A 41,325-nucleotide genomic window follows, 5' to 3' on the forward strand; every position below is an offset into this window, starting at 1 on the left:
ATTTAGCTTTAGCCATTTTGAATTTCCTCCCTTATCTTTCGATATAAATTAATTTTGCTCACAATAAGCTTATGGTAAGTATTTTACTATTAATCATTTCTGTTTTCAAGATGTTTTTCTAATTTTCTCTTAACCCTTTGTAAAGCGTTATCTATTGACTTTACATCTCTTTTAAGCTTGTCTGCTATAAACTGGTATGACTTTCCATTTAAATATAATTCTAGCACTTCTAATTCCAAGTCACTTAATAATTCGTTCATCTTGGATTCTATATTCCTTAGCTCTTCTTTACTAATTATAAGCTCTTCTGGATCTGTTACTATACTTGTAGCTATAATATCTAAAAGTGTTCTGTCTGATTCTTCATCATATATTGGTTTATTCAAAGAAACATATGAATTTAAAGGTATATGTTTTTGTCTTGTTGCAGTTTTTATAGCAGTTATTATTTGTCTTGTTATACATATCTCCGCAAAACATTTAAATGAATTTGTCTTGCTTCCATCAAAATCTCTAACTGCCTTATAAAGGCCTATCATTCCTTCTTGTATTATGTCTTCTTTATCTGCTCCAATCAAAAAATATGACTTTGCCTTTGCTTTTACAAAATTTCTGTATTTGGTAATAATGTACTCTAGTGCTATTTTATCCCCTTCACTTGCTCTTAATACAATGTTATACTCATCCTGCTGACAATTGTCTATTAACTCATAACTTTTTTCTTTTGCTACCAACATGTAAATCTCCCCCATATATAAAACAAATTTATAGGTATATTATAGTCTAAAGAAGCTAGTAATTTCAACGCTTTCTACGAATGTTCTCAAGTTTCGACAATGTTTCCTTATCTAACCTTTCCTCCAACCAATTTCGCTGAATTTTTTTCCTCAAACCGATATTTTTTTCCTTCATTTTATTCTTGGAACGATCTAACTCTAACTTTAATTCTCTTGCAGACATTCTAGTAGCACCTTTTCCTAAAATCATTTGTTGTTCTGCATAGTCATTAGTAGCTACTTTTACATCATCATATTTTGATAAAGAAGTTATAAATTTTTCTATATAACTATCCGCTGTTTGATGTTCTCTTGTATAAACTATTGTTATATGTTTTCTTTTCTCAACTTTTTCTCTTGAATTCTTAACATTATAAGCGTCAAAAACTATTATAGTCTTATAACCCATAAACTCAGAAAATTCTATAATATCATCAATAAGCTTTTCTCGAGAATCTTCTAAGTCCTCTTTAGCCAGTTCTTTTAAATTATCCCACGCATTTATAATATTGTAGCCATCTATTATTAAGTAATGATTTATTTTTTTTTTCATAGTTATTTACTTTTATCCAGTCTTTGTCTGAATATCTCATATAAAAGTATGCCACCTGCTACAGATGCATTTAAAGATGTAACATTACCTATCATTGGCATTTTTACTATAAAGTCACAGTTTTGTTTAACCAATCTAGATATTCCAAAACCTTCACTTCCAATTACTACACCAAGAGGGCCAGTAAGATTTTGTTTATAAAAAGTTTCTCCATCCATATCAGCAGCGGCAATCCACAGCCCTTCATCCTTGAGTCTTTTTATTGTATTAACTATATTGGTTACCTTGCAAACTGGCATATACTCCACTGCTCCAGCAGATGCTTTAGCAACTACAGGGGTTATTTGTACAGACCTTCTTTTTGGAATAATAACTCCATGTGCCCCTACTGCATCCGCTGTCCTTATTATTGAACCTAGATTATGTGGATCTGTTATTTCATCTAGTATAATGAAAAATGGGTCTTCATCTTTATTCTTTGCTAAATCTATTAACTCATCTAATTCGTAATACTTATATTCACTTGCATAGGCTATTACACCTTGATGTGAATGGCTTGTACTTACTTCATCTAGCTTATGTTTATCAACGTACTGGATAATTATGTTCTTCTCTTTAGCCATTCCGATTATTTTTTTAATTGACCCTTCTTTAGCTGAATTTGCAATTAATATTTTGTCTATTTCTCTATCACTTTTTATTGCCTCTATTACCGGATTTCTTCCTTCTATACTTGCCAAACTATTCACCTCCTACAAGGCCTTAAATTTTTCTCTAACTTGAACTATATCTCCACAAGTCATAGTTCCTTCTGGACAACTACCATTTACACAGCTTGGACCAGTTTTTTTGAATAATATAGGAGCAACCTTTTTAACCTCTCTTAACATCTCTACAGCTAAATTTCTTATTTCCCATTGTGCTCTTTCACAGCATCTATGTTCAAAGAAATTAAATAAACTTCTAGCATTTATAGTAAATACCATCTTTGTTTCACATGCATTTGGAAACACATATCTAGCATCTTCTATTGCTTTCTTTTCAGCCTGTCTTTTTGCTGTTTTCTCATTTTTACCATCTTTTATTAGGTCATTATAATGATTTTCAAACAATATCTCAACTAACTTATCATAATTCTCTTGGTCTTTTTTCATTGAGTTTATAAATAACTCTTTTGCATTTTCTATTTTTTCTATTTCTGGAGGAATTATGTACTCAAATTGTTCTAATTTAACATATCTTTGACTTTGTTGTGAAAAACTAGCTATACGATGTCTAACAATTTGATGTGAACAAGCTCTTGAAATACCTTCTATTGAAAATGTAAATGAAGCATGTTCTAATATTGACCCATGACCTATACTTAATAACATATTTAAAAATTTCTCTATACTTTCATCTGTTAAGTCTTTTTCTATTTCGTCTGTTCCAACTGGTGAATAACATAGCTTAGCTGCCATAGCTATTACTTTTTCTGGTTCAGGTGTATGTGATATTAATTTTACTTTCATAAATTCTTATCCTTTCTCAATGCTAATTTCTATATATTTATTATACATTAGTTATAAAAAAAGTGTTGCCTTATTACTTATTATTAAGACAACACTCTTTAATATTTACATATCTCTTTCAATAATTTTGATTCCTTTATTGATAATATATTGAAGTCTCTCTATTTCATTATTTAAATACAAATATCCAACTAATGCCTCAAACCCAGTTGCATGTTTATAGTCTATAATATCTGCGTTTTTAGGAGAAGTATTTGATTTTTGATTTCTTCCCCTTTTATAAATTTTACTCTCTTCCTCAGTTAATTCAATTTCAATTTCATGAATTATGGTTGCTTGAGCTTTAGCTTTTACATACTTTATAGCTAGTTTATGCAAATCATTAACTTTTTTTTGTGTATTTTGTCTAATCAAATGTTCTCTTATATATGTTTCATACACTGTATCACCTAAGTATGCTAAAACTAGTGGTGACATAGTAACTAATTCAGTTTTTTCCATTTTTATATCCTTTTCCACTTAACACCTTGTCTTGTGTCTTCTAATACAATTCCCATATCTAATAATTGTTGTCTTATATCATCTGCTAATTGGAATTCTTTATTTTTCTTTGCATCAGTTCTTTTTTGTATCAATTCTTCAATGTCCTTATCTAATACAGTATCTTTTTTCTTATTTACAATATTTAATACTCCTGTAAGTTCATTAAATTCGTCTAAACATTTTTTGGCAAACTCTAAAGAAGAGTTTTCATCTACATTAGAATTTATTAACTTAGCTAATTCAAATATTACACTTACTGCATCTGCTGTATTAACATCATCATCCATAGCATCTATAAACTTTTGTCTAAAGTTATCTAATTCTTTAACAAGTTCTACTTCTTTTTCTGTTAAATAAGAGGCTTTTAAATTACTTAGTATAAATTCTAATTTTTCTTTAGTATTATATAGCCTTTCAAGACCAGCTTTAGCTTGATTTAACATCTCATCACTAAAGTTTACTGGATTTCTATAATGTGCTGATAACATGAAAAATCTTACTATCTCTAAATCATATAGTTTTGATATATCTCTTACTGTAAAGAAATTACCTTTTGATTTACTCATCTTTTCATCATTTATATTTATATATCCATTATGCATCCAATATTTTGAGAATATTTTTCCACTTCTAGCTTCACTTTGAGCTATTTCGTTTTCATGGTGTGGGAATGTTAAATCTTGACCACCTGCATGTATGTCAATTGTTTCACCTAAGTATCTCTTAGACATAACAGAACATTCTATATGCCATCCTGGTCTTCCTTCTCCCCAAGGACTATCCCATCCCGGCTCACCTTCTTTTTTTGCTTTCCAAAGAACAAAGTCCATAGGATGTCTTTTTTGGTCATTAACTTCAATTCTTGCTCCTGCTTCTAAATCTTCTTGTTTTTGACCTGAAAGCTTTCCATACCCTTCAAACTTATTTGTATCAAAGTATACATCGCCATTTACTGCATATGCATATCCCTTATCTTCTAACTCTTTTATAAAATCTATAATCTGTTGTATGTTATCTGTAACCTGAGGATGAACAGTAGCTCTTTTTATTCCTAATCCATCACAATCTACAAAATATTCTTTTATATACTTAGTAGCAACTTCTTCTGGAGATATCCCTTCTTCGTGGCTTCTATTTATAATCTTATCATCAACATCTGTAAAATTTTGTACATAAGTTACATCATATCCTCTATACTCTAAATACCTTCTTAGAGTATCAAATATTATAAATGGTCTTGCATTACCTATATGTATATAGTTATACACTGTTGGACCACACACATACATTTTTACCTTTCCTTCTTCTAATGGAACAAATTCTTCTTTTGTTCTAGTCAATGTATTATAAACTTTCACACTCATCACCTCACTATATTTTTATAAATTATTTTCTTAACATTATATATTATATTATAGTTGAAAATTGCAATAAATAATAGTATTACTATCATTTTTCATACTATCTTTCAAACTACATAATAATACTATTCTCTATTGCTCTTCTAAAAATATCTTTTTTTGAGAAGAACATTTTTCAAAAGTTTCTTCTGTAATCATTTTTTCATCTTTTAATTTTTCTAAAATTGTAACATATTCTAAGCATAGCTCCTTTAATTCCTTTTTAACATCATCCATATTACTATACATAGTAATTACCCCCTTAATAATTAAATCAAACTAAAATAATAGATTCCCTTTTTCTATGCTTAATATTTTATTAGTTTATTATTCATATTTTATTTATATTTTTGCTTTGCTTTTTATATATTAAATTTATTACCTTAAATACCTTCATTTTCTTAAGCAGATATTTTCATCAAATACTAACACAAAAAAAGTCCGCTTCTAAATTAGCGGACTTTTATGACTATAATATATTATTTTTTACATAAGCTATTCTATTTAAGCAAGTTTCTTTTCCCAAAACCTCCATTACTTTTGGTAAATCTGGACCATGCATTTGCCCTGTCAAAATTATTCTTGAACCCATAAATAAATTTTTCCCTTTTATTTTGTACTCTTTTTGTATTTCTTTAAGCATAGCTTGAACAAACTCAGCATCTAATACATCTGCTTTTTCTATTTTTTCTTGCAAAGCATCTATTAAAGTAGGTATATGTTCTAATTTTAAGAACTCACTTCCTTCTTCAGTTTCTACATCTATTTTATCTCCAAAAAATATACATGCATGTTCAGTAACTTCTTTTACATATTGTAATTTCTCTTTAAGCACTGATATCATACTCTTTAAAAAATCATACTTACTAGTAACTTCTTCTTCTGTTATAAATCCATCTTCTATTAAAAATGGTATTGCTAAATCTGTTAGATAAGCATCATCACCATCTTTTATATAGTGCTGATTAACCCAGTTTAACTTTTCAGTATCGAATACTCCACCACTTTTAGATACTCTTTCTACAGAGAAGGCTTTTTCTAATTCTTCCATTGTAAACAACTCTTGATTATCTTCTGGAGACCAACCAACTAATGCTACATAGTTTACCAAACCTTCTGGTAAATATCCTTTTTTCTTGAAGTCTTCAACTGCTACATCACCTTGTCTTTTACTTAATTTTTTCTTTTCTTTATTAAGTATATTTGGTAAATGCACAAAGACAGGTGCTTCCCATCCAAAAGCTTCGTATAAATAAACATGTTTTGGAGTAGATGATACCCACTCTTCTCCTCTTATAACATGTGTGATTTTCATTAAATAGTCATCAACAACTACTGCAAAATGATAAGTTGGAAATCCATCTGTTTTCATTAATACTTGGTCATCTAAGTCATTAGTATTGAATTCCATATCTCCTCTAACTAAATCTGTAAACTTAATTGTATGATTCTCTGGCAACCTTAATCTTATAACATATGGTATTCCTGCTTTTATATTTGCTTCTACTTCTTCTTTAGAAAGATTCTTACAATGACCATCATATTTAGCTGTTTCTCCTGCTGCTCTTTGAGCATCTCTTACTTTGTCTAGTCTTTCTTTTGTACAGAAACAGTAATAAGCCTTTCCACTGTCTAAAAGTTGCTTTATATATTCTTGGTATATATCTAATCTCTGTGATTGAATATATGGACCATATTCTCCTTTTTGCACTACTTTTCGACTATCATCTAATATAACACCTTCATCATGATTGACACCAGCCCATTTCATAGCATTAAGCATATTCTCTATAGCACCTTCTACTAATCTACTTTGGTCTGTATCTTCTACTCTTAATATATATTCTCCGCCCATTTTTTTTGCAAATAAATAGTTGTATAAAGCAGTTCTTAAACTACCTATATGTACAAATCCCGTTGGACTTGGTGCAAACCTTACTCTTACATTCATTTTTACTTCCTCCTGATATTTTATTCAATATAACTATAATATTAAACTAGTACATTGTTTTGCAAGTTTATTTTTAATCAAATCTAATAATAATATCCTTTTTATTTAAAAATACACATGTTTATTATATCAGAAAATCCTAGTTTTAATTTCATAAATCTTTCTTTTAATCCATTTATTTTCTAAAAATTAAAAGTACTCTTTATTACTATTCATTTATATTTATTATTTACTTTATTGTATATCTATATAACAAATATATTTTTCTTTCATTATATATAATTATTAAAAATAGTTCTCTACTATATTCTTTTTATATAAGCATCTATAAGTTATTTTATAAGACATCTGCAAATACGATTTTTTTGCTCATAAAAATAAAAACTGGGATAAAGTGTTAAATACTTTCTATCCCAGTTTTTATTTAAATGTCTTATTTTAGTAAGCTTTTGCCATTACAACCATACTATCTGCTTCTTTTCCACAGTACACACACTTATGACCTAAGTTTTCTTGTTCAAAAGGTAAGCATCTTATAGTTGCTCCTGTTTCTTCCTTAATCTTAGCTTCACATTCTGCATCTCCACACCACATAGTCTTGATGAATCCTGGTTTTTCTTCTAAAGCTTTTCTAAACTCATCCATATTTTCAACTACAGATGTATTGTCTTCTCTATGTTTTCTTGCTTTTTCAAACATATCATTGTGTATAACATCAAATAAATCACATACAGCATCAGCTAATCCTTCTAAAGGCATAGGAGTCTTTTCTAAAGTATCTCTTCTGAATATCATAGCTTGATTGTTTTCTATATCTTTTGGTCCAATTTCAATTCTTACTGGAACACCTTTCATCTCCCACTCATTAAATTTCCATCCAGTTGTATAATTATCTCTATCATCAACTTCTACAGCTACTCCCTTAGCTTTTAAATCAGCATATATCTTATCAACAGTCTCCATTACATTTCCTTTTTTAGCAGCTATAGGAACTATAACAACTTGAATTGGAGCTACTCTTGGTGGTAATACTAGACCTCTGTTATCACTATGAGTCATTATAAGTCCACCTATAAGTCTTGTAGATGCACCCCAAGATGTATGATATGGATTAGCTAAATTTCCTTCTCTATCAGCAAAAGTAATATCAAAAGCTTTTGTAAAGTGTTGACCTAAGAAGTGACTTGTACCTGATTGTAATGCTTTACCATCATGCATCATAGCTTCTATAGTATATGTTCTTTCACCACCTGCAAACTTCTCACTTTCACTTTTTTGACCAGCTACAACTGGCATTGCAAGTAATTCTTCACATAATGCTTTATATACTTCTAATTGTTGTATTGTTTCTTCTTGTGCTTCTTCTGCTGTTTCATGTAATGTATGACCTTCTTGCCATAAAAACTCTGATGTTCTTAAGAAAGGTCTAGTTGATTTTTCCCATCTAACAACTGAGCACCATTGATTATAAAGATATGGTAATTCTCTATATGATTTTAACCATTTCGCATACATTGTACATATTATAGTCTCTGAAGTAGGTCTTACACACAATCTTTCTTCTAATTTTTTATTTCCTCCATGTGTTACCCATGCAACTTCTGGAGCAAAACCTTCAACGTGCTCTGCTTCTTTGTTTAATAAACTTTCTGGTATTAATAGTGGGAAATAACAGTTTTTATGTCCAGTTTCTTTAAATTTTTTATCCATAAAGTCTTGCATTTTTTCCCATAAAGCATATCCATATGGCTTTACAACCATAAATCCTTTTACTGGTGCATAATCAACTAAGTCAGTCTTAGTTATTACATCTGTATACCATTGTGGGAAATCATCTTCCATTTTTGTTATTTCTTCAACAAATTGTTTTTCATTTTTTGCCATTTCAATTACCTCCTCATTTATTATATTTTATAAAAAAACACCATTTTATCTTTTTATATAGATAAAATGGTGTTTATAAAGTACAACTCTGATTATCTATATAATAGCCTTCTTTAAGTTACTATCCTAATCTAACATTATTTCTGATAAACTCTGCCTTTACTTTTGCATTTATTTCTTCTATGTCAATTATTTCTTTATCTTCTTTATGTCTAAATTTAAATTCTACTTTACCTTCATTAATATTTTTACCTACTGTAATTCTCATAGGTATTCCTATTAATTCTGAATCATTGAATTTAACACCTATTCTTTCATCTCTGTCATCTAATAAAACTTCTACACCCATAGCTTGTAAATCATTATATATCTTTTCAGCTATTGATATTTGTTCCTCATTTTTCATATTTGCTGGAACTATAACAACATGGTATGGAGCTACTGACAAAGGCCATATTATACCTTTCTCATCATTATGTTGTTCAATTATAGCTGCTGCTGTTCTTTCAACACCTATTCCATAACATCCCATTACTATAGGTTTTGATTTTCCATCTTTATCTATGAAGTTTGCATTCATAGATTCTGAGTACTTAGTTCCTAGTTTAAATATATGTCCTACTTCAACACCTCTAGCTATTTCAAGAGGATTTCCACATACTATGCACTTGTCACCTTCTTGAACATTTCTAAAATCTCCAACTATTCCTTCAAAATCTCTTCCATAGTTGGCATTCTTTATATGATACTCAGTTTTATTAGCCCCAACAACAATATTTCTTTGTTCAACAATTTCTTTATCTATAAATACATAATCAGCATTTATACCTATTGGGCCTGCAAATCCTACTTCTGCATTAGTTACTTTTCTCACTACATCATCTGTAGCAAGAGCAAATTCTACAACAGAACCTATAGCATTAGATACTTTAACTTCATTAACTTCTCTATCTCCTCTTACAACAACTACAACTGTTTTTCCATCTGCCTCATATACTAAAGTCTTAGCAAACTTATCTGGAGAAGTCTTTAAAAACTCTACTAACTCTTTTATTGTGCATGCTCCTGGTGTATGAGCTTCTTCCAATTCCTTCATATCTTCTTTTTCTGATACTACATTACAAGATTCTGCTCTCTCTACATTTGCTGCATAATCACATCCACTACAAAATACAACTTCATCTTCACCAACTTCTGACTTAACCATAAATTCAGCTGAAGTAGAACCTCCTATAGCTCCTGAATCTGCCTGTACAGGGCTATTCTCTAATCCACATCTATCAAATATGCTTACATATGCATCAAACATATCTTGATATGATTTATCTAGACCTTTATCATCTACATCAAAACTGTAGGCATCCTTCATTGTAAAAGTCTTAGTTCTCATAACACCAAATCTTGGTCTTCTTTCATCCCTATATTTTACTTGTATTTGATACAAATTCAATGGCAATTGTTTATATGAAGTAATTTCTTGTCTTATTATATCAGTGAAGGCTTCTTCATGTGTTGGTCCAAGACAGTACTCTCTTTCTGTTCTATCTTTTAGTCTAAACATTTCTTCACCCATAGCAGTCCACCTTCCAGACTCTTTCCATAATTCAGAAGGAAGTAAAGCTGCACAAAGTATTTCTTGACAATCTTTTTTATTTAATTCTTCTCTAATTATTTGTTCAATTTTTTTGAACACTCTTAGCCCCATTGGCAATTGGTTATAAATCCCTGAAGTCATTTTTTTAATCATTCCTGACCTAACCATTAATTGATGGCTTGTAATCTCAGCATCTGCTGGGATTTCTTTTAATGTTGGCATAAACATCTTTGACATTTTCATTAATAGATTCCTCCTGAATATTAACTTCCTGAAAATATAAAAAACCTCTCATCTCTATACAAGTATAGAGACGAAAGGTTTGATTTCCGCGGTACCACTCTAGTTAGCTATATAAATAGCTCTCTTTTGGGAATATAACGGTTCCTACCGTAAAGATTTTTATACCTTTAAGCTAAAAGACAGGTTCAAAGACTTCCTCTTGAAAACTCTCACCACCGTTTTCTCTCTGTGAAGATTTCATCATTTTACTATTTCTTTATCATAGCTAGTCTTATATTTATATTAATTTCATTTAAATTCACACATTATAGATATTCTATATAGGCCTATTACTCAATATCCATTAAACTTATTACTAATAATATATTAATTATTCTGACTTGTCAACAATAATAAACAAATACTTTGTGAAGCTATACCCTGTTTTGCTCCTGTAAAACCAAGACCTTCTTCTGTAGTTGCCTTTATGTTTATATTTTCAATATCTGTATTTAAAACTTTTGATATATTATTTCTCATAATCTCAATATACGGAGCCATCTTAGGACTTTGAGCAATTATAGTACTATCTATATTCCCAATTTTATATCCTTTGCTTGTTATTAGATTATATACATGTTCTAATAATTTCATACTATCTGCTCCCTTATATTCTTCATCTGTATCTGGGAAATGCTTCCCTATATCTCCTAAAGCTAAAGCTCCTAAAATAGAATCCATTATTGCATGTATCAATACATCAGCATCAGAGTGGCCTAATAAACCTTTATCATATGGTATATCTACTCCACCTATTATAAGTTTTCTATCCTCTGTTAATTTGTGTACATCATATCCTAATCCTATTCTCATATAATTCTCCTTCTACTGTTAACTTCATCTCTTTTTTCCATATTTAATATTTGTTCTGCTATATTTAAATCTTCTGGACTAGTTATTTTTATGTTTTCATAAGAGCCCATTACCATAGTAACATTTTGACCTATATTTTCCACCAACATTGAGTCATCAGTACCATAATAATTGTTCTTATATGCTTGTTCATAAGCATCTATTATGAGATTATATTCAAAAGTTTGAGGGGTTTGCGCTGCCCACAACAAACTTCTTTCTGGAGTTTCTTGTACTGTACCATCTGACACTATTTTTATAGTATCACTTACTGGAACACCTACAACTACAGCCTTTTTTTCTTTAGCCACCTTTATAGATTCGTTAATTATTCTATGGTCTACAAATGGTCTTGCTCCATCATGAATAAGTACTATATCACAATTTTTATCTAATTTTTTTAAGCCATTATATATAGAATCTTGTCTTTCTTTTCCTCCATATGCGACTTTTATATTCTTAAAGTTATACTTATTTATTATATTTTCTTTAAAAAAATCTTCTTCTTCTTTTTTTATACATACCACTATTTCATCTATATTTATATTTTCATAAAAAACTTGAATTGTATGAGCAATAATTTCTTTTTCTCTTAATTTTATGAACTGTTTGTTTATATCTAAGTTCATTCTCCTTCCGCTTCCCGCCGCAACAATTATAACACTATACATGGTATCACCTCGTATTTTATTTTTAACCATCATTTATTAAAACTTTTAATATTTTTTATTTTAACCATATGATTAATTATATATTAAATTTTCAGTTGTATAAATAGTTAATGTCTATTTGCTAATGAAAAACTTGTATATTTATTACAATATATATTGATTTTTCAATAGTCTTGTTTTTAATTTTACAACTTTGTAATGGTTTATTAATATGCAAAAATATTAAAAACCTCCAGTTTGATATAAGATAATTTTATCAAATTAGAGGTTTTATATTAAAATATTAAATTAATTAAATCTATGTAATGTGGATAATTTTTTAAAATACTATTTTTTATTTCTTCTTTAGAGAAATTCACTTCTAACAACTTATCCATATTAATTATGTTATCCTCATAAGAAATAAAAAATTTTGATATCTTCCATTTGTTAACATGTATATTGATTTTACTCTCATCATGAAATGGTAGTACTACTTGAAATTTAGGTGTTTTACCATATGTCCACTCTATCTTTTTATATTTGTCTTCTTCTAGATTGTATACGCTTTTAACATCTTCTTCATCTAATTCAAGTTCTTTTATATTTTTTATATTGGATTTTAAATATTCAACACAATAATCTAAAAAGTAATTTATATCTTTTTCAAGCAAAAAATTAATATTTGTCACTTTACTTGAAACAGATTTAGTTGCATTCGATTCAGTTGATTTATTTGAATTTAGATATTTAGTCAGCTTATTTAAGTCTGAATCGTAAAGAAGAGTTCCATGATAAAGAGAATTTTTTCTTTTTATAGACTGTGCAGAGCCTGAAATTTTTTTCCCATTTAAAAATAAATCTTTTCTTTCAGTTATAGACACATCTAGCCCTAAGGTTAAGAGCATATTTTGCATAAACTTAGTATGCTCCAGAAAATCTATCTCATGAAGCTGTCTATCTTTTTGTATGAATGACATATTAATATTACCTAAATCATGATAAACAGTGCCTCCTCCAGATATTCTTCTTAAAATAGGAATTTCTCCTTTTTCAATAATATCATGATATACTTCTTGATATGGATTTTGATTCTTACCCATAAAAATAGATTCCTCATTTCTCCATATAATTATAATATCATCATTATATTTATCATTCAAAAATAGATATTCTTCTAAGGCTAAATTAAAGTAAGGATTTGTGCTTTTGTTTAATAAGTAATACATAGAAATGTAGACTCCTTTTTTATTTTATCTTATTGCTTATTTTAGACTCAAATAAATTTATATACTATTAGATTTCATATTTTATTTCTTAGCTATTAAACTTATTATATCATTATAAACTTTCTTAATATCACTGAATATCTATATCTTCACATTACTTTTAAAATTTTATCTAGTTTATTTATCCTGACCATATACATTAAAAAATACATCTCTAGCTCTTTGAATTTCTTCATCTGGTAATAACACTGGTGTACCAATTGATTTTGCTAAGTAATATACTTTAGCTGAATCTTCTAACATTACAGCTGATGTAAGAGCATGACCTACAGATGGACCAACTGCAATTACGCCATGATTTGCTAAAAGACATGCTCTTTTGTCACCAATTGCTTCAATAACACATTTTCCCATCTTGTTGGATGTTGCTGGTGAAAATTTTGCAACTGGTACTGAACCTCCTACTTCATTTGCAAGAGTTGTACTTGCACATGCTATAGGTTCATTTAAAATAGCAAAACAACTTGAGTATGTAGAATGTGTATGAATTATACTATTTATGTCTTTTCTATGCTTAAATCTACTGATGCTTTCCATTTCCCATCTATAGTATTTCCATCTGCATCCACTATAACAATATCACTTGGTATAAGATTTCTATAATCCATTCCACTTGGGGTAATTGCTATATATCCAGTTTCTTCATCTCTTCCACTTACATTTCCTCCTGTTAATGTCACTAAATTATAATTTAAAAGGTCTAAAGATGCCTGTAATACTTCTTTTCTTAATTTTTCTAATAACATTAGTTGAATCCTCCCATTCATTATAAATATAGCCTTATATATCCTAATTGTGTTTTAATCACTTAGATATTTTGTTTCAATTTTAATTGAAAATTCCAAAAATTTAATATAAAACTTAAATTTACTCCTTACTAATAGAGATTACGTCTATTTTCATTTTTAATTTTTTATACCCTCTTATTCTTGAGTGCTTTATTTCTAAACTTTAATGATTCTGGATATAAGTACTCTTCTAACTCAACAAAATAATCATATAATTCTATACTATTATTAAAAATTCTCTTATTCTTATCTTTTCTATATCTTTAATTTCATACTTATGTGTAGTCATAAATGAGATAAAATGTATACATTTGCTATCAATAATAATTTCTTTAGGAGTACTTGATGATATAAAAGTATTGTATTGAATATACCATAAGTACAAACAATTATTAACAAACTATATATATTCACACTGAAATTTATATAATTATTAAACAGTGCATAAATCAATATTAAAATCATAAAAAATCCTGGTATTGTAACACTAAGTAAGTACCTTTTAGAATCATATTTATACTTTTCCATAATTCATACACTCCTTAATAAAGTTGTTTTTAGACTTCTTCTTCTAAAGATAATTTTTTATTTTCATTTATTATTCTATTTCTATTATAAATAGCCATTCCTAAAGCTATAACTCCAAAAACTACTCCTCCAATAACTTTATAATTCATAATTTTTACGAATATCCAGCTCAATGGATTCGCACCATCACAAATACTTGAAATCATAGTTGCTCCTTCAGGCATTTTAAAGCTAGCATTTAGAGCCATTTGGGTAAATAATGGAGCTACATTAGTCGCGATTTATTATAGGTGTAAATGTAGTTATACCATACATTCCGACGTTACTTATCGTAAATGTATTACCTTCTTGGTCTGCTGGCATAAGTTTTCCTGTCTTTACTTTTTCGGCAAGTTCTTTACTCTCTTTAGCTATTTCTTTTAAAGATTTTTTATCTACCTTTTTTACTACTGGGACATATAAACCTTCATCTAGACCAACTGCAATAGCTATATTTATATCTTTATATCTAAATATCCCATCATCTGTCCATGCTGAATTTAAAGCTTGATGATTTGGAAGTATTCTAGATACTGCCATTACTATTAAATCTGTAATAGTTAATTTCACTCCAGTTGATTCTTTTACTGTGTCTATTAACTTTGCTCTAAGTGACTTCAATTCAGTGGCATCTACCTCTATATTGAATGTAAATACAGGAGCACTGAAATAGCTTTCTGACATTCGTTTTGCTACAGTAGCTCTCATTGGATTTGGTTTTTCAAACGTTCCTTCTACTGTATTAAACACACTTGAATTTTCATTTTTAGTCTTTGTCTCTTTTTGCTCACTAGCTTTAGATGTATTAGTTGATACAATAGTTTCTTTTGCAGTTAATTTTTCTACATCGCATTTTCTTATTTTTCCGTTATATCCAGTACCTACAATAGTTTCTAAATCTATGTTTAAATCTTCTGCTATTCTTTTAGCTAAAGGAGTAGTATTTGCTTTATTGTCTTTTAAATAATTTAATACATCAACTAAATGAATTCTTCCATTTTCTCCACTTCCAATCAGCTTATCTAATTTTATATTATCTTTTCTTGCTTGATTTCTAGCTGCTGGTGTGGCTTTTACTTTATTTGCCACCATATCTATCCCTCCTTATCTAACAATTAAAGATTTTATTGCTTCTTCTATTTCATCAACTCTTGGGACAACTGCTTTTTCTAACTCTGGATTATATGGTATTGGCACATCTTTTCCACAGATTCTTTTTACAGGTGCATCTAAATAATCAAATGATTCACTTTCTGTTATTAAGGCTGATATTTCTCCACCTAGTCCACCAGTCTTAGCTGCTTCATGACAAATTAGAACTCTTCCAGTTTTGCATACACTTTTCACTATAGTTTCTTTATCCAATGGATATAAAGTTCTTAAGTCTATAATTTCTACATTTATATTTTCTTTTGATAGTTTCTCTGCTGCTTCCTCAACACTTTGTAACATTCTTCCATAAGTAATTACTGTAACATCTGTACCTTCTCTTTTAATATCTGCCTTACCAATCTCAATTACATAATCATCTTCTGGCACAACCCCTTTTTTTCTATATAACAATTTATTCTCAACAAATATGACTGGATTATTGTCTCTTATAGCTGCTTTTAATAACCCTTTAGCATCTTCTGGTGTAGAGGGTGCAACTACTTTTACTCCTGGAACATGACAGAACCAAGCTTCTAAACTTTGTGAATGTTGTTCTGCTGAACCAGTTCCAGAACCACCTGGGCATCTAACAACCATTGGAACCTGTGCTTTTCCTCCAAACATATATCTCATTTTGGCCGCTTGATTTACAATTGCGTCCATAGAAATTGTTACAAAGTCCATAAACATTACTTCCATAATAGGTCTTAAACCAGTTGCTGCTGCTCCTGCTATAGCTCTTCTGATATAGGAGTATCTCTTACTCTTTCTGGTCCGAATTCATCTATCATACCTACTGATACGCCAAATGCTCCTCCATATATTCTATTCTCACAGTAAAATATTATTGGCAACTTCCATATTGATGATAAATTTATTCCTTCATGAAAAGTACCTTCATTTGATGCTCCATCACCAAAACTACATAAAACTATTTTTCCTGTTTTTTTATATTGTTGTGTAAGTGCAGCTCCTGGAGCTATTGTAAGACCTCCACCTACAACGCCATTTGCTCCTAAGTTACCTGACTCAATATCTGCTATATGCATTGAGCCTCCTTTTCCCTTACAAAAACCAGTTTCTTTACCCATAAGTTCAGCCATCATTTTATTTAGGTCTATTCCCATTCCTATAAATTGACTATGCCCTCTATGAGTTAGTGATACTAAATCTCCTTTTTCTAAAGCCATTACAGCTGCCACACTTGATGCTTCTTGACCTACAGATAAGTGAGTTGTTCCATGTACCATACCTCTTGCAAAAAACCAACTAACTTTCTCTTCAAATTTTCTAGCCTGATTCATTCTCTTATACATTTCAAGCAATGTTTCTTTTGATATTGACATATACATTCCCTCCGATTAACTTTTATCTATCTTTTTATTAGTCACAATCTTCTAATAATTTAATTGCTAAACTATTTATAAATTTCACTTTTAATGATGCCTTTATTGCCTCTATTTTTTCATCTCCTGAAGCTACACCGATTGTTCTTTTTATCTTTTTTAAATCTTCTAGCTTTACGCCTAATACTCTTTGATTAAATTCAAGTATAGAAGTTTTCCCTTCTTTATCAAAAGCTTGCAAACAAATTGCACCTATTGAGTTGTATTTTTTTAAATCCTCTATATCTGCTTCATGCATATATCCAGAAGCCATTATTGTTGAGTTTAAGCTCATAGGATTTCCTATACCTACAATTGCTATGGTTGTTTTATCTATTAAATCTAGTACTTCTTTAATTTTTTCATCTTTGCAAAGTTTTTCTTTTGTAGACAAGTCAGACATAACAGCTGGAGCATGTAATAATTTAAAATCACCTCCAAAAGCCCTTGCTAAACTTACTGCTATTTGATTTGCATGAATATCTATTTCATTGTCTCCAATCCCACCTAATAGAGGTATGAATGTAACATTTTTACAGTTATTTTTTTCTACATATCTAGGTATTTCTTTTAGTGTTGTTCCTATTGAAACGCCTATTATATCATTTTCCTTTACTACTCTAGTTAAATATTCAGATACAGCTCTTGCTAGTTCTTGTTTTTGTGTTAGTAAATCCTGTTTATCATCTATTACTATTACTTCTTTTGATTTATATTTTCTTTCTAGACTTCTCTCTATTTTTTGATAGTCATTTTTCAAAACATCAACTATCTGTATTTTTACTATTCCTTGCTCAAAAGCTTCTTTTAATATTCTTGATATTGTTGGTCTTGATATTCCCAATTGATTTGCTATTTCCTGTTGATTCAAATTATCTTCATAATAAAGTGAACAACACTTCATCATTAATCTTAAGTCTCCAATTTTTTTCATTTGCTTTCCTCCAAAATCAAGCTTTTCCAATTATCTTTACATTTGTTCAATTATTTTACTTAATTTCAGTAACATTATAGAAGGGGTTCATATAAAAAGTCAACTGTTTTTTTTGCATAACAAAAAAACGGTGATACTTTTCTTGTACCACCGTGTCATTAAACAATTGAAACATTACCACTTAATTCGTATTATGTATTATTTCTAATTGCTAAATGTCATCTTCATTATTTATCATTTAATTCATTAAGTATAGTATCATATTCTTCGTCAAGCTTATAAAAAGACATTATTATAATTTGTAATATTGTTATAAGTATAGGTAAGTATATAAAACATACTTTTATTGATACTATAGCTAAATCACTTTGAGTATCTGATGTTCCTACATAACCACCAATTGATAATACTGCACCTAATATCGCTGAACCTAACCCATTTCCGACTTTAAACCCAAAGCTAGATGCACTATTTATAAGCCCCTCAGTTCTATATCCAGTCTTCCATTCTCCATATTCAATAGTATCTGAAACAATAGCAAACATTGTTGCTGCTATTCCAGCACTCCCTATTCCCTTTATAACACTTGCAGACATTATTCCAATATAGTTTTGCCCAGATATTATAAACATAACATTTGACGATATTAATATTATTGAACCGACTATTAATACATTTCTTTTTCCAAATTTTTTTATAAAAGGAGCAACAATAAACATAGCTATAATTTGAGATATATTGGAAACCATATTTATGGGACCAAATAATTTTTCATCTCCTAAAATAAACTTTGCATAATATACAGATGAACCACCATTTATCGCAAACACAATAAATATGCAAACTAAGCATAAAGTTATTTGTATCCAGTACTTATTTCTAAATAAAGATTTAATACCTATTTTAAATGGTATTACTTCATTCTTATCTTGCTTAACTGCTTTTACTCTTTCCTTGGTTCCAGTAAATGTTATAAAAAATACCATTATAGATGCTATTCCAAATACAAAAAATGTTTTAGTCCATGCTGATAAATTATTTCCAAAATATTCAACTAGAGGTAATGTAAGTCCATTTATTATTAAAGTACCACAAGTTGCTAATATCATTCTAAATATACTTAATACTCCTCTTTCATACTGGTCTTGAGTTATAAGTGAATTTAGTGTTGCATAAGGTACATTGATTGCTGTATAAATAACAGTAGAAACTAAGTTATATGTAATAAAAATATAAATTAATTTAGAAGTGGCTCCAAGACTTGATGGAACAGAAAATAATAATACTGCTGCTATGGCAAAAGGAATCGCCATTCTTAAAATCCAAGGCCTAGCCTTACCATGTTTAGATTTAGTCCTATCTACTATAATCCCCATTGTTAAGTCACTAAAACCATCCAATATTCTAGATATAAGCATAATACTACCTACAGCAGCTGCACTAACATCTGCGTAATTAGTATAATAAAACAATAAAAATGCTGACATCGCTGAGTATATGATATTGCACCCTAAATCCCCACATCCATAAGAGACTCTTTCAAAAAATGAAGTCTTTTCATATTTAATAGTAGTTGCTTTAACATTAACTTCAGTATTCATAATCCCATACTCCTTCTTGTAAGATTTACCTTCTAATGTTTCTTATTTCAGAGCATAAGTCTTACCTTTGCTCTGAAAATTTTAGTAATGATTTTATTAATCTACATCTTTTGATTCATCTGCTATATATTCAAAGAAATCAAAATCAGCATAGTGCTTATGCTTTACACGGTCTGCACAAGTTAACCCTATAAATGTACCTGTAAATTCTCCATATTTACAGTACTCATCTGAAAACTTAGTTGTATCAAATATCTTCCCTATTCTTTGGTAGTTTTTTTCATCATAGCTCCATTCGAAATATGACTTACGACCTTGTATATGCAAACGAAGATATATTGGTATATCTTTTATTGGTATCCTAGTATTTAAAAACTCTGTTTTCTCCCCATTTTCAAGATGTATTATTGATAGTGCACTTTGACCCAATGTTTCACTATAGTACTTTCTTAGATTGATATAATTCATATTATCGTAATACATTATCAAGCCTGCACTATGCTGATGTACTTCTGGGTAAAACTCCATCTTAGTAGTTATTCTTGCATATACTGAAGTTAACTTCCTTGCCAATATGCTCACTCTATTTAATGATGTTCTTGATTCTTGTCCTCTAATCCTTACATATCCTGGCCTAGACGTAACATCTGCAAATGATAATGGTGAAATCCTAGGAGCATAGTATTGTAAACCTAATTCATTTGAATCAAAGTCATCAAAACTTGGTATAGATGAAACTAAATGTTCTTCTAGTTTACTTTCTGATACATATTCTTTTGCCAAATTACTACCTTCTTCCATTCGAAGCCAGTTATCATCTGTCCATTTCATTTTTTGAATAGCTGTTTCTCTACCTAAAGTACACCTTAACTCTGGTACAAATGGTCTAGATGTAAGATGAACTAAATATACTTCACCTGTTGGTGTTTCTATATAGCTTCCATGACCAGATTTTTGAAGTTTTGATTCTGGATTGTAGTATTTAGGCTTTAGATGAGCAGGGTCATGCCTCTCATAAAAATCTCCTGGCATTGAGGTTACAATTGGATTCATTGAATCTTTTTCATAAGGCCCCCATATGTTTTTAGCTCTTCCCATGGTTACACTATGACCATATCCAGTTCCACCTTCTGCACACATTATATAATAATAATCTCCACGCTTAGTTATATGTGGTGCCTCAATACAACCTCTATCAGTTCCTCCTGACCATATTCTCTTTGGATACCCTACTATTTCTTTTTTTTCTGTACAGTATTCCACTAAACATATAACACCAGGTTTTTCATATCCTTCTCTAGTTTCCCAGTCTAATGATGAAATCCACTTTTTACCATCATCATCATGAAAAATAGATGCATCAAATCCTGATGAGTGTAGGTATACTGGTTCACTCCACTCTCCCTTTATATCTTTTGATGTAATTAAATAATTATCAACATCAAAATATCTTGCATTCATAGAATTCATAATTCCATAAACTATGTAAAATAAATCTTCTTCTTCACAATAAGTCAAACAGGGTGCCCAAATTCCCTTAGATGAAGGAAGCTTCTTTAAATCTATTTTTGTTTCATCTGTTAAAATATGAGTATATAGCTCCCAATTTTTTAAATCTTTAGAGTGATAAACAGGTATACCTGGAAACCATTCAAAAGATGAAACCACAAGATAATAGTCATCTCCCTTCCTACAAATACAAGGGTCTGGATTAAATCCTGGAAGTATAGGGTTTTTAATCATATCTTTTCCTCCAATTTTAGTTTAATATTCTATAGGATACCATCCTTGAGCTACACATTTGCCTAGGTCCCAACTATCCCATCCTATCCAGCCTTCTTCGTTAGCTGTATCTAGTAATAACTTATAGTTCCAATAGTAGTGACCACTTCCATTTCTCCACGCATCAAGCTGTGCCTTTGCTATCTTCCTATATAATTCTCTTTTTTCGTCTTTTGATAATTTATCCATATTTGATTCAATCCCATTCAAAGGCGATTGACCTCCAGCTGTATCTGTACCACAAGCATATGAATTAAATAAGCTCCACTCTCCACATATAATAGGAAAATATTTTTGCATTTGTAAAATATCCTTAGCATAATTTTCTTTAATATATTTAACATAGCTATCAATATTCTGCTCACATCCATCTGCTTCAGCTAACATCAGATATTGGTGTGTATCTAGAACAACATTTTTAAACTCTTCCTCTCTCATAAAGTCTTTCCATGCTTTTAATTCAAATGCATCATGAAATACTATAACGTTTTCCTCACTCATATAAGGACGCATTACTTTATATGCTTTTATATAAAAATCACGTAAAAATTCTAATGAATTAGGTTTACTTCTTCTTGCCATCTCTTTATCTACAGCCTTAAATCGATTTGGAACATTCATTATGTTCCACATTCTTTCTGTTATTGGTTCATTTAAAATTTGAATTCCATACAATTCATTTCTCATTCCATAACGTTTTGCAAGCCTTTCTAATACATTTAAAGTAAACTCTACATATTCTGGATTTTGTGACCAGTTACATACTCCTGATATTCCTCCATTATCAAATCCATTTTGGCTTCCTGGAACTGTATGTAAATCTATCAATATACTAAGTCCATACTTATCTGCCCAAGCAAATGCTTTATCAAGTTCTTTAACACATCCTATAAATGGTTCACAATCACCAAAAATAAAATATGGTACTGGTATACGAACTGAATTAAATCCCATAGATTTAATCGTTGCAAAATCTCTCTCTGTGATGTATTCACTACGATGAGTCTTAATTCTAGATTCATATATCTCTCTTGAAAGTTGTCTTGGTAAATAGTATTCATCTTCAGCTTCTGTACCTTCAAATAAACTTGAGGTCATCCATTTTTCTAAAACTAACCAACCTCCTAAGTTTACACCTTTTATATACACATAAAGTCCTCCCCTCTTATCTTATTTAAATAGGTATATTTTGCACTTATACTAAAATAATTTTTTTAAGTTATTTTAATATACAGTTATTATATTTGATTTTGTTTGTTTTCTTAAGTATGTTTATTGTCTAATTTATTAGTTGATATTATCTTTTTAATATTGAATATTATAAATTTACTAGTTATAATTTAAAATTATAAGGAGGAGATTATTATGAACAGAAATAGTTTTTCACATGAAATTGTTGAACCTATTGATAATTTAGATGTTAATTTTAAACTATTTGATGATAGTGGTAGTTATGTAGCAAATCATTGGCATAATTCATTAGAAATAATTTATATAACTTCTGGTGATTTACAAATTAACATGGAGGGCTACACTTATAATTTAAAAGCTAATGAGTGTATGTTCATTAATTCTGGAGTTATTCATTCAACTAGATGTACTTATGAGAATACCTCTATACTATTGCAAGTACCATTATCTTTTTTAAATAAATACATTCCTGATTTTAAAAATTGCTATTTTGACTTTAGGGTCAATGTTAATGACAATAACTATAAAAAAAATTCAAATAAAGTTAAACTCATATTAGAAAACATGAGAGAAATCAAACTTAGTTCTCCTCCAGCAGCTAATCTACGTTTTACGAGTTTATTATTTGAACTTTTATTTGAATTATATACAAACTTTAAAATAGCTGTAGGTAATAAAAATATGAAAAAGACAGCACTTGACTTATCAAAATTTGAGCCAGTTTTAGAATATACAAAGATTAATTACAAGACTCCTATTTCTATTAACAAAATTGCTAAGGTAGCACACTTACAACCAGAATATTTTTGTAGAAAATTTAAACAGTATATGGGGCAGACTTACTTAGAATATTTAAATGATGTACGTATTTCTCATATTTATAAAGACTTAATTAACACAAATGATACCTTGTGTAGTATATTAGAAGCCCATGGATTTACTAATACAAAATTATTTTACAGAATTTTTAAGGAAAAATTTAAGTGTACTCCTAAACATATAAGAAAAAAAAATGTATCTAAAATATGAGATTATATGTTATTTATCTTTGTAATTAAAAAAGGAGTTGCTCTTAAAACTTGATTAGAAAAAATCAAATTTGAGACAACCCCTTTTTGTATAATAATTTATTTTTTATAAACTTTCTTCTTAACTTTATTTTATAAAAAGGAAGTTAAATTAATGTGTTAATCTTTATATATCTTTTAATGCTGTCAAATTTATACTTAATATTATCATAGGAACAATTATATAAATAAAAGCTGTTGCTGATGACACTATCCCAGAATCATTTACTAAAAGAGTTACAAAACATCCTACTATTGATGCTATAAATCCTTTAAATATAAGTGGATATTCATCAATCAATTGCTTAAAGTATCTAATCTGATTAATCATAAGAACTAAGATTACCCCTATTCCAGTTAATAGTATATTTACCCATGCACTCGTTTGAGCTAGCTTCAAGTTCATCTCTATCTTTCTACTAAATGTTTGTATTATTTCTCCTGGTCCATTAAAGTAAATTTCTTTTACAAACATACCTAAATGTGAGTTGCTTCCTGAAATCATATCTATAGCTACAAAAACTCCTAGGACAAGTAAAACTGCTATACCTAATAATACAACTTTTTTGAAGTCTATCTTTACATTATATATTAATAATATGAATAGTAAAAATGCAACACATTCAGAAATAGCACTTCCAACATTTGCCCCCATAATTGGAGATGCACTCGTAATTAAAATAACTAAAGAAAAGATTATTACAGACCATTTTGGTACGTTTTTATATGTAAGTAAAATTGCAAATGTAAATATTGCACTACCTATTGCCACACCCTGATACTCATTTCCTACTCCATAATATCTGGCTCCAATTATACAGTCATAACTCATGACATTACTTTTCATTAAATATGAACCAAATCCAGAATCAATAACCAGAATCAATATAGTTAATCCAGTGAAAAATAGCATATTTTTTAAATCATTCTTTATTAAAACTTTACTTATTAAATATATAGTAAGTGTTATTATAATCATTCCTAAAGATATTGCTAATGGTGTTTTGAAATTCATTATTGGAGTTATCATAAATGATAATGGCATTACTATTCCTATTTTCAAAAGCTCCTTTAGTATAAAAAATGTTGTTTCTCTATGATTTTTTGATATATGCTTTCTAAGTAGAATTGCAATCATAGCAACTATCCATGATAAGAAAACTATACTTACAAAACCATTTAGTATTGTAGACCTTATGCTTGAGATAGATACTATCTTTTGATATTCATCCATCAAATATTCTTTATTATCATCTCTGTTAATAAGTTCATATTTTTTTCCAACCATATTTTGATTTTTTATATCAAAGTTTTGTAATATCTCAACTCCAACATCTAGGTTCGTTACAATCCCCTCTCTTCTAGTAGTTGAAGATGACAACAGACCTTTTCCATTCCCATTTAATTTTATTATTGGAGAAAGTCTTCTTTTATTTTTATAATCTAAATCACTTGGAAATGCACTTGATATATAAACAGTGTCATTTTTTCCAACCATAGAAAATAAATTTTTTAAGTATACATCTATATTTTTTTCTATCTTATCTTTCATACTCTCATATGTTTTTTCATTTAAGTTCGGCTTATATAAGTCTAATCTATATGTATCTCCAATCTCTATAAAAACTACATCATTGTTTTTGTAAGATTCTTTAGTTTCTACAATCAGTTTATTATAATCAGTTGATATTCCATAAGGCATAGATAAGTCTTTTTTATTTATATTATCTACATTTCCATTAGGGATTCTTCCATATTCATCCATTGCAGTTAGGCATAAGTTTCTATTTTTAATAAGTTGCCCATTTTCAATTATATCTGAATTTCCCAACACAGATGCTTTTAGACCATTATCAGATAAACTTTGTCCTAATGACCCTAGTACAGAGCCATACTCCCCAAAGTTTAAATTTTCATTTATAGACTTATTTATAGTTAAATTATTTATACCTTTTGCACTTTTTCCTGTTGCCGATTCAAAATTTATATTTTTATCCTTACTTGAGCCTTCAAAATTAATATCTTCTTCATTAGCTACATTAGCTCTTCCACCAGCACCCATACTAGCATATGACCTTCTATCATCACTACCTTTATCGCCTCTTATGTTCATCAGACCGATATATCCTCTATTATCTAGCTCTTCTCTTAATGATTTTATTCTTAACATATTGCTCATACTAGTTCTGTTCATATCTATAAATATTACTTTTCCATGTGTCGGTATGCCATCTGCAAAACTGTATTGACTTGTCGATGTTAACATTATGATAAATGTTGCTAAGAAAGATATAATCTTTTTTCTCATAAATTCTCCCTGCTTTCTGATTTAAATCCTCATCTTTAAGAATACATTAAACATTGTCATTATAAACAAATAAATTTGGACCATCTATTTAAAATAAACAGCCCAAATTATAGGTTTCTTTGAATATATTAATTTTTAGGCTTTGCAAATATCATTCTACCTGCAGGAGTTTGAAGAACAGAAGTAACAAGTACTTTTATAGTCTCATTCATATATTTTCTTCCTCCATCAACTACTATCATAGTTCCATCATCTAGATATGCAACACCTTGTTGAGCCTCTTTTCCTTCTTTAACCACTTGAACAACCATATCTTCTCCTGGTATCGCAACTGGTTTTATAGCATTAGCTAACTCATTTATATTTAATACTTCAACACCTTGGAATTGAGCAACTTTATTTAAGTTATAATCATTTGTAACAACTTTTCCATTTAAAACCTGGGCAAGCTTTAATAATTTGCTATCAACTTCTGCTATATCATCAAAGTCCCTCTCACTTATTTCAACTTCTATATTTAATTCTTTCTGAATTACATTTAATATATCCAGACCTCTTCTACCTCTTACTCTTTTTAAATCATCTGAAGAATCTGCAATATGTCTCAGTTCCTCTAAAACAAAAGCAGGAATAATAAGTTTTCCTTCTATAAAACCTGTTTTACAAATATCAGCTATCCTTCCATCAATTATTACGCTTGTATCTAATACTTTTGGAGGAATGGCTTTTATATCTTTTTTGTTTTCTTTATCCTTATCTTTATCTTTAATAGGATTTGCTAATCTTCCTAATTTTCCAATATTAAATAAATCATTTTTACTTTTAAGCGCAACTTTCATTCCAAGATATCCTAGGAATAAATATAATAGTAAGGATAATATTCCACCTACTATTGGTATTCTATTTACTAATCCACTTAATAAATATGCAATAACAAATCCTACTATAAGACCCATAGACCCTAACAATATATCAGTCTGAGGATATTTTGACAATTCTTTATCCACTATTTTAGCAATTTCTTTTACTTTATTTACAACCCATGGTTCTATAAGATATCCTAAAATGGCTATTATTATACCTGCTACTACAGCTGCGATATAACCATATGTTTCTTTTCCAAATGTTAATATTTCAAAATCTTTCATTAATGTTAAATAGGTTGTTATACCTATTGTAAATCCAAGTAAAATAAACAATATTCTTGTTACTTTCCTTATCAATGCTTCACCCCCTAGTTATACTTATCTATTATAGACCAAAGTGTATATTATATTCAAGAAAAAAGTAGTAAAATTCATTTAAAATTCATCATATGTGTCTATCTAATAATACTAATTGTTTCATTTTTATGAGTCCATTTTTTATATATGTTGCTCTTATTTCGCCTATTCCTTCAACTTCATCTAGTTCTTCAATAGATGCATCTAGAATTTGTTGGAAGTTTTCAAAATAATTTACTAAGTTTTCTATTATTGCTGTTGGTAGTCTATGTATTTTGCTAAGAATTCTATAACCTCTTGTTTTTATAGGCATATCCATACTTTCAGAAAAACCACTATACCCTAATAGTTTTGCCATATTAACTAATTCTATTAGTTCTTCCGAATTTAAATTTTTGACTTTTTTCATAAGTTCTTTTATCTCTGTATTTTCTTTATTATAATCTTTGAATATTAATTTCTGATCTATTCTAGTTGTACCCATTAATTCTTCTAACTGCATACTTACTAAAGTTCCTTCATCACCCAATTCTATCACATATTTTTCAATTATACTTGTAACTCTCATTACCATTTCCATTTTCTGCATGACTAGTGCAACATCATAAATAGTTACCAAATCATTAAACTCCAAAGCATTTAAATTTGTTATAGCTTGGTCTAATACTGTCTTATATTTTTCTAGAGTTTGTATAGCCTGATTTGCCTTAGTAAATATCTTAGATATATCTTCGACTACATACTTCTCATTTCCTCTATAAACTGTTATAACATTTCTTCTTTGTGAAATTCCTATGACTATAGCACCAGTTTGCTTTGCTACTCTTTCTGCTGTTCTATGTCTTGTTCCTGTCTCTGATGTTTCTATAAAATAATCTGGTATAAGCTGTGCATTAGCAAACAGTATTTTTTTTACATCACCACTTAGAACTATAGCTCCATCCATTTTAGCTAATTCATATAGATATGATGGTGAATATTCTGCGTTTATAGCAAATCCACCATCTACTATTTTCATTACATCCTCGTTAGTTGCAATTACAATCAATCCACCTGTCTTAGCTCTTAGTACATTGTTTAAACCTAATCTAAGTGGAGTTCCAGGAGATATCATTTTTAATGCATATAGCATATTTTTATTATCTAGAAAATTCTCCATATTTATTGATTCCTCCCAAGTACTATATTTATAGCTTGTCTTAAGTTATCTACTGGCCATATTTCTATACCCTTGGTGTCTTTTACTACTTCATAATTACTTCTAGGAACTACTATCTTTTTAAAACCAAGTTTTTTACATTCAGCAATTCTCTTTTCTATAAAACTTACTGCTCTAACTTCTCCTGTAAGACCTACTTCTCCTGTAACAGCTATATCTTCATCTATAGGTATATTTCTAAAACTAGATGCTACAGAAATAGCTATGCCCAAGTCAATTGAAGGTTCATTTATCTTTATTCCCCCAACTATATTTATATAGACATCTTGATTTTGTATTTGCAAACCAACACGTTTTTCTAATACTGCTAATAACATACCTACTCTATTATAATCTACCCCTGTAGAGGTTCTTTTTGGTATACCAAAACTTGTAGGTGAAACTAATGCTTGTAATTCAAGTAACATTGGTCTTGTACCTTCTACAGTAGATATTATTACTGAACCCGCCACATCTTTTGGTTTTTCAGATATTAAAATTTTAGATGGATTATCAAGCTCTACTAAACCCAAATCTCTCATTTCAAATACTCCAAGTTCATTAGTTGAGCCAAATCTATTTTTAACAGCTCTTACTAATCTATAAGTATTATATCTTTCTCCTTCAAAATATAGAACAGTATCAACCATATGCTCTAGTAATTTTGGTCCTGCTAGTGAACCTTCTTTTGTCACATGACCAACTATGAATGTTGAAATTCCCATTTTTTTAGAAATTTTCATGAATTTTGAAGTACCTTCTTTAATTTGGCTGACAGTTCCTGGTGCAGAGGATATTTCTGGACTGAAGACAGTTTGAATTGAGTCTAGAATTATTAATTCTGGATTTATACTTTCTAAATAAGATTCAATTATACTTAAATTATTTTCAGCAAATATATATAAATTTTCTGAGTTAATACCTAATCTTTTAGCTCTCATTTTTATTTGAGATTCTGATTCTTCTCCAGTTATATATAGAACAGTTTTTCCTAAGTTAGCAACATTACTAGAAACTTGGATTAAAAGTGTTGACTTCCCTATACCAGGGTCTCCACCAACAAGTACTAAAGAACCTTTAACTATACCACCCCCAAGCACTCTATCTAATTCATTTATATCTGTTGTAAACCTCTCTTCTTCTTTACTTTCTATTGAATTTATACTAACTGGTTTAGATGAAGATTTATCTATTATAAAGACCTCTTTTTTGGTGCTTTTTTGGTCTACTTCTTCTACAAATGTATTCCATTTTGTACATTCTGGACATTTCCCAAGCCATTTCGCTGTTTCATATCCACAAGATTGACATACATATTTTGTTTTTATTTTTGCCATGCTTTTATCATCCTTAATTTATTATTCTATACTATAATTTTAGCATATATGAAAGACAATATGTAAAGATTAAATAAAATAATTAAGGGCAATGAATTATTATAGATTCATTGCCCTTAAAATTTTGTTTAGATTATAAAACTTGTATCCGCAATATTTTAAAATGCAACTCTATTAAATTATTTAGTTTCAAAAACTATTTTCTCATCTTTGACTTTTGCCACTACATTACTTCCCTTTTTCACATCGCCTTTTAAGATTGCTTCAGATAATTCATCTTCTAATTCTTTTTGTAAAGCTCTTTTAAGAGGTCTTGCCCCATATTCTAAATCAAATCCAGATTTAGAAATTAATTTTACAGCTTCGTCACTCATTTCTAGCTTTATATTCATTTCTTTTAATCTATCTTGTAGTTTCGCTGTCATTAAAAGTATTATTTTTGATATGTGATTTTCATTTAATGAATGGAAAACAATTATATCATCTATTCTGTTCAAAAACTCAGGTCTGAATCTTTGTTTTAATTCACCCATTATATTTTCTTTCATTTTTTCATATTGAGATTTTTCTTCTTCATCTCCTTTAGCTATACTAAATCCTAAAGTTTTTTGTCTACCAATTGTAGATGCACCAACGTTTGATGTCATTATTACAATAGTATTCTTAAAATCTACAGTTCTTCCTTTTGAATCAGTTAATCTACCATCGTCTAGAATTTGTAACAGAATATTAAATACATCTGGATGAGCTTTTTCTATCTCATCAAATAAGATAACTGAATATGGATTTCTTCTTACTTTTTCAGTTAATTGACCACCTTCATCGTGACCTACATAACCTGGAGGTGAACCTATCATTCTTGACACAGCATGCTTTTCCATATATTCAGACATATCTATTCTAATTATTTGATTTTCATCTCCAAATTGTACTTCTGCCAATGCCTTAGATAGTTCTGTTTTACCTACTCCTGTAGGACCTAAAAATAAAAATGAACCAATTGGTCTGTTAGGATCTTTAAGACCTGCCCTTGACCTTCTAATTGCCTTTGAGATAGATTTTACTGCTTGTTCTTGACCTATGACTCTATTGTGCAGTATTTCCTCAAGTCTTAAAAGTCTATCAGCTTCTTCCTCAAGAATTTTATTAACAGGTATTCCTGTCCATAATCCTACTACTTCAGCAATAACTTCTCCATCAACTAGGTCTGAATGCTTAGATGACTTATTCCATCTTTCTCTAACATCTTCTAATTGTTTTTTAAGCAGACCTTGTTCATCTCTTATTTTTGCTGCCTTCTCAAAGTCTTGACATCTTACTGCTTCTTCTTTTTCTTTATCTATATTTTCTATCTCTAATTCTAATTTTTTTATTTCTGAAGGAGGTGTATTTTCTTTTAATCTTACTTTTGATGCAGCCTCATCAATCAAGTCTATAGCTTTATCTGGTAAATACCTATCTGATATATATCTAGTTGATAATTCTACAGCTGCTTTTATAGCATCATCAGTTATTTTAACTTTATGATGAGCTTCATATTTATCTCTTAACCCTTCTAATATTTTTATTGAGTCTTCTTTAGTTGGTTCATCCACCATAACCGGTTGGAATCTTCTTTCTAGAGCAGAATCTTTTTCAACATGCTTTCTATATTCATCAATTGTGGTTGCCCCTATAACTTGTATCTCGCCTCTTGCTAAGGCTGGTTTCAATATATTTGATGCATCTATAGAACCTTCTCCTGTAGACCCAGCTCCTATTATTGTATGCATCTCATCTATAAATAAAATTATGTTTCCGTTTTTAACAACTTCATCTACAACTTCTTTAATTCTTTCTTCAAATTCGCCTCTATACTTAGCCCCAGCTAATAATGAACCCATCTCTAAAGAGTATAAAGTTTTATTTTTTAATGTTTCTGGAACGTTTCCCAAAGCTATATTTGTTGCCAGCCCTTCAGCTATGGCTGTTTTACCTACTCCTGGGTCTCCTATCAACACTGGATTGTTTTTAGTTCTTCTACTTAATATTTGTATTACTCTTTGTATTTCTTTTTCTCTACCTATTACAGGGTCTATTTTATTCTGTTTTGCATATAGTGTAAGATTTCTTCCATACTTATCAAGCACTTTAGATTCTGCTTGATTCTGGTTGCCCGTGTAACTATTTTCTGCTTTGTATTGATTTTTATCACTAATACCCATCATATCAATTGTTAATTGGGCTAGAGTCCTATCATTTACTCCAGCATAATTTAAAATCTTATTAGCTATTCCTTCTCCTTCTTGAATTATTGCTAATAATATATGCTCAGTCCCAATATAATTTGTTTTTAATTTATTTGCAAACATACCTGATAACTCAAGTATTTGTTTACTTCTTGGGCTTAATACTATGTCTTCTGGGATTTCTTCTCCTTTACCTTCCATATCAATTATTTTGCCTTCTAAATACGCCTCTGTAAATCCAACTTTACTTAGAACTTTAGCAGCTATACCCTCTTCTTCTCTTAAAAGACCTAAAAGTATATGTTCACTTCCAACAATATTGTGCCCTAAGCTTTTAGCTGATTCAAAAGCTAAATCAACTGCCTTCTTAGCTCTTTGTGTAAATCTATTGAAGTTCACAATTCATCCCTCCTCTTAATTTCTCCAAAGTTTCTCTAATGTATGTTGCTCTATTTATATCTCTATACTCAACATCATCACTCTTATACATTATTGACTGATGTGCTGGTTGTATACCTGTCATAAGTTGTTCTATAGCCTTTAAATCTAGTTTATCTATATAGTTCATTTCTATTCCCATTTTTATATTTGATAGATGACTCATTGCCTCTGCACTACTTATTACTCTTGAATTTTCAAGTGTTCCTATTGACCTAAATATTTTATCTTCTAATTTCATACCTAATTTTTTTTTCAATATTTCTCTAGCTTTTATTTCTTTTGAGATTGCATCTTTTGTAAGACCGCTTACATTTTCTATAATATTAGACTCCGTTCTTCCAAGTGTAAGTTGATTAGATATTTGATATATATTTCCTAACGCTTCTGTTCGTTCTCCATATATTCCTCTTATTGCTATACCTATTTGTGATGAAATTTTATAAAGTTCATCCATATAACCTAATTGACTTAATGCTGGTAAATGCATCATCACAGAAGCTCTCATTCCTGTCCCTGTATTAGTTGGACAAGATGTTAAGTAACCTAACTTTGTGCTAAATGCATATTCTAAACTCGATTCTAACAAATCATCTATTTCATTTGCTATACTATATGCACATTCTAAATTTAAATCATCACATATAGTTTGTATTCTTATATGGTCTTCTTCATTTATCATTATACTTACAGTTTTATCTTTTTTCACTATAACTGCACTTTTATCATTTTCCACTAAATCTGGACTTATTATATGTTCTTCAACCATAAGCATTTTTTTAGATTGATCTAAATCTTCAATTTTATAGAAATCAAACTCTTCTTTTTGTTCTAAGCTAGAATTCATAAATGCATTTTTTACTTTTTCTATTATTTCCATAGCACATTCTTTATCTAATCTATTTGGAAAAGGATAATTATTTAAGTTTCTAGCTAGCCTAACTCTTGATTTCATGACTATATTCTCTTTCATAATATCACTCCAATCTTAGTCAATAGAACCTTTTAAATATTTAATTTTATCTCTAAATTGAGCAGCCAACTCATACTCTTCATTTTTTATAGCTCTATCTAAATCTTCTTTTAACTCTTTAATCTCATTTTCTACACTTATCTTATAAAAAGATTTTTTAGGTGCCTTTCCTGTATGTTCTATATGACCATGTATATTTTGAAGCATTGGATTTACTTGACTACTAAATGCATTGTAACATTCACTACATCCAAATCTTCCATTATTCTTAAATTCACTATATGTCATATTACATTTTGGGCAAACTAGCTTTTCTTCAAGTTCTTTTTTGGGCTGGAAGCCCAAATTGGAAAATATATCCATCATTGAAAAAGGCATATCTAAATTAAAATTCATTTCTGTATTCTCTTTTGCACATTCACTACATAGATACATCTCTGTCTTTTCTCCATTGACTATCTTATTATAATATACAGATGCTTTATTCTTATTGCATTTTTGACATAGCATAAATTATCACTCCTCTATACTAAATAACCCTATTATTATATTCTTTAAAATATTAGACCTTACCTTCTCCTTTAATTCATATATTGGCATACATAACGATTTATCATCTATTGCATATAATATTAATTTCAATTCTCTTTCACTAATTAAATCTGACTCTCTTAAACCTTCTAATAACTCTCTTGCTTTCTTATAGGATATTTGACTTCCTATTTTTTCATTTAATAGCTCTTTAATATGCCCATCTTTACTTTTTCGTATTTTTTCTATTTGAACATATCCTCCGCCACCTTTTTTACTTTCAATATAATATCCCTTATCTATTGTAAATCTTGTTGTTAAGACATAATTTATTTGTGATGGTGCACAACTAAACAAGTTTGCTAGTTCATTTCTTTGAATTTGTATGCTATTGTCTTCTTCCATCAAATCTTTAATAAATTTTTCAATTATATCTGTCATAGTTGCCATTAATATCACCACATACCTTTTTATTTTTGACTTTCTTTGACTACTATTTTACACCTATTATTTAAATTTTTAAAGCCCTAAATTTTATAAATTTATATTTTTTGTAACAATTTATATATGAATTTATGTTTTCATTAATTATAAGTTTTTATTTATTATGTTTCTTATAACTAAACATAAAACTTTTTGCTTCATGATTAAATTTCAATATTTTAAATATACCTGCCTATCTTTATTATTAAACATTTGTAAAAAATAATAATAAAAAATACTTTCTTTTTATTAAAATGTTTAAGAAAGTATTTTTTATTTTTTTATCCATTAATAATATAAAAACTAGGTATATGTTTATCTCAAACAAACTTATACCTAGTTCAAATCCTAAAAATATTTTTAATAGTATCTATTAATTATTTATTATTCTATTTTATTTATTTTTGTTCATTACTTTGCAGTAGCTAATCCAATTATTTTTTCTGCAAATTGTGATGGAACTTCTCCATATCTCTCTAATTCCATTTCAAAGTATCCTCTACCTTGTGTCATTGCTCTTAAATCTATTGCATATTTAAACGTCTCTGCCTGTGGAGCTTCTGCAAATATTATTTGTTTACCTTTGTTATCTGGCTCCATTCCAAATATTTTTCCTCTTCTCTTATTTATATCACCCATAACATCTCCCATATATTCTTCTGGAACAGTTATCTTAAGCTTCATTATAGGTTCTAGTAGTATTGGATGTGCTTCTTCCATACCTTTTTTAAAGGCGGCACTTGCTGCCATCTTAAAAGCCATTTCAGAAGAGTCTACGTCATGGTATGAACCATCATAAAGTGTAGCTTTTATATTTGTAACAGGATAACCTGCTAATATACCTTTTTGCATAGAATCCTTTAGACCTTTTTCAACTGCTGGTATATATTGTTTTGGTACAGACCCACCAAATATTTCTTCTGTAAATTCAAAATCAGACTCACATCTTTCAAATCTTATTTTTACATCTCCATATTGACCATGACCACCTGATTGTTTTTTATGTTTTCCTTGCACATCAGCAGTTCCTTTTATAGTTTCTCTATAAGGAACTTTAAGGTCATTTAATTCAACATCAACACCAAATTTATCTTTCATTTTATTTTTAATTGTTTTTATATGAAGTTCTCCTTGACCTCCTAAAAGGGCTTGTTTTGTTTCTGTATTTCTATACCAATGTAAAGTAGGGTCTTCTTCTATTAGTTTATTTAATACAGATGCTACTTTTTCTTCATCACCTTTATTTTTAGGAGTTACTGCATAATAGATTTGTGGTTTAGGGAAATCTATATTTTCCAAAGCTTCTGCATCTTTATCTGTAGATATAGTATCTCCTGTTTTTAGAGAATTAACTTTAGTTACAACTACTATATCACCAGCTTTAGCCTTTTCTACTTCTACTAGTTCACTATTTCTCAATGTATATATATTAGCTATTTTTTCTTTTACATTTTTATTTATATTAAAGACCTCTTTATCTTTAGAAAGTACGCCTTCAGTAATTTTTATATATGACATCTTGCCAACAAATGGGTCAACCATAGTCTTAAAGACTAATCCTCTAAATGGTTTGCTTTCTTCTATAAAAATAGGTTCTAGATAATTTGATATAGTATCTAATATCTCTTTTGTTCCGATATTATTTATAGTTGAACCACAAATTACAGGTATAATGTCACCTCTTTGTATACCTATGACAATACCTTTTTGTATCTCTTCTGTAGTTAATTCTTCACCATTAAAATATTTATCTAGTATCTGGTCATCTGTTTCTGCTATAAGCTCCATTAATGCTTCTTTAACACTCATAGCTTGTTCCTTGAATTCACCTTCTAAATCATCTATGTTTTCAAATACATTATGTAACTTTACAAAGTTTTTATCTTTGTATATAGGGCTTATCATAGGAACTATCTTATTATTATATTTTTCTCTTAACATTGCTATTGCATCTTTATATCTTGCTTTTTCGTTATCTATTTTATTTATAAACATTATCTTAGGAATACTCTCAGTTAGCTCTAATGATTTCTCTGTACCAACTTGAATAGGTGCTGTTGCATCTATTACTATTATTGCTGCATCACTTGCTCTAAGAGATGATACAACGTCTCCACTAAAGTCAAAATATCCTGGGGTATCCAATAAGTTAAACTTATAATCATTGTACTCTATAGGTATTAATCCCATGCTATAAGTCATATTTACCTTGTCTGTTAATTTAGGTATCTTATTAGTGTTTGCTGTGTAAGCTATAGTTTCGATTAGATTTGTTTTTCCACATCCGCTATGTCCTAATACCGCTACATTTCTCAACATTTTACTATCATAAACCTTCATATAAGCACCCACCTTTTAAATTTATGTATTTTCTCTTAGCTGTTATTTCCTAAGAAATATTATGGAAAATATTTATTATTTTTAGAATTTTTAGATAACATTTTCCTTACTAGCTTTATTTCTACATATGGATGTAATTTTCCTCTTTTTTTAATAAATATTTAATTTAAATAAATAAAAACACTCTGAAACATTTTTTATTAAACATTTCAGAGTGTTTTTTTAATTATCTTAATTCAATTATTTCATTATCATTAATAATTGTTTATCTTCAACCATATCATCTTCTTTTACTTTGATTGACTTAATTACTCCATCAGTCTTAGCAACTATTATAGTTTCCATCTTCATAGCTTCTATAACTATTAATGGTTGATTTGCTTTTACTTCATCTTCTTCTTTAACCATTATTTTTATAACTTTACCTGGTATACTTGCTCCAATTTGAAGAGGATCATTCATATCAGCTTTTTCAACATTATTAATTTTTCCAGAGAAATTCTTATCTTTTATTTCTACTTCTCTAACCATTCCATTTAGCTCAAATCCTATAGTTCTAAATCCATTTTCCTTAACTTCACCGATTTCAACTAATCTTATTGTTAATACCTTACCTTCTTCTATTTCTACTTCACATTCTTCATTTTTATTCAATCCATAGAAGAATACATCACTTTCAAGTTTGGATATATCATTATAGTGTTGTAAATGTTTGATATAATCTTCATATACTTTTGGATATAAAGCGTAACTTATAACATTTCTTATATTAGCATTTATATCATATTTTTCATTTAAATATTTAGCTATTTCATCAAAATCTTCTGCTGGTAATAATGAACCTGGTCTTACTGTAATAGCTTCTTCACCTTTTAAAACCACCTCTTGTAAATCTTTTGGTATTCCACCTTCTGGTTGACCAATCATACCTTTACAGTAGTCAACAACAGAATCTGGGAATGATAAGTTTTTACCTTCTTCGATTATATTGTCTTTATCTAATTTATTTTTAGTCATAAAGATAGCTAAATCTCCTACTACTTTTGAAGATGGAGTTACTTTTATTATGTCTCCTACTACTTCATTAGCTTCTTTATATTTTTCTTTAACTTCATCAAATCTATTAACTAATCCTAAACTATCAGCTTGAGGTTTTAAGTTTGTGTATTGACCTCCTGGTATTTCAAAATTGTATATTTCTGCGCAAGAGTTAGTTAAATCACTTTCAAATTTATTATAAACTTTTCTTAAATCCTTATAATATTTTCCTAACTCATCATATCCAAATAAATCTATACCTGTATCTCTTTCTGTATTTTTAAGAGCCTCTACAATAGCATTAAGTGATGGTTGACTTGTAAGTCCTGCCATAGATTCTAATGCAGCATCAATTATGTCTACACCAGCTTCTGATGCCATTAAACAAGTTGCTACACCATTTCCACTAGTATCATGAGTGTGTAAATGTATTGGTGCTTTTACATTTTTCTTTAACTCTTTAACTAATGTATAAGCTGAGTATGGCTTAAGAAGACCTGACATATCTTTTATTGCTATTATATCTGCTCCTAAGCTTTCTAGTTCTTGTGCCATCTTAATATAATATTCTAGATTATATTTAGTTTTAGTCTTATCTAGTATATCACCTGTATAACACATAGTTGCTTCAACAATTTTTCCAGTTTCTAAAGCTGTATTGATAGATGGTTTCATATTTTCAACCCAGTTTAATGAGTCAAATATTCTAAATACATCTATACCTTGTCTAGCAGATTCTTTTGTAAATTCTTCTATTACATTATCTGGATAGTTTTTATATCCAACTCCATTTGATGCTCTAAGCAACATTTGGAACATTATACTTGGTATTTCTTCTCTTAGCTTTTGTAATCTACGCCAAGGTGATTCTTTTAAAAATCTATACGCAACATCATAAGTAGCTCCCCCCCACATTTCAAGTGAGAATAAATCTTTTTGATATTTTTCTGTTGGTTTAGCAGCTTTTAATAGGTCATATGTTCTTATTCTTGTTGCTAATAATGATTGATGTGCATCTCTCATTGTTGTATCTGTTAATAATAACTTTTTATCATTTTTTATCTTTTCTATATATGCAGATTTACCTAATTTATCAAAAAGTACCTTACTTCCTTCAGACTTTGAACCTTCTTTATCCATTCTTGGATCATGTAATGCATCAAATAACGGTTTCTCTTTGCAAGCATTATCATTTACAATTACATCACCTATGAATTGAAGTAATTTTGTTCCTCTATCTTTACTTTCTGTTATTTCAAATAAATCTGGATTTTCATCTATAAATTTAGTACTACATTTACCATTTGAGAATATAGGATTATTTAAAACATTAACTAAGAATCCTACATTAGTTTTAACACCTCTAACTCTAAGTTCTTTTATAGATCTTATAGTTTTATTTATTGCTCCTTGGAATGTTCTATCCCAAGATATTGTCTTAACTAATAAGCTATCATAGTGAGGACTTATGTTTGCTCCTGTAAATCCATTTCCTCCATCTAGTCTTATACCAAATCCTGAACCAGTTCTATAAACTTGAATTTTACCTGTATCAGGCATGAATTTATTCTTAGGATCTTCTGTAGTTATTCTACATTGGATAGAATATCCTCTTATTTCTACATCATCTTGTGATTTTATATTAATTTCTTCACTATCTAAGCTGTACCCTTGGGCTATTAGTATCTGGCTTTGAACTATATCTATACCTGTAACCATCTCTGTTACAGTATGTTCAACCTGTACTCTTGTGTTCATCTCTATAAAATAATGTCCACCATTTGCATCTACTAAGAATTCTAATGTTCCTGCATTAGAATAACCCACATGCTTTGATAACTTAACTGCGTCTTCACATATTTCTTTTCTTACTTTATCATCTAGTGAAAAAGCTGGTGCATATTCTATTATTTTTTGATGTCTTCTTTGAACAGAGCAGTCTCTTTCATATAAGTGAACTATATTTCCATAGTTATCTCCTAATATTTGAACTTCTATATGTTTTGGATCAGCTATATATTTTTCTATAAATATAATATCTTCTCCAAAAGCTTTTCTTGATTCACTACAAGCAGTTTCATATTCAAGCTCTAAGTCTTCTTCGCAGTGTACAATTCTCATCCCTCTACCGCCACCACCATTAGATGCTTTTATCATAACAGGATAGCCTATTTTGTTTGCAACTTCTTTTGCTTCCTCAGTACTTCTTATTGCTTTTTCTACTCCTGGTATAGTTTGAACATTAACTTCTTTTGCGATTTTTTTAGAGTTTATCTTATCTCCCATCATATTCATTACTTTAGATGATGGTCCGATAAAGGTAATTCCATTCTCTTCACATTTACGAGCAAATTCTGCATTTTCTGCTAGAAAACCATATCCTGGATGTATAGCATCTACTTTTTTTCTCTTTGCTAGGTCTATTATTCCATCCATGTCTAGATATGCATCTATTGGACCTTTGCCTTCTCCTATTAAATATGATTCATCTGCTTTTGTTCTGAATAATCCATATTTATCTTCTTTACTATATATACCAACACTTTTTATTCCCAATTCTGAACAGGCTCTAAATATTCTTATAGCTATTTCGCCTCTATTAGCTACTAGTATTTTATTAAACTTTTTAAGCATACTCTATTCTTCTCCTTTATTGTTAGTGTAATATTAAAGATTATAGACTAAAATACTTTATTTTTGAAGATGTTTAAGCAAGTTCCTTAATTAATAAGATAAATTTATAAATATAAGTAATTTTTAGACTGTGTAAACTCAATTTACCTCACTAAAATTAAGGCATTTTTTATAGAATTTCAGAAGAATTTATGTGAAAATTTTTACAATTGACTTGATTTTATACTATTTTTTCCTATGTTTACATAATTATTTTCATTTTCCCGTAAGATTTTATATGTTTTTTTAATATCGTTCATACTTGTTTATACTTAATCTATTTGTCTAGATAGTCTCTTTACTACATCAGAAAGTTTTAAATGACCTAAATCTGCATATGCTACAGCTAGTATTATTTTTATAACTCCATCTACCTCATCTAATTTATATGCTCTAGCATTTATTATTGTGTATTTTGGCATAAGTTCTTCTAAACCTGATGCAAGTTCATCAGATAAAGTCATATATTCATCAAATTTCTCTTCATCAGATAAACTGACAGAATCATATTGCTCACTTATAAGAGCATCTAAGTAATTTAAATCTATACTTAATTGATATGCTATTACATCTTCTCTTTTTGTACTTTTACTTAAGTCCTTTTCAACTTTAAATTTACTATTTTTATCTATAGTTGTCTTAAGTTCTTCACTATCAACTATTTCATTTCCTATTATTATATACAAGTTTCTTACCTCCTAAATATAAAAACTTTTTCAAGCAAAAATAAAACCTCTAGTAAAATTACTAGAGGTTTGCACTGGTGGGATTAACAGGGCTCGAACCTGTGACCCCCTGCTTGT

Annotated in this window: 31 protein-coding genes, 3 pseudogenes and 1 other annotated feature; of the genes and pseudogenes, 1 reads left to right on the plus strand and 33 read right to left on the minus strand. The window is 29.1% G+C overall.

Annotated features, from left to right (window positions below; translation table 11 throughout):
- Nucleotides 1-89 precede the first annotated feature (89 nt).
- The 22 genes and pseudogenes from sigH to KGF39_RS10910 form a co-directional block, all read right to left on the minus strand.
- Nucleotides 90-737: an RNA polymerase sporulation sigma factor SigH gene (gene sigH / locus KGF39_RS10810; protein WP_054273052.1), complete on the minus strand. Its 648-nt coding sequence runs from the start codon at nucleotides 735-737 to the stop codon at nucleotides 90-92.
- Nucleotides 738-801: 64 nt separating this feature from the next.
- Complete coding sequence (locus tag KGF39_RS10815; protein WP_054273051.1) at nucleotides 802-1,329, minus strand: NYN domain-containing protein; 528 nt, start codon at nucleotides 1,327-1,329, stop codon at nucleotides 802-804.
- Between the two features lie 2 nt (nucleotides 1,330-1,331).
- Nucleotides 1,332-2,069 (minus strand): 23S rRNA (guanosine(2251)-2'-O)-methyltransferase RlmB, encoded by a 738-nt coding sequence (gene rlmB / locus KGF39_RS10820; RefSeq protein ID WP_054273050.1) that lies wholly within the window; start codon nucleotides 2,067-2,069, stop codon nucleotides 1,332-1,334.
- Between the two features lie 12 nt (nucleotides 2,070-2,081).
- The gene (gene thyX, locus KGF39_RS10825; protein WP_227822312.1) at nucleotides 2,082-2,840 is read right to left on the minus strand and encodes an FAD-dependent thymidylate synthase; all 759 of its coding nucleotides are present in this window, start codon (nucleotides 2,838-2,840) and stop codon (nucleotides 2,082-2,084) included.
- Nucleotides 2,841-2,945: 105 nt separating this feature from the next.
- Nucleotides 2,946-3,341 carry a Mini-ribonuclease 3 gene (locus KGF39_RS10830; RefSeq protein WP_022615139.1) on the minus strand — a complete coding sequence of 132 codons (396 nt, stop codon included), beginning with the start codon at nucleotides 3,339-3,341 and terminating at the stop codon, nucleotides 2,946-2,948.
- 2 nt (nucleotides 3,342-3,343) lie between these two features.
- Nucleotides 3,344-4,741, minus strand: coding sequence for a cysteine--tRNA ligase (gene cysS, locus KGF39_RS10835; protein WP_227822313.1), 1,398 nt, complete (start codon nucleotides 4,739-4,741; stop codon nucleotides 3,344-3,346).
- Nucleotides 4,742-4,876: 135 nt separating this feature from the next.
- Nucleotides 4,877-5,032: a hypothetical protein gene (locus tag KGF39_RS10840; RefSeq protein WP_021382499.1), complete on the minus strand. Its 156-nt coding sequence runs from the start codon at nucleotides 5,030-5,032 to the stop codon at nucleotides 4,877-4,879.
- A 220-nt stretch (nucleotides 5,033-5,252) separates the two neighbouring features.
- Nucleotides 5,253-6,734, minus strand: a complete 1,482-nt coding sequence (gltX, locus tag KGF39_RS10845; RefSeq protein ID WP_227822314.1) for a glutamate--tRNA ligase — start codon at nucleotides 6,732-6,734, stop codon at nucleotides 5,253-5,255.
- A 438-nt stretch (nucleotides 6,735-7,172) separates the two neighbouring features.
- Nucleotides 7,173-8,618: a proline--tRNA ligase gene (proS, locus tag KGF39_RS10850; RefSeq protein WP_227822315.1), complete on the minus strand. Its 1,446-nt coding sequence runs from the start codon at nucleotides 8,616-8,618 to the stop codon at nucleotides 7,173-7,175.
- A 121-nt stretch (nucleotides 8,619-8,739) separates the two neighbouring features.
- Complete coding sequence (locus KGF39_RS10855) at nucleotides 8,740-10,455, minus strand: proline--tRNA ligase (RefSeq protein WP_227822316.1); 1,716 nt, start codon at nucleotides 10,453-10,455, stop codon at nucleotides 8,740-8,742.
- A 63-nt stretch (nucleotides 10,456-10,518) separates the two neighbouring features.
- Nucleotides 10,519-10,727 (minus strand) — a binding site (T-box leader).
- 94 nt (nucleotides 10,728-10,821) lie between these two features.
- On the minus strand, nucleotides 10,822-11,307 hold the full coding sequence (gene ispF, locus KGF39_RS10860; RefSeq protein WP_227822317.1) for a 2-C-methyl-D-erythritol 2,4-cyclodiphosphate synthase: 486 nt from the start codon (nucleotides 11,305-11,307) through the stop codon (nucleotides 10,822-10,824).
- Nucleotides 11,304-12,017: a 2-C-methyl-D-erythritol 4-phosphate cytidylyltransferase gene (gene ispD, locus KGF39_RS10865; RefSeq protein WP_227822318.1), complete on the minus strand. Its 714-nt coding sequence runs from the start codon at nucleotides 12,015-12,017 to the stop codon at nucleotides 11,304-11,306. The genes ispF and ispD overlap by 4 nt, the downstream gene beginning before the upstream one ends.
- A 275-nt stretch (nucleotides 12,018-12,292) precedes the next feature.
- Nucleotides 12,293-13,225: a biotin/lipoate A/B protein ligase family protein gene (locus KGF39_RS10870; RefSeq protein WP_054273039.1), complete on the minus strand. Its 933-nt coding sequence runs from the start codon at nucleotides 13,223-13,225 to the stop codon at nucleotides 12,293-12,295.
- 177 nt (nucleotides 13,226-13,402) lie between these two features.
- A pseudogene (locus KGF39_RS20245) lies at nucleotides 13,403-14,052 on the minus strand (class II aldolase/adducin family protein).
- Between the two features lie 578 nt (nucleotides 14,053-14,630).
- Complete coding sequence (locus KGF39_RS10880; protein ID WP_227822319.1) at nucleotides 14,631-14,849, minus strand: hypothetical protein; 219 nt, start codon at nucleotides 14,847-14,849, stop codon at nucleotides 14,631-14,633.
- Nucleotides 14,850-14,871: 22 nt separating this feature from the next.
- Nucleotides 14,872-15,732 (minus strand): 2-oxo acid dehydrogenase subunit E2, encoded by an 861-nt coding sequence (locus tag KGF39_RS10885; protein WP_227822320.1) that lies wholly within the window; start codon nucleotides 15,730-15,732, stop codon nucleotides 14,872-14,874.
- A 12-nt stretch (nucleotides 15,733-15,744) separates the two neighbouring features.
- Nucleotides 15,745-16,616 (minus strand): annotated as a pseudogene (locus KGF39_RS10890) (alpha-ketoacid dehydrogenase subunit beta); the annotation flags it as partial.
- Nucleotides 16,617-16,667: 51 nt separating this feature from the next.
- Nucleotides 16,668-17,144, minus strand: a pseudogene (locus tag KGF39_RS20075) (thiamine pyrophosphate-dependent dehydrogenase E1 component subunit alpha); the annotation flags it as partial.
- 31 nt (nucleotides 17,145-17,175) lie between these two features.
- The gene (locus tag KGF39_RS10895) at nucleotides 17,176-18,111 is read right to left on the minus strand and encodes a sugar-binding domain-containing protein (RefSeq protein WP_227822321.1); all 936 of its coding nucleotides are present in this window, start codon (nucleotides 18,109-18,111) and stop codon (nucleotides 17,176-17,178) included.
- 227 nt (nucleotides 18,112-18,338) lie between these two features.
- The gene (locus tag KGF39_RS10900; RefSeq protein WP_227822322.1) at nucleotides 18,339-19,712 is read right to left on the minus strand and encodes an MFS transporter; all 1,374 of its coding nucleotides are present in this window, start codon (nucleotides 19,710-19,712) and stop codon (nucleotides 18,339-18,341) included.
- 96 nt (nucleotides 19,713-19,808) lie between these two features.
- A complete protein-coding gene (locus KGF39_RS10905; protein ID WP_227822323.1) occupies nucleotides 19,809-21,455 on the minus strand; it encodes a glycoside hydrolase family 43 protein in 1,647 nt (548 codons plus the stop codon).
- 21 nt (nucleotides 21,456-21,476) lie between these two features.
- Entirely contained in the window at nucleotides 21,477-22,643 is a 1,167-nt protein-coding gene (locus tag KGF39_RS10910; RefSeq protein WP_227822324.1) for a cellulase family glycosylhydrolase, read from the minus strand.
- Nucleotides 22,644-22,859: 216 nt separating this feature from the next.
- On the opposite strand from KGF39_RS10910, the gene KGF39_RS10915 reads away from it, so the two are divergent.
- A complete protein-coding gene (locus KGF39_RS10915; RefSeq protein ID WP_227822325.1) occupies nucleotides 22,860-23,714 on the plus strand; it encodes an AraC family transcriptional regulator in 855 nt (284 codons plus the stop codon).
- Between the two features lie 165 nt (nucleotides 23,715-23,879).
- On the opposite strand, the gene KGF39_RS10920 is transcribed toward KGF39_RS10915, so the two are convergent.
- The 11 genes from KGF39_RS10920 to KGF39_RS10970 all read right to left on the minus strand — a co-directional run bounded on the left by KGF39_RS10920 (nucleotide 23,880) and on the right by KGF39_RS10970 (nucleotide 41,208).
- Nucleotides 23,880-26,060 (minus strand): hypothetical protein, encoded by a 2,181-nt coding sequence (locus tag KGF39_RS10920; protein WP_227822326.1) that lies wholly within the window; start codon nucleotides 26,058-26,060, stop codon nucleotides 23,880-23,882.
- Between the two features lie 128 nt (nucleotides 26,061-26,188).
- The gene (locus KGF39_RS10925; protein WP_227822327.1) at nucleotides 26,189-27,283 is read right to left on the minus strand and encodes a PIN/TRAM domain-containing protein; all 1,095 of its coding nucleotides are present in this window, start codon (nucleotides 27,281-27,283) and stop codon (nucleotides 26,189-26,191) included.
- Nucleotides 27,284-27,371: 88 nt separating this feature from the next.
- On the minus strand, nucleotides 27,372-28,442 hold the full coding sequence (disA, locus tag KGF39_RS10930; RefSeq protein WP_003421245.1) for a DNA integrity scanning diadenylate cyclase DisA: 1,071 nt from the start codon (nucleotides 28,440-28,442) through the stop codon (nucleotides 27,372-27,374).
- Between the two features lie 2 nt (nucleotides 28,443-28,444).
- Nucleotides 28,445-29,818 (minus strand): DNA repair protein RadA, encoded by a 1,374-nt coding sequence (radA, locus tag KGF39_RS10935; protein ID WP_054273021.1) that lies wholly within the window; start codon nucleotides 29,816-29,818, stop codon nucleotides 28,445-28,447.
- 179 nt (nucleotides 29,819-29,997) lie between these two features.
- Entirely contained in the window at nucleotides 29,998-32,445 is a 2,448-nt protein-coding gene (locus KGF39_RS10940; RefSeq protein WP_227822328.1) for an ATP-dependent Clp protease ATP-binding subunit, read from the minus strand.
- Nucleotides 32,432-33,457: a protein arginine kinase gene (locus tag KGF39_RS10945; protein ID WP_227822329.1), complete on the minus strand. Its 1,026-nt coding sequence runs from the start codon at nucleotides 33,455-33,457 to the stop codon at nucleotides 32,432-32,434. Before KGF39_RS10945 ends, KGF39_RS10940 begins: the two co-directional genes overlap by 14 nt.
- Before the next feature lie 15 nt (nucleotides 33,458-33,472).
- Nucleotides 33,473-33,967: a UvrB/UvrC motif-containing protein gene (locus KGF39_RS10950; RefSeq protein WP_054273018.1), complete on the minus strand. Its 495-nt coding sequence runs from the start codon at nucleotides 33,965-33,967 to the stop codon at nucleotides 33,473-33,475.
- Nucleotides 33,968-33,973: 6 nt separating this feature from the next.
- Nucleotides 33,974-34,438 carry a CtsR family transcriptional regulator gene (locus tag KGF39_RS10955; RefSeq protein WP_227822330.1) on the minus strand — a complete coding sequence of 155 codons (465 nt, stop codon included), beginning with the start codon at nucleotides 34,436-34,438 and terminating at the stop codon, nucleotides 33,974-33,976.
- Between the two features lie 444 nt (nucleotides 34,439-34,882).
- Nucleotides 34,883-36,811 (minus strand): elongation factor G, encoded by a 1,929-nt coding sequence (locus KGF39_RS10960; RefSeq protein ID WP_227822331.1) that lies wholly within the window; start codon nucleotides 36,809-36,811, stop codon nucleotides 34,883-34,885.
- 240 nt (nucleotides 36,812-37,051) lie between these two features.
- Complete coding sequence (locus KGF39_RS10965; RefSeq protein ID WP_227822332.1) at nucleotides 37,052-40,483, minus strand: pyruvate carboxylase; 3,432 nt, start codon at nucleotides 40,481-40,483, stop codon at nucleotides 37,052-37,054.
- A gap of 311 nt (nucleotides 40,484-40,794) precedes the next feature.
- Nucleotides 40,795-41,208, minus strand: a complete 414-nt coding sequence (locus KGF39_RS10970; RefSeq protein ID WP_227822333.1) for a hypothetical protein — start codon at nucleotides 41,206-41,208, stop codon at nucleotides 40,795-40,797.
- Nucleotides 41,209-41,325: the final 117 nt, after the last annotated feature.

Origin of the sequence: Clostridioides sp. ZZV14-6345 (assembly GCF_020657775.1) — a bacterium.
In the GTDB taxonomy this organism is placed as follows: Bacteria; Bacillota; Clostridia; order Peptostreptococcales; family Peptostreptococcaceae; genus Clostridioides; species Clostridioides difficile_D.

Excerpts from the sequence above, each read along its gene's own strand:
- sigH (WP_054273052.1), bottom strand. The coding sequence starts at position 737 with ATGTTGGTAGCAAAAGAAAAAAGTTATGAGTTAATAGACAATTGTCAG.
- KGF39_RS10815 (WP_054273051.1), bottom strand. The coding sequence starts at position 1,329 with ATGAAAAAAAAAATAAATCATTACTTAATAATAGATGGCTACAATATT.
- thyX (WP_227822312.1), bottom strand. The coding sequence starts at position 2,840 with ATGAAAGTAAAATTAATATCACATACACCTGAACCAGAAAAAGTAATA.
- KGF39_RS10830 (WP_022615139.1), bottom strand. The coding sequence starts at position 3,341 with ATGGAAAAAACTGAATTAGTTACTATGTCACCACTAGTTTTAGCATAC.
- KGF39_RS10840 (WP_021382499.1), bottom strand. The coding sequence starts at position 5,032 with ATGTATAGTAATATGGATGATGTTAAAAAGGAATTAAAGGAGCTATGC.
- gltX (WP_227822314.1), bottom strand. The coding sequence starts at position 6,734 with ATGAATGTAAGAGTAAGGTTTGCACCAAGTCCAACGGGATTTGTACAT.
- proS (WP_227822315.1), bottom strand. The coding sequence starts at position 8,618 with ATGGCAAAAAATGAAAAACAATTTGTTGAAGAAATAACAAAAATGGAA.
- KGF39_RS10855 (WP_227822316.1), bottom strand. The coding sequence starts at position 10,455 with ATGAAAATGTCAAAGATGTTTATGCCAACATTAAAAGAAATCCCAGCA.
- ispF (WP_227822317.1), bottom strand. The coding sequence starts at position 11,307 with ATGAGAATAGGATTAGGATATGATGTACACAAATTAACAGAGGATAGA.
- ispD (WP_227822318.1), bottom strand. The coding sequence starts at position 12,017 with ATGTATAGTGTTATAATTGTTGCGGCGGGAAGCGGAAGGAGAATGAAC.
- KGF39_RS10870 (WP_054273039.1), bottom strand. The coding sequence starts at position 13,225 with ATGTATTACTTATTAAACAAAAGCACAAATCCTTACTTTAATTTAGCC.
- KGF39_RS10880 (WP_227822319.1), bottom strand. The coding sequence starts at position 14,849 with ATGGCTCTAAATGCTAGCTTTAAAATGCCTGAAGGAGCAACTATGATT.
- KGF39_RS10885 (WP_227822320.1), bottom strand. The coding sequence starts at position 15,732 with ATGGTGGCAAATAAAGTAAAAGCCACACCAGCAGCTAGAAATCAAGCA.
- KGF39_RS10895 (WP_227822321.1), bottom strand. The coding sequence starts at position 18,111 with ATGAAAAAAATTGGAGACTTAAGATTAATGATGAAGTGTTGTTCACTT.
- KGF39_RS10900 (WP_227822322.1), bottom strand. The coding sequence starts at position 19,712 with ATGAATACTGAAGTTAATGTTAAAGCAACTACTATTAAATATGAAAAG.
- KGF39_RS10905 (WP_227822323.1), bottom strand. The coding sequence starts at position 21,455 with ATGATTAAAAACCCTATACTTCCAGGATTTAATCCAGACCCTTGTATT.
- KGF39_RS10915 (WP_227822325.1), top strand. The coding sequence starts at position 22,860 with ATGAACAGAAATAGTTTTTCACATGAAATTGTTGAACCTATTGATAAT.
- KGF39_RS10920 (WP_227822326.1), bottom strand. The coding sequence starts at position 26,060 with ATGAGAAAAAAGATTATATCTTTCTTAGCAACATTTATCATAATGTTA.
- disA (WP_003421245.1), bottom strand. The coding sequence starts at position 28,442 with ATGGAGAATTTTCTAGATAATAAAAATATGCTATATGCATTAAAAATG.
- radA (WP_054273021.1), bottom strand. The coding sequence starts at position 29,818 with ATGGCAAAAATAAAAACAAAATATGTATGTCAATCTTGTGGATATGAA.
- KGF39_RS10945 (WP_227822329.1), bottom strand. The coding sequence starts at position 33,457 with ATGAAAGAGAATATAGTCATGAAATCAAGAGTTAGGCTAGCTAGAAAC.
- KGF39_RS10950 (WP_054273018.1), bottom strand. The coding sequence starts at position 33,967 with ATGCTATGTCAAAAATGCAATAAGAATAAAGCATCTGTATATTATAAT.
- KGF39_RS10955 (WP_227822330.1), bottom strand. The coding sequence starts at position 34,438 with ATGGCAACTATGACAGATATAATTGAAAAATTTATTAAAGATTTGATG.
- KGF39_RS10960 (WP_227822331.1), bottom strand. The coding sequence starts at position 36,811 with ATGAAGGTTTATGATAGTAAAATGTTGAGAAATGTAGCGGTATTAGGA.
- KGF39_RS10965 (WP_227822332.1), bottom strand. The coding sequence starts at position 40,483 with ATGCTTAAAAAGTTTAATAAAATACTAGTAGCTAATAGAGGCGAAATA.